At 63.4% G+C, this 55,272-nt stretch carries 59 protein-coding genes and 1 pseudogene (1 of these 60 only partly in view); 38 read left to right on the top strand and 22 right to left on the bottom strand.

The genetic code is table 11. The features are described 5' to 3' along the window. On the top strand, window positions 1-255 hold the 3' end of the coding sequence (gene glpD, locus IEG05_RS15700; RefSeq protein WP_046618829.1) for a glycerol-3-phosphate dehydrogenase. Its footprint begins 1,290 nt before the window's first position; 255 of the gene's 1,545 nt are visible here — the last part of the coding sequence; its start codon lies beyond the left edge, outside the window; its stop codon occupies window positions 253-255. 48 nt (window positions 256-303) lie between these two features. On the opposite strand, the gene metE is transcribed toward glpD, so the two are convergent. Further along, a complete protein-coding gene (gene metE, locus IEG05_RS15695; protein WP_046618830.1) occupies window positions 304-2,613 on the bottom strand; it encodes a 5-methyltetrahydropteroyltriglutamate--homocysteine S-methyltransferase in 2,310 nt (769 codons plus the stop codon). 161 nt (window positions 2,614-2,774) lie between these two features. On the opposite strand from metE, the gene IEG05_RS15690 reads away from it, so the two are divergent. Both IEG05_RS15690 and metR read left to right on the top strand, forming a co-directional pair. Then, a complete protein-coding gene (locus IEG05_RS15690) occupies window positions 2,775-3,365 on the top strand; it encodes an exopolysaccharide biosynthesis protein (protein WP_046618832.1) in 591 nt (196 codons plus the stop codon). 154 nt (window positions 3,366-3,519) lie between these two features. Next, window positions 3,520-4,446 (top strand): transcriptional regulator MetR, encoded by a 927-nt coding sequence (gene metR / locus IEG05_RS15685; RefSeq protein ID WP_014821082.1) that lies wholly within the window; start codon window positions 3,520-3,522, stop codon window positions 4,444-4,446. Between the two features lie 7 nt (window positions 4,447-4,453). Here metR and IEG05_RS15680 read toward each other — a convergent pair whose 3' ends face one another. The 3 genes from IEG05_RS15680 to IEG05_RS15670 form a co-directional block, all read right to left on the bottom strand. Then, window positions 4,454-5,428, bottom strand: a complete 975-nt coding sequence (locus IEG05_RS15680; protein ID WP_046618834.1) for an SDR family oxidoreductase — start codon at window positions 5,426-5,428, stop codon at window positions 4,454-4,456. Window positions 5,429-5,530: 102 nt separating this feature from the next. Further along, window positions 5,531-5,986 (bottom strand): VOC family protein, encoded by a 456-nt coding sequence (locus tag IEG05_RS15675; RefSeq protein ID WP_046618835.1) that lies wholly within the window; start codon window positions 5,984-5,986, stop codon window positions 5,531-5,533. Between the two features lie 76 nt (window positions 5,987-6,062). Further along, on the bottom strand, window positions 6,063-6,698 hold the full coding sequence (locus IEG05_RS15670) for a LysE family translocator (RefSeq protein WP_044315393.1): 636 nt from the start codon (window positions 6,696-6,698) through the stop codon (window positions 6,063-6,065). 245 nt (window positions 6,699-6,943) lie between these two features. Between IEG05_RS15670 and IEG05_RS15665 the strand changes: the two genes are divergently transcribed. The 17 genes from IEG05_RS15665 (at window position 6,944) to IEG05_RS15585 (ending at window position 23,067) form a co-directional block, all read left to right on the top strand. Beyond that, on the top strand, window positions 6,944-7,594 hold the full coding sequence (locus tag IEG05_RS15665; protein ID WP_046618838.1) for a helix-turn-helix transcriptional regulator: 651 nt from the start codon (window positions 6,944-6,946) through the stop codon (window positions 7,592-7,594). Then, entirely contained in the window at window positions 7,591-7,974 is a 384-nt protein-coding gene (gene csgE, locus IEG05_RS15660) for a curli production assembly/transport protein CsgE (protein WP_003299100.1), read from the top strand. The genes IEG05_RS15665 and csgE overlap by 4 nt, the downstream gene beginning before the upstream one ends. Beyond that, window positions 7,971-8,387 carry a curli assembly protein CsgF gene (locus IEG05_RS15655; protein ID WP_046618840.1) on the top strand — a complete coding sequence of 139 codons (417 nt, stop codon included), beginning with the start codon at window positions 7,971-7,973 and terminating at the stop codon, window positions 8,385-8,387. Before csgE ends, IEG05_RS15655 begins: the two co-directional genes overlap by 4 nt. 22 nt (window positions 8,388-8,409) lie before the next feature. Further along, complete coding sequence (locus IEG05_RS15650) at window positions 8,410-9,240, top strand: CsgG/HfaB family protein (RefSeq protein WP_036998768.1); 831 nt, start codon at window positions 8,410-8,412, stop codon at window positions 9,238-9,240. A 263-nt stretch (window positions 9,241-9,503) separates the two neighbouring features. Beyond that, window positions 9,504-9,995, top strand: coding sequence for a curli production assembly protein CsgB (locus IEG05_RS15645; RefSeq protein ID WP_046618842.1), 492 nt, complete (start codon window positions 9,504-9,506; stop codon window positions 9,993-9,995). 47 nt (window positions 9,996-10,042) lie between these two features. Further along, a complete protein-coding gene (locus tag IEG05_RS15640; RefSeq protein ID WP_046618844.1) occupies window positions 10,043-11,329 on the top strand; it encodes a PPE repeat-containing protein in 1,287 nt (428 codons plus the stop codon). A 374-nt stretch (window positions 11,330-11,703) separates the two neighbouring features. Beyond that, window positions 11,704-12,501, top strand: a complete 798-nt coding sequence (locus tag IEG05_RS15635) for an outer membrane protein OmpK (protein WP_046618845.1) — start codon at window positions 11,704-11,706, stop codon at window positions 12,499-12,501. Window positions 12,502-12,742: 241 nt separating this feature from the next. Then, window positions 12,743-13,417 (top strand): TetR/AcrR family transcriptional regulator, encoded by a 675-nt coding sequence (locus tag IEG05_RS15630; RefSeq protein WP_046618847.1) that lies wholly within the window; start codon window positions 12,743-12,745, stop codon window positions 13,415-13,417. Between the two features lie 6 nt (window positions 13,418-13,423). Next, window positions 13,424-14,392, top strand: a complete 969-nt coding sequence (locus IEG05_RS15625; RefSeq protein WP_046618848.1) for a LysR family transcriptional regulator — start codon at window positions 13,424-13,426, stop codon at window positions 14,390-14,392. Window positions 14,393-14,447: 55 nt separating this feature from the next. Next, complete coding sequence (gene rloA3 / locus IEG05_RS15620; RefSeq protein ID WP_046618849.1) at window positions 14,448-14,969, top strand: retropepsin-like aspartic peptidase RloA3; 522 nt, start codon at window positions 14,448-14,450, stop codon at window positions 14,967-14,969. Window positions 14,970-15,174: 205 nt separating this feature from the next. Continuing rightward, the gene (locus IEG05_RS15615; RefSeq protein WP_014821095.1) at window positions 15,175-15,627 is read left to right on the top strand and encodes a DUF305 domain-containing protein; all 453 of its coding nucleotides are present in this window, start codon (window positions 15,175-15,177) and stop codon (window positions 15,625-15,627) included. Window positions 15,628-15,941: 314 nt separating this feature from the next. Then, window positions 15,942-17,102 (top strand): MFS transporter, encoded by a 1,161-nt coding sequence (locus IEG05_RS15610; RefSeq protein WP_336509761.1) that lies wholly within the window; start codon window positions 15,942-15,944, stop codon window positions 17,100-17,102. 64 nt (window positions 17,103-17,166) lie between these two features. Continuing rightward, window positions 17,167-19,155, top strand: a complete 1,989-nt coding sequence (locus tag IEG05_RS15605) for a TonB-dependent receptor domain-containing protein (protein WP_046618852.1) — start codon at window positions 17,167-17,169, stop codon at window positions 19,153-19,155. A 54-nt stretch (window positions 19,156-19,209) separates the two neighbouring features. Next, window positions 19,210-20,244, top strand: a complete 1,035-nt coding sequence (locus IEG05_RS15600; protein ID WP_272872747.1) for a FecCD family ABC transporter permease — start codon at window positions 19,210-19,212, stop codon at window positions 20,242-20,244. Between the two features lie 2 nt (window positions 20,245-20,246). Continuing rightward, complete coding sequence (locus tag IEG05_RS15595; RefSeq protein ID WP_046618855.1) at window positions 20,247-21,293, top strand: FecCD family ABC transporter permease; 1,047 nt, start codon at window positions 20,247-20,249, stop codon at window positions 21,291-21,293. Further along, window positions 21,293-22,126, top strand: a complete 834-nt coding sequence (locus IEG05_RS15590; RefSeq protein WP_046618857.1) for an ABC transporter ATP-binding protein — start codon at window positions 21,293-21,295, stop codon at window positions 22,124-22,126. The genes IEG05_RS15595 and IEG05_RS15590 overlap by 1 nt, the downstream gene beginning before the upstream one ends. Continuing rightward, a complete protein-coding gene (locus IEG05_RS15585; protein WP_046618858.1) occupies window positions 22,123-23,067 on the top strand; it encodes an ABC transporter substrate-binding protein in 945 nt (314 codons plus the stop codon). Before IEG05_RS15590 ends, IEG05_RS15585 begins: the two co-directional genes overlap by 4 nt. Window positions 23,068-23,079: 12 nt before the next feature. Here the strand turns inward: IEG05_RS15585 and IEG05_RS15580 are convergent, their stop codons facing one another. Beyond that, window positions 23,080-24,015: a class I SAM-dependent methyltransferase gene (locus tag IEG05_RS15580; RefSeq protein ID WP_046618859.1), complete on the bottom strand. Its 936-nt coding sequence runs from the start codon at window positions 24,013-24,015 to the stop codon at window positions 23,080-23,082. Between the two features lie 62 nt (window positions 24,016-24,077). Beyond that, a complete protein-coding gene (locus IEG05_RS15575; protein WP_046618861.1) occupies window positions 24,078-25,088 on the bottom strand; it encodes a zinc-dependent alcohol dehydrogenase family protein in 1,011 nt (336 codons plus the stop codon). 239 nt (window positions 25,089-25,327) lie between these two features. On the opposite strand from IEG05_RS15575, the gene IEG05_RS15570 reads away from it, so the two are divergent. Then, the gene (locus tag IEG05_RS15570; RefSeq protein WP_046618862.1) at window positions 25,328-26,848 is read left to right on the top strand and encodes a hypothetical protein; all 1,521 of its coding nucleotides are present in this window, start codon (window positions 25,328-25,330) and stop codon (window positions 26,846-26,848) included. A gap of 14 nt (window positions 26,849-26,862) precedes the next feature. On the opposite strand, the gene IEG05_RS15565 is transcribed toward IEG05_RS15570, so the two are convergent. Further along, window positions 26,863-28,794, bottom strand: coding sequence for a sigma-54-dependent Fis family transcriptional regulator (locus tag IEG05_RS15565; protein ID WP_046618863.1), 1,932 nt, complete (start codon window positions 28,792-28,794; stop codon window positions 26,863-26,865). A gap of 396 nt (window positions 28,795-29,190) precedes the next feature. Here IEG05_RS15565 and IEG05_RS15560 point away from each other — a divergent pair, with 396 nt between their 5' ends. The 10 genes from IEG05_RS15560 to IEG05_RS15515 all read left to right on the top strand — a co-directional run bounded on the left by IEG05_RS15560 (window position 29,191) and on the right by IEG05_RS15515 (window position 40,200). After that, window positions 29,191-29,583 (top strand): gluconate 2-dehydrogenase subunit 3 family protein, encoded by a 393-nt coding sequence (locus tag IEG05_RS15560; protein ID WP_224742851.1) that lies wholly within the window; start codon window positions 29,191-29,193, stop codon window positions 29,581-29,583. 162 nt (window positions 29,584-29,745) lie between these two features. Then, window positions 29,746-31,323 carry a GMC family oxidoreductase gene (locus tag IEG05_RS15555; RefSeq protein ID WP_191122352.1) on the top strand — a complete coding sequence of 526 codons (1,578 nt, stop codon included), beginning with the start codon at window positions 29,746-29,748 and terminating at the stop codon, window positions 31,321-31,323. A 24-nt stretch (window positions 31,324-31,347) separates the two neighbouring features. Further along, on the top strand, window positions 31,348-32,337 hold the full coding sequence (locus IEG05_RS15550) for a thiamine pyrophosphate-dependent dehydrogenase E1 component subunit alpha (RefSeq protein WP_046618867.1): 990 nt from the start codon (window positions 31,348-31,350) through the stop codon (window positions 32,335-32,337). 101 nt (window positions 32,338-32,438) lie between these two features. Next, window positions 32,439-33,509 carry a 2,3-butanediol dehydrogenase gene (locus tag IEG05_RS15545; RefSeq protein ID WP_046618890.1) on the top strand — a complete coding sequence of 357 codons (1,071 nt, stop codon included), beginning with the start codon at window positions 32,439-32,441 and terminating at the stop codon, window positions 33,507-33,509. 13 nt (window positions 33,510-33,522) lie between these two features. Further along, entirely contained in the window at window positions 33,523-34,545 is a 1,023-nt protein-coding gene (locus IEG05_RS15540) for an alpha-ketoacid dehydrogenase subunit beta (RefSeq protein WP_080950569.1), read from the top strand. Between the two features lie 5 nt (window positions 34,546-34,550). Next, window positions 34,551-34,784, top strand: coding sequence for a lipoyl domain-containing protein (locus IEG05_RS15535; protein ID WP_015276290.1), 234 nt, complete (start codon window positions 34,551-34,553; stop codon window positions 34,782-34,784). A 2-nt stretch (window positions 34,785-34,786) separates the two neighbouring features. Beyond that, window positions 34,787-35,488, top strand: coding sequence for a 2-oxo acid dehydrogenase subunit E2 (locus tag IEG05_RS15530; RefSeq protein WP_046618871.1), 702 nt, complete (start codon window positions 34,787-34,789; stop codon window positions 35,486-35,488). Then, a complete protein-coding gene (locus IEG05_RS15525) occupies window positions 35,485-36,252 on the top strand; it encodes a lipoate--protein ligase family protein (protein ID WP_046618873.1) in 768 nt (255 codons plus the stop codon). The genes IEG05_RS15530 and IEG05_RS15525 overlap by 4 nt, the downstream gene beginning before the upstream one ends. 244 nt (window positions 36,253-36,496) lie before the next feature. Continuing rightward, window positions 36,497-38,767 (top strand): PQQ-dependent dehydrogenase, methanol/ethanol family, encoded by a 2,271-nt coding sequence (locus IEG05_RS15520; protein ID WP_224742850.1) that lies wholly within the window; start codon window positions 36,497-36,499, stop codon window positions 38,765-38,767. A 164-nt stretch (window positions 38,768-38,931) separates the two neighbouring features. Beyond that, window positions 38,932-40,200 carry a carbohydrate porin gene (locus tag IEG05_RS15515; RefSeq protein ID WP_046618877.1) on the top strand — a complete coding sequence of 423 codons (1,269 nt, stop codon included), beginning with the start codon at window positions 38,932-38,934 and terminating at the stop codon, window positions 40,198-40,200. 55 nt (window positions 40,201-40,255) lie between these two features. Here IEG05_RS15515 and IEG05_RS15510 read toward each other — a convergent pair whose 3' ends face one another. Both IEG05_RS15510 and IEG05_RS15505 read right to left on the bottom strand, forming a co-directional pair. After that, the gene (locus tag IEG05_RS15510; RefSeq protein WP_046618878.1) at window positions 40,256-41,575 is read right to left on the bottom strand and encodes an NTP/NDP exchange transporter; all 1,320 of its coding nucleotides are present in this window, start codon (window positions 41,573-41,575) and stop codon (window positions 40,256-40,258) included. 63 nt (window positions 41,576-41,638) lie between these two features. Then, the gene (locus IEG05_RS15505) at window positions 41,639-42,685 is read right to left on the bottom strand and encodes an SDR family oxidoreductase (RefSeq protein ID WP_046618892.1); all 1,047 of its coding nucleotides are present in this window, start codon (window positions 42,683-42,685) and stop codon (window positions 41,639-41,641) included. 148 nt (window positions 42,686-42,833) lie between these two features. On the opposite strand from IEG05_RS15505, the gene IEG05_RS15500 reads away from it, so the two are divergent. Next, window positions 42,834-43,739 (top strand): LysR family transcriptional regulator, encoded by a 906-nt coding sequence (locus IEG05_RS15500; protein ID WP_046618879.1) that lies wholly within the window; start codon window positions 42,834-42,836, stop codon window positions 43,737-43,739. 11 nt (window positions 43,740-43,750) lie between these two features. On the opposite strand, the gene IEG05_RS15495 is transcribed toward IEG05_RS15500, so the two are convergent. Together IEG05_RS15495 and IEG05_RS15490 are read right to left on the bottom strand one after the other, a co-directional pair. Beyond that, entirely contained in the window at window positions 43,751-44,338 is a 588-nt protein-coding gene (locus tag IEG05_RS15495) for a glutathione S-transferase family protein (RefSeq protein WP_046618880.1), read from the bottom strand. Continuing rightward, window positions 44,335-44,763, bottom strand: coding sequence for a VOC family protein (locus IEG05_RS15490; protein ID WP_046618882.1), 429 nt, complete (start codon window positions 44,761-44,763; stop codon window positions 44,335-44,337). Before IEG05_RS15490 ends, IEG05_RS15495 begins: the two co-directional genes overlap by 4 nt. Before the next feature lie 113 nt (window positions 44,764-44,876). Here IEG05_RS15490 and IEG05_RS15485 point away from each other — a divergent pair, with 113 nt between their 5' ends. Then, complete coding sequence (locus IEG05_RS15485; protein WP_046618884.1) at window positions 44,877-45,773, top strand: LysR family transcriptional regulator; 897 nt, start codon at window positions 44,877-44,879, stop codon at window positions 45,771-45,773. 139 nt (window positions 45,774-45,912) lie between these two features. Here IEG05_RS15485 and IEG05_RS23495 read toward each other — a convergent pair whose 3' ends face one another. The 3 genes from IEG05_RS23495 to IEG05_RS15475 all read right to left on the bottom strand — a co-directional run bounded on the left by IEG05_RS23495 (window position 45,913) and on the right by IEG05_RS15475 (window position 47,522). After that, a complete protein-coding gene (locus IEG05_RS23495; RefSeq protein ID WP_255342263.1) occupies window positions 45,913-46,041 on the bottom strand; it encodes a hypothetical protein in 129 nt (42 codons plus the stop codon). A 68-nt stretch (window positions 46,042-46,109) separates the two neighbouring features. After that, window positions 46,110-46,772 (bottom strand): hypothetical protein, encoded by a 663-nt coding sequence (locus IEG05_RS15480; protein WP_020309260.1) that lies wholly within the window; start codon window positions 46,770-46,772, stop codon window positions 46,110-46,112. A 12-nt stretch (window positions 46,773-46,784) separates the two neighbouring features. Then, the gene (locus IEG05_RS15475) at window positions 46,785-47,522 is read right to left on the bottom strand and encodes a HupE/UreJ family protein (protein ID WP_023083080.1); all 738 of its coding nucleotides are present in this window, start codon (window positions 47,520-47,522) and stop codon (window positions 46,785-46,787) included. Window positions 47,523-48,043: 521 nt separating this feature from the next. On the opposite strand from IEG05_RS15475, the gene IEG05_RS15470 reads away from it, so the two are divergent. Both IEG05_RS15470 and IEG05_RS15465 read left to right on the top strand, forming a co-directional pair. Continuing rightward, complete coding sequence (locus IEG05_RS15470) at window positions 48,044-48,331, top strand: metal-sensing transcriptional repressor (protein ID WP_020309258.1); 288 nt, start codon at window positions 48,044-48,046, stop codon at window positions 48,329-48,331. A gap of 29 nt (window positions 48,332-48,360) precedes the next feature. Then, on the top strand, window positions 48,361-48,711 hold the full coding sequence (locus IEG05_RS15465; RefSeq protein WP_031691223.1) for a DUF3147 family protein: 351 nt from the start codon (window positions 48,361-48,363) through the stop codon (window positions 48,709-48,711). 129 nt (window positions 48,712-48,840) lie between these two features. Here IEG05_RS15465 and IEG05_RS23685 read toward each other — a convergent pair. Both IEG05_RS23685 and IEG05_RS15460 read right to left on the bottom strand, forming a co-directional pair. Next, a pseudogene (locus IEG05_RS23685) lies at window positions 48,841-48,981 on the bottom strand (tetratricopeptide repeat protein); the annotation flags it as partial. Between the two features lie 139 nt (window positions 48,982-49,120). Further along, window positions 49,121-49,399, bottom strand: coding sequence for a hypothetical protein (locus IEG05_RS15460; protein WP_046622514.1), 279 nt, complete (start codon window positions 49,397-49,399; stop codon window positions 49,121-49,123). Between the two features lie 848 nt (window positions 49,400-50,247). On the opposite strand from IEG05_RS15460, the gene IEG05_RS15455 reads away from it, so the two are divergent. Beyond that, window positions 50,248-50,862 (top strand): recombinase family protein, encoded by a 615-nt coding sequence (locus IEG05_RS15455; protein ID WP_046622512.1) that lies wholly within the window; start codon window positions 50,248-50,250, stop codon window positions 50,860-50,862. 52 nt (window positions 50,863-50,914) lie between these two features. Here the strand turns inward: IEG05_RS15455 and merE are convergent, their stop codons facing one another. From merE to merT, 6 genes are read right to left on the bottom strand one after another with little or no spacing between them, the layout of a single operon-like run. Further along, a complete protein-coding gene (gene merE, locus IEG05_RS15450; RefSeq protein ID WP_001087809.1) occupies window positions 50,915-51,151 on the bottom strand; it encodes a broad-spectrum mercury transporter MerE in 237 nt (78 codons plus the stop codon). Next, the gene (merD, locus tag IEG05_RS15445) at window positions 51,148-51,513 is read right to left on the bottom strand and encodes a mercury resistance co-regulator MerD (RefSeq protein ID WP_003465059.1); all 366 of its coding nucleotides are present in this window, start codon (window positions 51,511-51,513) and stop codon (window positions 51,148-51,150) included. The genes merE and merD overlap by 4 nt, the downstream gene beginning before the upstream one ends. Before the next feature lie 16 nt (window positions 51,514-51,529). Next, entirely contained in the window at window positions 51,530-53,176 is a 1,647-nt protein-coding gene (gene merA / locus IEG05_RS15440) for a mercury(II) reductase (RefSeq protein WP_000136268.1), read from the bottom strand. Then, the gene (gene merF / locus IEG05_RS15435; protein WP_023083081.1) at window positions 53,173-53,418 is read right to left on the bottom strand and encodes a mercury resistance system transport protein MerF; all 246 of its coding nucleotides are present in this window, start codon (window positions 53,416-53,418) and stop codon (window positions 53,173-53,175) included. Before merF ends, merA begins: the two co-directional genes overlap by 4 nt. Window positions 53,419-53,420: 2 nt before the next feature. After that, a complete protein-coding gene (gene merP, locus IEG05_RS15430) occupies window positions 53,421-53,696 on the bottom strand; it encodes a mercury resistance system periplasmic binding protein MerP (RefSeq protein WP_000735441.1) in 276 nt (91 codons plus the stop codon). Window positions 53,697-53,711: 15 nt separating this feature from the next. Continuing rightward, entirely contained in the window at window positions 53,712-54,062 is a 351-nt protein-coding gene (merT, locus tag IEG05_RS15425; RefSeq protein ID WP_001294667.1) for a mercuric ion transporter MerT, read from the bottom strand. Between the two features lie 71 nt (window positions 54,063-54,133). Here merT and merR point away from each other — a divergent pair, with 71 nt between their 5' ends. Beyond that, window positions 54,134-54,568, top strand: coding sequence for an Hg(II)-responsive transcriptional regulator (gene merR, locus IEG05_RS15420; protein WP_000429838.1), 435 nt, complete (start codon window positions 54,134-54,136; stop codon window positions 54,566-54,568). 217 nt (window positions 54,569-54,785) lie between these two features. Beyond that, window positions 54,786-55,272: recombinase family protein (locus IEG05_RS15415; protein WP_191122351.1), on the top strand; the 487-nt coding region annotated here is incomplete at its 3' end.

Raw genomic sequence — 55,272 nt, 5'->3', positions numbered from 1 at the left:
AGCCGCAGCTGGCTGCTGCTCAAGGGTACCGATGCGCTGCAGGATCTTGGCGAATGCTTCGGCGCCGGCCTGCATGCGCGCGAAGTGGACTACCTGATGGTCGAGGAATGGGCGCAGACGGCAGAAGACATCCTCTGGCGCCGCACCAAGCTCGGCCTGTTCATGCAGCCCGCGGAGGTGGCGCTGCTACAGCGCTATCTGGACAGCCGGACAGCCGAGCGCCTGACCCACTTCGACCACGTCGCGCAGGGCTGACGCACCTCGGCGCAGCGCCCGCACTGGAGCGCTGCACCGGCATTGACCTCAGGCCACTTTGGCGTTGCGCGAAGCACGCAGCTGACGGGCAGCCGCTACCATGTTCACCAGCGCCGCTTCGGTCTCCGGCCAGGCGCGGGTCTTCAGCCCGCAATCCGGGTTCACCCAGAGCCGCTCGGCAGGAATGCACTCGGCGGCCTTCTCCAGCAGCTGCACCATTTCGGCCGTATCCGGCACGCGTGGCGAGTGGATGTCGTAGACCCCCGGGCCGATATCGTTGGGATAGTCGAAGGCGCGGAAGGCTTCGAGCAGCTCCATCTGCGAACGCGAGGTCTCGATGGTGATGACATCGGCATCCATCGCCGCGATGGACTCGATGACGTCGTTGAACTCGCTGTAGCACATGTGGGTGTGGATCTGCGTCTCGTCGCGTACGCCGCTGGCACACAGACGGAACGCCTCGACCGCCCAGTCCAGATAGTGCTGCCACTGGGCACGGCGCAGCGGCAAGCCCTCGCGGAAAGCCGCCTCATCGATCTGGACGATGCGGATGCCGGCGGCTTCCAGGTCGCAGACCTCGTCGCGGATCGCCAGCGCCAGCTGCCGCGCCTGGACCTTACGCGACACGTCCTCACGAGCGAACGACCACATCAGCATGGTCACCGGCCCGGTGAGCATGCCCTTCATCACCCGGTCGGTCTGCTGCTGGGCGTAGCGAATCCAGTCGACGGTCATCGGCTGCGGACGGCTGAGGTCGCCGTAGATCACCGCCGGTTTCACGCAGCGCGAGCCGTAACTCTGTACCCAGCCGAACCGGGTGAACGCATAGCCATCGAGCTGCTCGGCGAAGTACTCGACCATGTCGTTGCGCTCCGCTTCGCCGTGTACCAGCACGTCCAGGCCGATCTGCTCCTGCACCGCCACCGCATGGCGGATCTCGGCCTGCATCGCCTCGGTGTAATCGCCGAGCGACAACCGGCCCTGCTTGTAGGCCTGCCGCGCCAGACGGATGGCCGGCGTCTGCGGGAACGAGCCGATGGTCGTGGTCGGGAACGCCGGCAGGTCGAGCCGCGCGCGCTGCTGTTCGATTCGCGCAGCGAACACCGACGTGCGCTGACTGTCTTGTGGCTCGATGGCATTCAGGCGCGCCTGAACCTGCGGTTTGTGGATGCGTGGCGAGTGCTGACGTGCCGCCTGCACGGCACGGCTGCGTGCCAGTTCGACCACCACATCCTCGTTTGTCGGCTCGTTGATGGCACGAGCCAGCGTCGCCACTTCGGCGCATTTCTGCACGGCGAAGGCCAGCCAGCCTTTCAGTTCATGATCGAGCCGGTCCTCGCGCTCAAGGTCCACCGGGCTGTGCAGCAAGGAGCAGGACGGCGCCAGCCAGAGGCGATCACCCAGCCGCTCGGCGGCATGCCGCGCCACCTCCAGGGCCTTCTCCAGGTCGCAGCGCCAGACGTTGCGACCATTGACCAACCCCAGCGACAGCACCTTGTAGGTCGGCAACCAGTCGAGAATCAGCGGGTACTGCTCCGGCGCACGCACCAGATCGATGTGCAGGCCGTCCACTGGCAGCGCCGCCGCCAGGCTGAGGTTGTCCTCCAGTCCGCCAAAGTAGGTGGCGACCAGCTTCTTCAGCGGGGCCCGCTGCAGCAGGTTGTAGGCGCGCTCAAAGGCGTTCTTCCAGTCCTGCGGCAGGTCGAGAGCGAGGATCGGCTCGTCGATCTGCACCCACTCGATGCCCTGCGCCGCCAGCCGGTCGAGCACCTCACCATAGACCGGCAGGAGGCGTTCGAGCAGCTCGAGCTTGTCGAAACGCTCGGCAGCCTCGCCCTTGAGCTTACCCAACCAGAGATAGGTCAGCGGCCCGACCAGCACCGGCTTGATCGCGTGACCCAGCGCCTGCGCCTCCTCGACTTCCTCGAACAGTTGCGACCAGGACAGCTGGAACTGCTGATCGACGGTGAACTCCGGCACCAGGTAGTGATAGTTGGTATCGAACCACTTGGTCATTTCCTGGGCCTGGCCGCCACCGCAGCAGCTATTGGTCACGCCACGGGCCATGGCGAACAGCGTGTCCAGCGTCGGTTGGCCGTCGGCCGGGCGGAAGCGCTGCGGCACCACGCCGAACATCAGCGAGTGCGTAAGAACCTGGTCGTACCAGGCGAAGTCGCCCACCGGCAGCAACTGGATACCGGCATCGGCCTGGGCTTGCCAGTGTTGTGCACGCAGCTGGCGACCAACCTGGCGCAGCCCCTGCTCGTCCAGCTCGCCCTTCCAATATGCCTCCAGGGCTTTCTTCAGCTCGCGGTCCGCACCGATGCGTGGAAATCCGAGGTTGTGCGCTACAGCCATTTCTCACTCCAAATGTCGTTCTGCATGAATGCGCTGATTGTCCGCGCCACGACTGCGTGAAACAAACTCACGTAATTACATTTGAAATATAGAAATATTCATGCAGGAGCATTTCGGGGCCTCGGGCCTCTAAAAGAAGACTTTCCCTACCAGGCGCATTCATGAATCCGGATCAGCCACCGCAGAATCTCGAAAGTTTGCTGCAGCGTCTCGAACAGGCCGGCGAAGCCGACCAGCCGGTGACGATCGAGTGCATGCTGCAAGCCACCGATGAGCGCAGCTTCGGTGCTCTGCTGCTCGTACCAGGCCTGCTGGTGTTCTCGCCGCTGTCGGGAATTCCCGGATTGCCCAGCGTGTTCGCGGTGATGGTTTCGTTGATCGCGATTCAGCTGCTGATCGGCCGGAAGCACTTCTGGCTACCCAAATGGCTGCTGCGGCGTAGCGCCTCGCGCAGCAAGTACGACAAGGCCATAGCCTTCCTGCATCGCATTGCCGGCTTCGTCGACCGCCTGCTCAAGCGGCGGCTGACCTTCCTTAGCAACGGCCTGGCGAATCGGCTGAATGCCGTGCTGTGCCTGGCAATCGCCGCCACCATGCCGCCGCTGGAGCTGATCCCGTTCGGCAATTCCACTGCCGGCGCCGCCTTGAGCGTGCTGGGGCTGGGCATGATGGCCCGCGACGGCGCGATGATCGTTGCCGCGCTGCTGTTCTTCTTTGGTCTGGCCTACATGGTTTCGCGGCTCTGGTTCTGAATGGCCAGGCCGATTGCGTAGCGGCCACTCGACAGCATCCAGATGCTGGGACACACTTGCGACGGATGAGCGTTGCTCATCTTCTTATTCATCCAGGGAACATCAGGCCTGCTGCTCAAGGCCTTGCTGCTCCCGCTTCGCAAGGTAGTTCGGCATGCTGGAAATTCGCCACCTGAAGACGCTTCATGCACTTCGGGAAACCGACAGTCTCGTCGAAGCCGCCGAGCGCCTGCACCTGACTCAGTCGGCACTTTCCCATCAGTTCAAGGAACTGGAAGAACGCCTCGGCCTGCAGCTGTTCGTGCGCAAGACCCGTCCGGTGCGATTCACCAGTGCCGGCCTGCGTCTGCTGCAACTGGCGGATCTGATGCTGCCGCAACTGCGCAGTGCCGAACGTGACCTCGCCCGTCTGGCCGGCGGAACCGCCGGGCGGCTGCACATGGCCATCGAATGCCACAGCTGCTTCCAGTGGCTGATGCCGACCATCGACCAGTTCCGCGATGCCTGGCCCGAGGTCGAGCTGGATCTGGCCTCGGGCTTCTCCTTCGCCCCGCTACCGGCCCTGGCGCGCGGTGATCTCGATCTGGTGGTCACCTCCGATCCGCTGGAGCTGCCCGGCATCACCTACGTGCCGCTGTTCACCTACGAGGCCCTGCTGGCGGTGGCGAACCAGCATGCACTGGCCGCGCGGCCGTACATTCGCCCGGAAGACCTGGCCAGCGAGACGCTGATCACCTACCCCATCGAACGCGACCGCCTGGATATCTTTACCCGTTTCCTCGAACCGGCCGATATCGAACCGGCGCAGGTACGCACCTCGGAACTCACCGTGATGATGATGCAGCTGGTGGCATCGGGGCGCGGTGTCTGCTCGCTGCCGAACTGGGCGCTGCATGAGTACAGCTCGCGCGGCTACGTCACCGCCAAACGGCTGGGTGACAAGGGTCTGTTCGCCACGCTTTATGCGGGCATCCGCGCCGACATGCTCGACTCACCCTTCATGCGCGACTTCCTGTTGACCGCCAAGGACACCTCCTTCGCCACGCTCGAAGGCGTCAGTGCTGCGCCGAAGGTGCGCTGACAGCGTGTCAGCGCCGCCGCGCCAGGCATACGCCAAGACCGATCAACCCGGCTGCCACGCCGCCGATAAACAGCCAGCGCTTGTCATCATCCGACGACGAGCGCCAGCCACCATCGATGCGCCGTTGCCCCAGCGGCGGATGAAAGAGATTGCCTGACGAGGGCGCCACTCGCTGCGCCCGGCCAAGCGCGAAGCCGGTCAGCAGCCCATTGAGTCGATCAAAGCCCGGGGTGAGGAAATGCGCCAGGCGCAGCAATGTGGCGGTGGCCCCGACCGACGTGGTGTGGCGCGGATGCAGGGCCAGACTGACCATGGCATTGGCCACCTGACGCGGATCGAGCAGCGGTGGCGGCGGCTGCAACGAGCGCCCGGCGTAGTTGCCGCCGTCGCGAAAGCCGGGGGTATCGACAATGCCGGGATACACATCGCAGATGTGTATCCCCGGCCAGGCTTCCAGTTCGCCGCGCAGCGCCTGGGACAGGCCGCGCAGGCCGAACTTGCTGGCCGAATAGGCCGCCGCGAAAGGTTGCGCTACCCAGCTGCCGACCGACAGCGTATTGATCAGCACACCGCTCTTTTGCTGCTTGAAGTACGGCAGCACCACATGGGCGCCACGCAGATAGCCGAGCAGATCGGTCTGCACCACCTGTTCATGGGCATCCAGTGGCGTCTCGTCGAACGCGCCGACCGCGCCGATGCCGGCATTGTTGATCCACACATCGATGCGCCCCTGGCCGAACTCCGCCGCAGCGCTGGCCAGTGCTTCGACCTCGTCGCTGTGGGTGACATCGGTGGGCACCACCAGGACTTCGCCACCGAGCGCGCGGCATTCATCGGCGGTTTCCGTCAGCGCTTCGACGTCACGCGCGGCAAGCACCAGTCGCGCGCCCTGGCGGGCGAAAGCCTGGGCAGCGGCGCGACCGATGCCGCTGGACGCACCGGTCAGCACCACCAGGGCGCCGTAGAGTTTTCCGTAGGCCATCGTCGTTCCTCCGCAGTCTGCTGTCGTAGTTAAGCTGACAGCGACGCTGCGCCGAACATTCCCCACGATGGTCGGCGCGATGCCCCGCGCGCAGGAACGTACTCAAGCCTGGGCGACGCTTCCCGCCGCTTCGTCCGCCCAGGGGTCGTAGGTGCCGAAGCTCCACAGATGCCCTTCGATATCGCGGCAGGTGAAGCCGCGACCGCCGTAATCCTCGTCCTTGAGCTCAACGACGATCTGCGCCCCGGCCGCCTTGGCCTGGGCGTAGAGCGCATCGGCGCTGTTGACGATGACGTAGATGCCCTGGGTGGATGCGCCGCCAATCTCGTCGGGCTGACGCAGTTGCTGGCCGTACTCAGAATCCACTACAGGCCCGACCATCAGCATGCCGTTGCCGAAAGCCAGTTGTGCATGGGTGATGCCGACCAGGTCGTCGCGGTACAGGCGCTGGCATTCGAAACCGAAGGCCCGACTCAGCCAGTCGATGGCGATGGCCACATCGCGATAGCGCAGGCAGGGGATCAGGCCGGCCGAGGTGTTCTTGCTCTGCTGTGACATACGCAGCTCCCATCACGGGCTGCCGAAGGGCCGCCCTTCTCTCATGAGAGCCGCAAGGGGGCGATCAATTCCCTCTTCAGAGGCGTTCGCTCAAGCCTAGGCGAATACCCAGCGCGATGAGCATCGAGCCCAGCGCCCGGTCCAGCCACTGGCTTATGGCCGGATTGTCGCGCAACGCCTGGGTGGCGCGGGCCGCCAACAGCACCACAGCGCACTCGATGATGATCGCCACCACAACCACCAACACGCCGAGAACCAGCAGCTGCAGCGGTACGGAGCCATGCTCGGGGCGGACGAACTGAGGCAGGAAAGCCATGAAGAAAATCGCCGCCTTGGGGTTCAGCAGATCGACCAGCACGCCCTGGCGATAGGCTTTCCAGGCGGACGCTTGCGGTGCTGCCTTGAGGGCCAGCACGGTTCCGCCGCCGGCCGAGCGCAGAGCCTGATAGCCGAGATACAGCAGATAGACGGCACCGACGTACTTGACCACCGTAAACGCCAGCGCCGAAGTGGCGAGGATGGCCGAGATGCCCAGCGCGGCGAACGCCACGTGCACCAGCGCACCGCTGCATACGCCACAGGCGGAAATCATACCGATACGGCGGCCGCCACTCAGAGTGCGTGAAATCACGTAGAGCAGATCCGGCCCGGGCGACAGGTTCAGCGCCAGCGCCGCCGAGAAGAACACCAGCCAGAACACGGGATCAACCATCGCTCCATCTCCATCTACGTGGCCAGACCGAGGTCATCCATCCAAGAGATCAGACTCTAGGACGGAAGCATTCCGAGTTCCAGCAGATTCTCTGAACACCCTTTTCGTCGGGATGCTGACGAAAAATTTAACTTTTGACTTTTTTTTGTCGCAAAGCTGAACTACTTTCAATTTCCAGACGGGACCGCTCTCTGCGCGTCACGCAATCAAGGACTGCCCATCAACATTCAGCAAAGGACATGCGAATGAAAGACGACGTCGCGCCGGCTTTCCAGCCAGCCCAATTCCGCATAACGCTTCTCTCTGCCAGCAAGCTGCTCGACAGCACGCTGCGCCAGCACCTGTACGACTGCCCCAGCTGCACACTGGTGCATATGGTCACGCCGCGATCCGAACAGATCGATTCCGCGCTGATGCTACTCGATGTCGCCAGCTACGACCGCAACGATTGCGTGCACCTGCTCCGCCAGTTCGGCGACACACCGCTAGCATTGATCAACGCCCAGCCCGATCAGGCGCGCAGACTGGTTGAAACGCACCCATGGATCCGCGGGGTCTTCTACCGCGCGACGCCACGCGCCATGTTTGTCCGCGGTATCCAGACCATGCTCGCCGGGGGCGACTGGCTACCTAGGGAGCTGATGGAAACGCTGCTCTGTCGCTACCGGCAGCTCAGCAACGCACATCAGGTCATCGACGAGCTGACCCTGCGCGAAAAGCAGATCCTCGCGCTCGCCGGCCAGGGCCTGTCCAACGCGGCCATCGGTGAAAGGCTGCACCTGAGCATCCACACCATCAAGAGCCATGTGCACAACGCCCTGCGCAAGCTCGGCGCCAGCAATCGCGCCCAGGGTGCCTCACTGGTGCTGGCGCACGTTGGTGAGGCGGTGTCGTGAAACGCACCGCCGCGTTGCTTCTGCTGCTGTTGAGCCTGACCGCTCAGGCCGACGAAGCCGAGCTGCAAGGGTTCATCACCAACAACACGGTTTCCCGCTCCGGTCACGAGTTCTACCTGCGCTTCTGCGAGCGCCTGAACGACATCAGCGCCCTGGACTTCAACCTTGCCATCAAGGAAAGGCCCTCGGCGCGCTGGGGCGTACTGGTCTGGGTGGAGCACGAGAACCAGACCCTGTATCGCCGCTTCCTGCAGCCCAACGTGGCGGACATGAAGGAACCGGCCTACGAGGCTGCCGATTTCGTGGTGCAGGAAATCAACCGACGCAAGATCGAAGCGTTGTTCGAAGACAACATTGACATGGCCAAGGACGAACTATGAAACAGCACATTCACAAGGCGCTCGGCACGCTGCTCGCCGGCCTGCTGCTCAGCACTGGCGCCAGCGCCACCGAGCTGGTGTACACCCCCGTCAACCCATCCTTCGGCGGTAGCCCGCTCAACGGTGCCTGGCTGCTCGGCAACGCGCAGGCGCAGAACAGCAAGAAGGACCCGGATGCAATCGATCGCTCCTCGCTGCTGGAAAACCAGTCCGCCCTGGACCGTTTCACCAGCCAGCTGGAGTCGCGCCTGCTGGGCGATCTGCTCAGCGGCGTGACCGATGGCAAGACCGGCACCGTGACCACCGACGATTTCATCGTGCGCGTCTACAACGGCGACGCCGGCATGCTGATCGTGGAAATCACCGACCGACTCACCGGCGAAATGTCCGAAATCATAGTCGGTCAGAACTGACCCCCAAGGAGAAACAAAGGCCATGAGAAGCCTATTCGTAGCCATAGGGATGATGGCTGTACTGCAGGGTTGCGCCGTTCGCGAGCCCATGTCTGCCGACCAGCATCCGCCAACCCTGACCCCACGCACCTCGACCTACCAGGATCTGCTGGCTCTACCGCGCCCGAAAGGCCCGCTGGTGGCTGCGGTGTACGGCTTTCGCGATCAGACCGGCCAGTACAAGCCCACTCCGGCCAGTTCGTTCTCCACCGCGGTGACCCAGGGCGCGGCCAGCATGCTGGTCGATGCCATGCAGGCCAGTGGCTGGTTCGTGGTGCTCGAGCGTGAAGGCCTGCAGAACGTGCTGACCGAGCGCAAGATCATCCGCGCCTCGCAGGCCAAGCCGGACGTGGCACCCAATATCCAGTCCGAGCTGCCGTCGCTGCTGGCGGCCAACATCATCATGGAAGGTGCCATCGTCGCCTACGAAACCAACGTACGCAGTGGCGGCCAGGGTGCGCGCTATCTGGGCATCGGACTGTCGCAGGAATACCGCGTCGATCAGGTCACGGTGAACCTGCGGGCCATCGACGTGCGCAGCGGCAGGGTGCTGTCGAACGTGATGACCACCAAGACGATCTTCTCCGTCGGCCGTAGCGCCAACGTCTACAAGTTCATCGAGTTCAAGGAACTGCTCGAAGCGGAGGCGGGTTACACCACCAACGAGCCGGCGCAGCTCTGCGTACTCTCGGCGATCGAGGCTGCCGTGGCGCACCTGATCGCCCAGGGCGTCGACCGACGCCTCTGGCAGACCGCCGAAGGCAGCGGTGGCGAGCATCCGGCGCTGAGCAAGTACCTGAGCAAGCTGGACTGAGATCCAAGTCGTCGGCGCAACGCCGACGACGCTTCAGCTTTCCTAGCAATCCCCTTCCCGGCTGACGGCACGCTCAATAGCGATGCCGCCTGCCCGGCCGTTGCGCATGAGCTTCCGGGCAGCGCACCCAGAGACAGCAGCGTGCATCGCTGATCACCACCCGTTACGCACCAGATCACAACATTTTCAATCATTGGATGGATGTTCGCCGCCCCGGTTAGGGGCAAGTATGTCGACATCAGAGCCCATCAGGACAGGACGCCATGACACGCTCGCAACGGATTGCGCATGACCTGCTGCTACCCGCAGTTCTGCTACTGGCTACCGCCAGCCACGCCGACATCCCCGCCTCGATCGATCTCGCCCCCAACGAATTGGCCTACCTCACGGCAGACCCATCCGCCCACGCTGGCGTCAGCGGCCAGGGCGCCGTGGCGCTGATCCAGCAGTCCGGCGAGAGCATGACCGGCCGCATCGCCCAGACCGGCTCCGACCTGGAGGCCTACATCATCCAGAGCGGTTACGCCAACGGCGCCAGCATCGAGCAGATCGGCCAAGGCAACGCAGCGCTGATCAGCCAGAACGGCTTCGACAATGACGCCCACATCGAACAGACCGGCTCGGACAACCGCGCCGCCATCGCACAACAGGGCTCGAGCAATCGAGCCCTCATCGAACAGACCGGCAGCGGGCATAGCAGCAATGTCAGCCAGAGCGGCCGAGGTCTGACGGTAGTGGTTCGCCAGTACCGCTAATCCCAAGGAAATACCGCTGTACTTAAAACATCCATGGAGTGACAAAAATGTTTAAGTTCAAACCTCTTGTAGCAGCCATTCTGACCGTAGCCACTGCCCAGGCTTTTGCCGCCGAGAACACTTCGGAGCAGAACCAGCACGGCATCAACAACAACGCAGAAGTGCTGCAAAGCGGCGGTTCGGGCAACTTCGCCACACAAAACCAGAGCGGCTTCAGCAACGACGCAATGGTCGAGCAGATCAGCTCGGAAGCCACTACCGCCACCCAGACCCAGACCGGCAACTTCAACAATGCCGAATCCCGCCAGAGCGGCACGTTGATGACCGGCTCGACCCAGACCCAGAGCGGCTGGGGCAACGATGCACTGGTAGAGCAGACCGGCACCTACAAGACTGGCGCCACGCAGAACCAGAAAGGCGTCAACAACGTCGCCGAAACCTTCCAGTCTGGCGCAACCATGGCCAACGCCACCACCAACCAAGACGGCAAGGACAACTACGGCCTGATCTCCCAGACCGCCACCTATGGCAGCCAGGCAGTGGTCAACCAGAACGGCGACCTGAACAGCGCCAGCATCACTCAGTTCCTCAGCAACCACGACCGCGCAACCGTCACCCAGCAGGGCATCGACAACGATGCGCAAGTGGTGCAGGTCGCCAGCAGCGGCTCCATCGCCGAAGTCGAGCAGAGCGGCTGGCGCAACGACGCGATGGTTTCGCAAACCGGCCTGCAGCACGAGGCGTATGTCGATTCCGTCGGCAGCCACAACATTGTCAATGTGGACCAGAGCGGTAATGCGCAGAACGCTTTCGTCGTGCAGTACGGCGAACGTAACGACTCGAGCATCACGCAGACCAACGGCTGGTTCGGCGGTAACAACACCGCTACAACTGACCAAGCTGGTACAGATAACCGAGCTGACGTATACCAGGACGGACGCAATCAGACTGCCAAGACCATCCAGGAAGGCGGCTTCAACGTCGCCTCCGTGGAGCAGGAGGGCCGAGGCAATGATCTGCACTTCCACCAGGACGGTGTCGCTAATGAGCTCAACGCCGTACAACACGGCGTCGACAACGAGATCGTCGGCGTCAGCTACGGTGCGAACAACACAGCCGATATCGAACAGGACGGCCGCGACAACCTGGCCACCGTTCGCCAGGAAGGCTACTTCAACGACGTGATGCTGAGCCAGAGCGGCGCCGATCACCTGATCAAGGTGACTCAGAACGGCTTCGGCAACGACGCCGTCGCCAGCCAGGCCGGCTACGGCAATGCGGCCTACATCAACCAGAGCGGCTGGAACAACACCGCCCTGGTCACCCAGCAGTAAGTTCGTTCGCTACACCCGACTGCCGGCGCCTTGCCGGCAGTCGCGTTTCGTCCCTACGCGAACCCCACCTCACTTTGCCTTGACCAGTCGACGCACCGTTTCGGTGGCGAGCCTGGCGATCGGCCATCGCAGCGCCCCAAACTGAAGCAAGCTGACGCATCGGTCAGGTCAAGCCAACGCGCTCACCACCCATCCGGCAACACTGCCATCAGTCAAAACGTTTCGTCTTCGAAAAATAAATCTTTTCCCATCAATTACTTATCAAGAACCTCAATGGGATATTCGGTATTGGCGCGACGCTTGCTTTGTGACCAAAGCCTGACCGCTTGGACAACTTACAAGCTCATTCAAATGCCAATACGGAGACACACTCAATGAAGCGCAGCCTGACCACCGCAGCCCTCGCGGCCGGGTTCATCCTCAGCAGCCAAGCCATGGCCAGCCCAATGCTCTGGCAGAACAACAGCCTCACCTACCTGTACGGCAAGAACTTCGCCGTCGACTCCGCAGGTGGCAAGGAAGGCGACATCCAACAGACCATTACCTTCGAACATGCCAGCGGCTGGACCTGGGGGGACATGTTCCTGTTCGTCGATAACAAGTGGTACAACGGCATCTCCGGCAGCGATGGCCACACCTACTACGGTGAATTCAGCCCGCGCTTGTCGCTGGGCAAGATCAGCGGCGCAGACCTGTCCTTCGGTCCGATCAAGGATGTGCTGATCTCCGCGACCTACGAACGCGGCGAAGGCCGTAATCGCAACTATCTGCTCGGCCCGGCCGTGGATCTGGCTATTCCAGGTTTCGACCGCTTCTCCCTGAACACCTACTACCGCAAGCCCGACGGCATCACCGGCAAGCCTGGCGGCCAGTGGCAGATCACTCCGACCTGGGCCATGACCTTCCCGGTCGGCAAGTCGGACATCCTCTTCGATGGCTACATCGACTGGGTCGTCAACGACAAGAAGAACGGCAACACCGAGCTGAAGAAGAACTTCAGCTTCAACACGCAGGTCAAGTACGACCTCGGCAAGGCGCTGGACTACACGCCCGGCAAGCTCTACGTCGGTATCGAATACGACTACTGGTCGAACAAGTACGGCATCGAGGACACCGACGCCTTCAACACCGACAACAACGTCACCAACTTCATCGTCAAGGCGCATTTCTGATGCGCCCGCCGCCCGGACAACGGGCGGCACCTTGCCGTGTCAGTCGCGTTCGCTTCAACAAGCGCAACGGCTGCTCGCGCAACGAAACTCGTGCAGAATCAGCCCAGTCAGCTAACCACCGCCCTGCTTCGGTGGGCCTGAACCGCAGGGTGGGCTTCAGCCCACCGAAACGGTAACGGCCGCCTGCCGGGCTAACGCTCACACCGAAGGCCGACTGCCCGCGCGCTCACGGATAGGGAACATGGACAAGAACAACGCACCGCCGCCGCTCTACACCGCCCAAGGCAAGCCTGCCGGCCGCATTCGCCAGAAGAATGAGGAAACCATCCTCGCCGCGGCCGCCGAGGAATTCGCCCGCTACGGTTTCAAGGGCACCAGCATGAACGCCATCGCCAGCCGCGCCGGGCTGCCCAAGGCCAACGTGCACTATTACTTCAACAGCAAGCTGGGGCTGTACGTGGAGGTCATGCGGCACATCCTCGAACTCTGGGATACCGCCTTCGACGACCTCACCGTGGACGACGACCCGGCCACTGCCCTGGCCGAGTACATCCGCATCAAGATGGAATTCTCGCGGCGCCATCCGCAAGCCTCGAAGATCTTCGCCATGGAAGTCATCAGCGGCTGCGAATGCCTGTCCGAGCACTTCAACCAGGACTATCGCAACTGGTTCCGCGGCCGCGCCGCGGTATTCGACGCCTGGATCGCCGCCGGCAAGATGGACCCGGTCGACCCCATGCACCTGATCTTCATGATCTGGAGCAGCACCCAACACTATGCCGACTTCTCCGACCAGATCCGCCGCATCAACGGCAAGCGCATGACCCGCGCCGATTTCGCCCACGCCAGCGACAACCTGATCGCCATCATCCTCAAGGGCTGCGGACTGACGCCACCTTCGCCCGTGGATCGCTGACCGACCGTGGCCCGCAAGCTGCGCATCCATTCCCCGGCCATCCATTACTTCGACATGGTGCGGCGCTGCCAGTCGATTCGCGAGGCGTCGCGCCGGCTCAACGTCGCCTCGTCGGCGGTGAACCGGCAGATTCTCAAGCTCGAAGACGAGATCGGCGCGCCCCTTTTCGAACGCCTGCCCGGCGGACTGCGGCTGACCGCCGCCGGCGAGATCTTCGTCCGCCATGTCATCGTCGTGCTGCAGGACGCCGAGCGTGTGCGCTCCGAACTGGACGCGTTGCAGGGCCTACGCACCGGCCATGTGGAAATCGCCACGGTATCCGGCGTCACCACCGATCTTCTACCTGGCGTGCTGGAGCAGCTGCGCGAACGCTATCCGCGGGTTACCGTGGGCGTCACCAGCCTTGGCTCGCAGGCGATTCCCGAGGCGGTCATCAGCGGCCAGGCGGACATCGGCCTGGCCTTTGCCCTGCCGCGTACCGCTGACTTGCAGCAGCTGGGCGTCGGCCACTTCCGTCTCGGCGCAATCGTTCCCCCCTCGCATCCGCTGGCCGAACGCGCCGAGGTGAGCTTCGCCACCTGCGCCGAATACCCGCTGATCCTGGCCAAGAGCGATCTGTCCATCCATCACCTGCTGGCGCCGCTGCTGGCGCGCACTCGCCCGCGGCACAAGGCGCCGCTGGAAACCAGCTCCGTGGAGCTGGCCCTGCAGATGGCCAAGCGCGGTGCCGGGGTCGCCTTCCAGACGCGCATCGGCATCGAAGCCGAGCTGGCCGGCGGGACGCTCGTGCACGTACCGCTGAACGATGGCGGCGCGGTGTTCAGCGACCTCGGCGTGTATGTGCGCAGCTCGCGTTACCTGCCCGTCGCGGTGGACGCATTCGTTCGTGCACTGAGCGAACAGATCGGCGAACGCGAAGCGGCTCAAGGTAGTCGATCGCCAACCGGTCGCAGCGGCGAAACCACGGTGCGCTGAACGTCCGCGGCAGATTTCGCTCTATTGAGCGAAGCCACTACCCCCGGAGTTGCCATTGAAATCGTCACGACTGCTGGCTCTGCCCGCCGCGTTGCTACTGTCCCTGCATACCCTCCCTCCCCTTGCCGCCGACGGCACACCGCTCGGCTGGGTGGAGCGTGGCAAGGTGCTTCCCGAGGAAGTCACGGTGAAGTTCAAGCTCGACACTGGCGCGTTGACTTCGTCGATGCATGCCGAAGACATCGAGTATTTCGAGCGGGACGGTGACGAGTGGGTCCGCTTCGATCTGGACCTTGAGGACATCGAACGGGACAAGCTGGTCAAATCGCGCATCGAGCGCAAACTGCATCGCGAACTGACCGTCCGGGGCGCCGGCGGCAAGGAAGATCGTCCGGTCGTGCTGATGAAAGTGTGCATCGGCGAACGCCTCCTCGAGGAGCAGTTCTCGCTCAGGGATCGCGATGAAATGCACTACCCCGTACTGCTCGGCCGCCGCACCCTGGAGAAGCTCGGCCCGGTCGACTCGGCGCGCACGTTCACCATCGAGCCCAGCTGCGAAGAGCTGGCCACTCGCTGAGCCGCGGCGCCTCGAAGGTCGCCACGGCGATTAGGTCCGGCTGCGCATTGCGCTGCGGTCAGCGCGGCGAGGCCATCGCAGTCGGCCAGAGCGCGCCGCTGGCGTGACCGAGGACCGTGAACGGCACCGACCGAGGGCTGTCGAGATGACCGAATGGGCTGGCGATTTGCCGCCCCACCAGTCATCGCGAGAGGAGAGCACGCCTATGCAGCCCTACGTCAAATTCGGCGCAATGATTGCCACCTCGACGCTGGTCATGTTCGGCCTGATGTACCTGAACGTGTTCCAGACCGACCACATCCTGTTCAGCGAAACCCGCGCCTACATGGCGCTGATCATGGGCGCGGCCATGGCGATCGTCATGCTGGCGTTCATGCTGAAGATGTATCCGCGGCGTGGGGTGAACATCGCCATTTTCGCCGGCAGCGCGCTGGTGTTCGTCGTGTCCTTGTGGCTGGTGCGCAGCCAGGCGACGGTGGATCAGGTGTCGTGGATGAAGGCGATGATTCCTCACCATTCCATCGCCATCCTCACCAGTGAGCGAGCGGATATTCAGGACCCGAGGGTGCGCGAGCTGGCGGACAGCATCATCGAGGCGCAACGCCGTGAGATCGACGAGATGAAGGCGCTGATCAAGGATCTCGAGGCACGCGACTGAACCAGGGAAGGTCGTACAGCACGGATCGCTGGCGCCGCCTGCTCAGGCGGCGCAGCCGACCTCCGATATAAGTTCATCTCGGGAGCTTTCGCGCGGTCTTATGGTATCGAAGCCCCGCGCGCCATCTCCGCTATTCCGCCCCATAACGCGCCGCCATCCAATGCAATCTCTCGCACTGCAATCAAACAATAACGATTTGCATTTGAATTCGCGTTTATAGCTGCATAAGATGCACCGCCTCACCCAGCGGCGTTATGTACATGGATGCAGATCGACAAATAAAAACGGCTGTTCAGCTGGCTACACTGATTAGCATGCTATCGATCGGCAGCCTGATGATGATCATGCCGCTCGGCCCGGATTTCGTCCGCGAACTGGACATGCCCGCCGACCGCATAGGGTATCTGGCTGGCGCCGCCACCTTGGCAGCCGCCCTCGGCTCGGCGCTCAGTGCTGCCTGGCTGGACCGCTTCGAGCGCAAGCCGGTGCTGCTCGCCCTGCTCGTCCTGCGCTTCGCCCTGCTCGGCGCCTGCGCAGGTGCCTCCGACGCACACCAGTTGACCTGGCTCTTCGTGCTCAGCGCGTTCATCGCCGGCCCCCTGGGCGCGGTGCTGATGGCGAGCCTGCTCGATCTGATCCCGCCAGCCGAACGGGGCCGGCAGCTCGCCCGTCTAGCGATGGGTTTCTCCCTCGCCGCCATCGTCGTCACGCCTCTGGCGCTGGAACTGGCGCGCTGGCTGGGCTGGCGCGCGCCGATGCTGGGCATTGCCGCGGTTGGCCTGGCGCTCGCGTTTGGCTGCCACATCCTCTTCCCCAATCCGCAACCACACCCACGCCCGCCAGGAGCGCTGCGCCCGCTGTTGCGCTCACCGCTGTGCCTGGGGGCACTGGCGCTTGTCGCATTGCAGATGTTCAGCCACTTCCTGCTGGTGCCGCACTTTTCCGCGTTCTTCCAGTTCAATCTCGGCTTCGCCCGCGAACACATCGGCGTGCTCTACCTGTGCGGTGGGCTGGCCAGCCTGGCCGCCGTGCGTCTGGGCGGCAGCTGGATCGATCGCGGCCACGCCCGCCGGCTGGTCCTGAGCAGCAGCGGCCTGCTGGCACTGATCACGCTGCTCGGCTTCGCCCTGCTGGTTCCACTGCCGCTGTTGCTGGTGTTCAGCCTGTTCATGGCACTCAGCACATTGCGCACCAGCAGCACCACGACGGTCGCCGCGAGCATTCCGGCGCCCCATCAACGCGCCGCGTTCATGGCGCTGCACGGGTCCGTCAGCAACGTTGCCGCCGGCCTCGGCAGCCTGGCCTCCGCCGCCTACCTGGGTACGGCTGCCGATGGCGAGCTGACGGGTTTCGAACACCTCGCAGGTTTCCACGTGGTCCTCACCCTGACCGCAGGCGCAACCCTGCTGTTACTGCTCGCCGCCTTACGTCGCCATGGACACCTGCCAACACCTACAACCACAAGCAGGGCCTGAACCTGCAGCCGCACGCCTGATGAGACTTACATCCCGCATCGATCAAATCGCAATGGAGCCTGCAATGCCTTCTGTAAGAACCATCAGTCGTCCCCGTCACCTGCCGCTCACGCTACTCGGCGCACTCCTTCCGATGCTCGCCATCGCCAGCGAGCCGGTCACGCTGCAGAACGAAGTCATCACCGCCACCCAGACCGCCCACAGCGAACTCAGCGCGCCGGCGAGCGTGTCGGTGGTCACCCGTGACGACCTCGACAAGCTGCCGGCGTACAACCTCGCCGATGCGGTGAAATACCTGCCGGGGGTGTACATCAGCCCGTCTTCGACCTACGGCCGCAAGGAAATCAAACTGCGCGGGATGGATTCGGACTACACCCTGCTGTTGGTCAACGGCCGCCGCATCAACTCGCGAGAAGCCCTGGTATCCAACTACGCCAACGACTTCGACCTGTCCTCGATCCCGATGGCCGCCATCGAGCGCATCGAGGTGATCCGCGGGCCGATGTCCTCGCTGTACGGCGCCGATGCCATCGGTGGCGTGGTCAACGTGATCCTGCGTAAACCGACCGCCGACACCAGGGCCGGCATCGCCTACGGCTACGAGCACCCGACCGAGGGTGATTCCGGTGACAGCCACAAGACCAGCGGCTACATCAGCGGCGCGCTGATCGAGGACAAGCTGCTCGGCAACCTGATCGTCGAGGGCACCGACCAGGCTGCCTGGGGTTCGGACCAGACTACGTCGCCCCTGATCGATGCCGCCGAAAAACGCCAGAACGCCAGCGCCTACGGCAGCCTGAGCTGGCTGCTAGACGAGCGCCAGAGCATCGACCTCGACCTGAGCCATCGTGAGGACGACCGCAAGGGCACCTGGAGCAACTCGGGCTTCGCCTTTCCGACCAACGTTCAGGAGATGGAACGCAGCGCCTTCGGCCTGACCCACAACGGCAGCTGGGACGGCTTCAACTCGCGAGTCCGCTACTACTACGAAGACGTCGATCTTATGGACGACTCCGAGGTCATGACCGACCTGCGCGGCGGCCGCTTCAGCAACGTCAACCAGACCAACCATACGGTCGACGGCCAGGTGACCGCGTTCCTCGGCAACCACCTGCTGACCCTGGGCAGCGAACTGCGCCGCACCGAACTCAGCCACAGCAACAACCTTGGTTCGGAGATAGAGATTGATCAGCAGGCGCTCTACCTGCAGGACGAGTTCTCCCTGGGACAGCTGGATATCACCCTCGGCGCCCGCTGGGATGATCACGAAAGCTACGGCAGCGAATTCAGCCCGCGCGCCTACGGCGTGTACAACATGAGCGACAGCTGGGTGATCAAGGGCGGCGTGGGCAAGTCGTTCAAGGCGCCGAGCATTGCCCAATCCGATCCCACCTACGTGGAAATCGCCTGCCGTGGCTACTGCGTGACGGTCGGCAACGAGGATCTCAAGCCGGAAACCGCCACCAGCTACGAGCTCGGCACCTTCTACCAGAATGACCGCCTGCAGGCCGGCATCATGTTCTTCCAGACCGACATCGAAGACATGATCAGCACCGAAACGACGCGGCTGATTCGGGTGAACGGCCAGATCGTCGCCGCCGACCCGGTGCTGACCACCTACAACCAGCCCCATGTGCGGATCAAGGGTTACGAGCTGCAGGGCAACTACCTGCTGAGCGACCGCATCGGCCTGCGCGCGAACTACACCTACTCCGACGCCAGGGATCGCGACACCGACGAGCCGATCCGCAACTCGCCGCAGCATATCGCCAACCTGGGAGCCGACTGGCAGGCGCTGCCAAAGCTCGGCCTGAACCTGGATTACCAGTACACCGGCAGCCAATACCTGTACGACGTGGCGCGCTCCGGGGCGTTCGAGACCGGTGCCTTCCACACCCTGAGCCTCGGTGCCCGCTACCAGGCCACCAAGCAGCTGACACTCAACGGCGGGCTCAACAACCTGACCAACGAGAAGCGCGACGAGGTGGCTCAGGCCGTCGACAACATCCTCATGGGTCGCACGCTTTTCGTCGGTTTCGCCTACGACATCTGACGCCCCGCCCGGCGGCGCGAGCCGCCGGGTTCACCTGGAGACGCGAAGTGAACCATGCCGACTGATCAGAGGATGCTCAAGTCGCAGAAGGCCACGCTGATTGCCGGCAGTGGCCTTCTGCTCGTGCTGCTGACGCTGTCCCTGGCCACTGGTGCCGGCGTGTATGGTGCCGACGCCGTGTTCGGCTATCTGCTCGGCCAGCCCGACTATCTGGCCGACGACAAGCTGGCCATGGTCGTCGATACCCTGCGGCTGCCGCGCACCCTCGCCGCGCTGGTGGTGGGCGCCAGCCTCGCAATCGCCGCCTCGCTGCTGCAGAGCGCGACACGCAATCCGCTGGCCGAACCCGGCCTGCTCGGTGTCAATGCCGGCGCGGTGCTCGGGCTGGTGATCGGCCTGATCTATTTCGGCGTCGAGTCGACCCGTGGCTACCTGCTCTGGTCCGGCGCCGGCGCCCTGCTGGGCAATCTGCTGGTGCTGGGCGTCGGCCTGATGCTGGGTCAGGCCAGCCCGCTGAAGCTGATTCTTGCCGGGGTGGCGCTTGGCGCGATCTTCGGCGGTCTGGCGAATTTCCTGCTGCTCTCCACGCAGGTGGCGTTGGAGCAGTTCCGCTTTTGGAACCTCGGCTCGCTGTCGGCCTCCAGCCTCGATGCGGTCGAGACGGTCAGCCCGCTGGCCGTGCTCGGACTAGTGCTGGCGACGCTGCTCTGCCGTCAGCTGACCCTGATGCAGATGGGCGATAGCCAGGCCCGCGCGCTGGGCATCCATACCGGTTGGGTGCGCCTCGGCGTGCTGGCGGCATCCAACCTGCTCACCGCCTGCGCCATCTCGCTGGCCGGGCCGATCGGCTTTCTCGGTTTTCTCGCCGCCTATTGCGCGCGCCGCATCGAGCCGGTGGCACTGCTGCGGCAACTGCTGTTTTCCACGCTGTTCGGCATGCTCTTCCTGCTCGCCGCCGACGTGCTCTCGCGCTGGCTGCTACAGCCGTACGAACTGCCCGTCGGCACCCTGCTGGCCGCGCTCGGCGCGCCGGCGCTGATCGCCATCGTGTTGCGCGGCGGCTTTCGTTCCCTGTTGACGGTGAGGTAGCCATGACCTCCATCCCCACACCTTCCGGCGTCTGGACGCTGCGCCTCGCAGGCATCAGCCTGCTGCTGCATCGGCGTAGTTGGTTGATGTTCACCCTGCTCGTGCTGGTGCTGCTGGGCTTGACCGTCCTGGCGACCAGCCTCGGCAGCGGCCATCTCGGCGTGCGCGACGTCATCGCCACCCTCACCGGAAATGGCAGCAGGCTGCAGGAAATCATGCTCTTCAAGATTCGCCTGCCGCGGGTCGCCGCCGCGATCATCGCCGGGCTGGCCATGGGCATGGCCGGCTGCCTGATCCAGACCCTGGTACGCAACCGCCTGGCGACACCGGACATGATCGGTGTGAACGAGGGCGCCTCGCTGGCTGTGGTCGTCTTCGCCCTCTACCTGACCCTCGGCAACTGGCCATGGTGGGCGTCGCCACTCGGAGCCGCGCTGGCGGCCGCCGCATTGTTCGCCCTGTGCCGACGCCCCGGCGAGCAGGGCTACCTGTTCATCGTCATCGGCATTGCGCTGTCGGAACTGCTCGGCGCCCTCGGCGACTTCGCCATGTCGACGCAACCCCTCGCTCACTTGGGCAGCATCTACCTGTGGACCATGGGCCACTTCGCCGGTGTCAGCTATCAGACGGTCAAGCCCGTCGCACTGCTGCTGTTGCTGCTCTGCCCGCTGATGGCGCTGGTCAATCGGCCGCTGGCGCTGCTGCGCTTCGGCGACGCCACGGCGCAGAACCTCGGGGTGAAGGTGCCGCTGGTCCAGCTCGGCGTGCTCGCCCTGGCAATCGTGGTGGCCGCGCTGGGTACGGCGATCGGCGGGCCGGTGGTGTTCATCGCCATGGCCGCACCGATCCTCGCCTCCTGGCTGGCCCGCGACAACCTCGCCCCGCTGTGGCTATCGGCGCTGTGCGGCGCGGTATTGCTGCTCGGCAGCGACACCCTGGTGCGGGTGCTCGCCCAGCCCGAGGAAATCCCCACCGGCATCATGACGCGGCTGCTCGGGGGCATCCTGCTGCTCGGCCTGCTGCTCAAGGACAGACGAGGAGCTGACTGATGACTGCCCTGCGCGCGGAAAACCTGCACTTCGCCTATCAGGACAAGGTCGTGCTCGACGGCGTCTCCTTCAGCCTGCCCAGAGGCAAGCTGATCGGAATCGTCGGCCCCAATAGCAGCGGCAAATCCACGCTGCTCAAGCTGCTCGCCCGCCAGCTGCCGCTGCAACGCGGCACCGTGGAGATCCACGGCAAGCCGCTGCTGGGCTACTCGCTCAAGGCGCTGGCGCGAGAGCTGGCCTTTCTGCCGCAACGGCCGATGCTAGCCGAAGGCATCCGCGTGGAACAGCTGGTGCAGTACGGCCGCCATCCGCATCAAGGCTGGTTCAACCAGTGGAGCGCGGAAGACGCCCGCCAGGTTGCACGCGCCCGCGCGGTGATGCAGCTCGATGCGATCTGGCAACGCAGCGCCGCCTCGCTCTCGGGTGGCCAGGCGCAACGGGCCTGGCTCGGCATGATCCTGGCGCAGAACACCGACCTGATCCTGCTCGACGAACCCACCAGCGCGCTGGACATCGGCCACCAGGCCGAGGTGATGGAAGCCGTGCGCCAGATTGCCGCGGCCGGGCGCACGGTGCTGATCGTGATCCATGACCTCGGCGTGGCCGCCCGTTACTGCGATGAGCTGATCGCCCTGGCCGACGGCCGGGTGCAGGCCATCGGCCCGGCGCGGCAGGTGATGACCAAGGCCCTGGTCGACCGCCTTTACGACACCGACGTCGACATCCTTCCGGCCCCCGGCGACGGCGCGCCGGTGATCGTGCCGCGCCGCCGTACCCGTGCCCTCCAGCAACCCACTCTCCGAGAACACCCCGAAACGGAAGGTATGCAATGACCCTCAAGACCCCACGTCACCTGGCCGCCGCCCTGCTGGCCAGCCTGCTCGCCCTGCCCGCCCTGGCCGATACGCGCCAGGTGAGCGATGCCATGGGCAACACCGTCAACGTGCCGGAAACGCCGAAGCGGGTGATCACCCTCAGCGAAATCGATCTGGATACCGCACTCGCCCTTGGCGTCATCCCGGTCGGGAGCATCAATGGCCGCGGCCAGGCTGCACCGCCGCGCTACCTCGAAGGCAAGCTGCCGGCGGACGTCCCGGTGGTCGGCGATCTGGACAATCCGAATCTGGAAACCCTGCTCGAACTGGAGCCCGATCTGATCCTCACCGGCCCGGTAAAGCCGGAGCAGCTGGCGATCCTCAACGAGATCGCACCGACCGTGATCACCTACAGTTGGGGTCGCCCCTGGCAGGAAACCATGCAGCGCACCGCGCAGATCCTGAACAAGAACGCCGAAGCCAACGCCGTGCTGGACCGCTACCGCGCCCGGGTCGAACAGGCGCGCGAGCGGCTGAGCACGCATCAGGGCGAAACCCTCAGCATCGTGCGCTGGAATCCCAAGGGCCCCTCGTACATGTTCAAGGACGCCTTCGCCAGCACGGTCATCGAAGACATCGGCCTCACCCGCCCAGCCCATCAGCAGGACCCCGGTCACACCCACTCGATGGCACTGAGTCTGGAGTCACTGGAACTGCTGGATGCCGACTGGCTGGTGATCGGCACCCTGGCTACCAGCGGCGAGGCGGTCGAGGCCATGCGTCAGGCCGAACAGACCCCGGCGTTCGGCCAGCTCTCGGCGCTGCAGAGCAAACGCTTCGGCGCTGTCGACGGCTCGCTGTGGACGTCCGTCGGCGGTCCGCTGGCGGCACTGCAGGTGATCGAGGACGCCGAGCGCTTGCTCGGCAAGGCCGATGCAGAGCCGGTCACAAGGGACTGACTCGACCCAGCGTCATGCCGAAAACAGCAGTGCCTTGAGCCCGCTCTCAGGGCTGATGTCAGGAAACTCCGGCGGGTTCTCCAGGCGCTGCTCGAAGCGCAGCTGCGGCGCCTCGGCAGCCATGCCCTGGATCAGGAAGTCCGTGCCGATATCCGGGTCATTCACGCAGGCCAGCACCTGGCCGCCGCCGTTCAGCAACTCCGGCAGCTTGCGCAGGATCTTCTGGTAATCGCGGGTCAGGGCGAAGCTGCCCTTCTGGAAGGAAGGCGGGTCGATGATGATCAGGTCGTACGACCCGAGCTTGCGCACCTTGCCCCAGGATTTGAACAGCTCGTGGCCGAGAAAGCTCACCCTGCTGAGATCGTGGCCATTCAGCCGATGGTTCTCCCGCCCTCGGGTCAGCGCCGCGCTGGCCATGTCCAGATTGACCACGTGTTCGGCGCCACCGGCGATCGCCGCGACGGAAAAGCCGCAGGTGTAGGCGAACAGGTTGAGCACCCGTTTGCCCTGCGCGTGTTCCTGCACCCAATGGCGGCCGTAGCGCATATCGAGGAACAGGCCGTTGTTCTGCTTGCGCCCGAGATCGAGCTTGTAGCGCAGACCGTTCTCGCTGATCAGCCACTCGGCGGGCACATCGCCCAGCAACGCTTCGGTCGGCGCGTCCGGCAGATAGCGATGCTGCAGCAGCAAGCGCTGTGCCTGGCTCTGCTTCCAGGCCGGGGTCTCAGTCAGCGCCATGAGCATCTGCTCTAGCGCCTCCCGCTCCGCCTCGCCCGGATCACGGAACAGCGCCACCAGCACCAAGCCCTGCAGCCAGTCGACGGTTAGCTGTTCGAGCCCCGGATAGCAGCGGCCGCGACCATGGAACAGTCGTCGCGTCTCGCCGGGCACGTTGGCCAACGCGTCGAGCAGGTGATTTTGCAGGGTGGCGAGGGGTTCGGGTGTCATGGGCGGGCATCGTCGGCAGCGTGGCCGCGCATTCTAAACGCAGCCGCCGCCGACGCCAGGCTTCAGATATCCAGGCAGATCTTGCCGAAGTGCTGGTTGGTTTCCTGGTAGCGGAACGCCTCGACGATATCGTCCACGGCGAAGTGCTTGTCGATCACCGGGCGGATGCCGTTGGCATCGATGGCGCGGATCATCTCTTGCTGCTGCGCGCGGCTGCCCACCAGCACACCCTGCAGACGCAACTGGCGCACAAGGGCCGGTACCAGCGGCAGCTCGCCGGCAACGCCAGTGAGGATGCCGATCACCGAGATATGCCCACCGATGCGCGCCGCCACCATCGACTGCTCCAGCGTCGCCGGCCCACCGACTTCGATCACATGGTCGACGCCGCGGCCGTCGGTCATCTTGCGCACCGTCTCGCCCCAGGCCGGCGTGCTGCGGTAGTTGATCAGGTGATCGGCGCCCATCTCGCGCAGGCGCTCCAGCTTGGCATCGCTGGACGAGGTGGCGATGACCGTGGCGCCGGCCATCTTGGCGAACTGCAGGGCAAAGATGGAAACGCCGCCGGTGCCCTGGATCAGCACGCTGTCGCCGGGTTTCAGCTTGCCGTCGGCCATCAGCGCACGCCAGGCAGTGAGGCCGGCGGTGGTCAGCGTAGACGCCTCGGCATGACTGTAGCCCTTGGGCGCATGGGTGAACGAGGTGGCGCGGGCGGTGACCATTTCCCGTGCATAACCATCGACGCCATCGCCCGGCACCGTGGCGAAACCCTCGATCAGCGGCTCACCGGCCAGCCAGTCGGGGAAGAAGGTGCTGACCACCGCATCGCCAACGGCGAATTCAGTCACGCCCGAACCCACCGCCACCACTTCACCGGCACCATCGGCCATGGGAATGCGTGGCTCGCTGGGGCCCCACATGCCGCTGACCACCGCGAAATCGTGGTAGTTGAGCGAGTTGGCGCGCAGGCGCACGGTGATCTCGCCGGCCTCCGGCCTGGGGGCCTCGCTGGTGCCGACGATGACCCGGTCATAACCGCCGCCGGGCTGTACGAATATGGCTTTGTGGCTCATTGGAATTCTCCTCTGGTAACGGGATGACGTGCATGGGAACGGCCGGCAGCGGCATCGTTCGACCTGCCGAAGCCTGCTGCGCATCGCTGCTCGAATGCGCGACAGCATAGCCAATCCGCCATCGACATGGCGGTCGCGAACTTACCTCCTTCGCCATCGTCGAAAGCGCGTTCGCCAATTGTCCACGGCTCGCCCGCAGGCAGCCGCACGAAACTGCCCAGCGCATCCGGAACAACTTCATGCCCCATCGCCCTGATCAACCGACGATCCTGCACAGCACCCTCGCCGCCGCACTCCTGCTCGCCCTGGCCACGCCCAGTCTGGCGGCCGAAACAGAGGGGCAGCTGGCCGCCCGCGACGCCGAGAACAAGCGCCTGACCGCCGAGCTCCTGGCCAAGCCGAACGAGCTGACCCAGCCGCTGGAAAGCAAGTACAACCACATCATCACCTACGGCCAGTCGCTCGCCTCCGCCGCCGAGGGCTGGCCGGCGCTGTCCGTCGCGCCACGCTACGACAACCTGATGCTCGGCCAGTCACCACGCTCGGCAGCCTTCAGCGGCGCGTCGTTCAAGCCAGTGGGCGAAGCAGCCTTCACCCCGCTGCGTGCCGTGGTGCAGCAGAAGAGCAACGCGGCCGTGGTGCTCGATGCAGAGAAGGTCGGCAAGCTCGCGCCGCAGGCGCAGGAGGAAGGCGAATCGGTGGAAGTCGGCGCGCTGAATATGGCACGTCGGCTCTATCTGCATCACCTCGGCCGCGACACCGATCCGGAACACCTGTTCGTCGCCAGCAACGCCTCGACCTCGGGTCGCTCCATTGCCCAGCTCTCGAAAAGCGGCGGCACCAACGAATACCTGCGCGTGACCCAGGCGGTCGATCAGGCCAAAGCGCTGGCCGATGCGCAACAGGCCAGTTACAGCATCAGCGCGTTCTTCTGGTTGCAGGGCGAGTACGACTATTCCCACACCAACGGCGGCAAGAACGATCAGGCGTACTACAAGGCCAAACTGCGCCAGCTGCGCGACGACCTCTACGCCGACGCCGCCAAGGCCATCGCCGGGCAGGAAAAGATGCCGGCCTTCTTCAGCTACCAGACCGACGCCAAATCCTCGGTCAAGGACGGTTCGCTCGCGGTCGGCATGGCGCAATGGGAACTGGCCCGGGAAGAACCCGGCTGGTATCTGGTCGGCCCGGTCTATCCCTACACCGACAAGGGCGTGCACCTGTCGGCGAACGGCTATCGCTGGTTCGGCCAGATGCTCGGCAAGGTCTACCATCGCGTCGTCATCGAGCGTAAGGGCTGGACCCCGCTCGCACCGCGCCAGGCCACGGCGGACGGCCGCGACGTGCTGATCGACTACCACGTGCCGCACCCGCCATTGGCGTTCGACCAGCCGTACCTCGGCCACCAGGCCCGCGACGTGAAGAACAAGGGTTTCGTACTGCGTGACGACAACGGCGAAGTGCCCGTCGAAGCCGTCGACATCGCCGCCGACACCGTCGTGCGCCTGCGCGCCGGTCGCGATCTCAGCGGTCAGCCACGCATCAGCTACGCCAGCCACCAGGTCGGCGGCGCTGGTCAGCTGCGCGACAGCGACCCGATGCGCGCCGACGCCACCTACGAATACCTGCCCGACCTCATGCCTGCCGAAGCCAACATCAAGGCACTGGTGCACCAGCCCTACCCACTGCACAACTGGAGCATCGCCTTCGATATCGCCGCTGAAAAAGCCTCGCCGGCGGAACAGCCGGTCAGCGAGTAGAGCCCTGGCGCCGGTCATACCGGCGCTTCGATACCCAGCACGCGCATGCGCCGGTACACCGTCGGGCGCGACACGCCTAGTTCCCTCGCGACGGCGCTGACGTTCCAGCGATGCCGGCGCAGCTGGTCGCGCAGTGCCGACGCCGACTCGGGTTCGGACGGGGCCGACGACTGACGACAGCGCGCCAGAATCGGTGGCAGGCACTCGTCCGGCAGATCCTGCACGGTAATCTCGTCACCCTCACAGGTCGCCAGTGCGTACTGCAATACGTTGCGCAGCTCGCGGATGTTGCCCGGCCAGGGATAAGCCAGCAGCGCACTCATGGCATCGCCACGCAGGTGCGGATTGCCCGGCCGGCCCTCGGCGAGTTCGGCGAACACCCGCTCGATGAGAAAGCCCTTGTCGGCGCGCTCGCGCAGCGGAGGCAGCTTCAGCGACGCGCCGTTCAGGCGGTAGAACAGGTCCTCGCGAAACGCCCCGCTCTCTACCATCTGCCGCAGGTCGCGGTGGCTGGCGGCCACCACGCGGATATCCACCTTCACCGGTTTCTCGGCACCCAGCGGCATCACTTCCTGCTCGGCCAGCACCCGTAACAGCCGGGTCTGCAAGTGCAGCGGCATGTCGCCGATTTCATCGAGGAACAGCGTGCCGCCGTCGGCCTGCTGGATCAGCCCGCGCATGCCCTTGCCCCGGGCACCGGTAAAGGTGCCCGGGGCATAACCGAACAGTTCGCTTTCGATCAGCGATTCGGGCATCGCGCCGCAGTTGATCGCCACGAAAGGTTTGCTGCGCCGGCAACCGCTTTCGTGCAGCGCCTTGGCCAAGCGTTCCTTGCCGGTGCCGGTCTCGCCATTGAGCAGTACGTTCAGCGGCTCGCTGCATAGACGCTTGGCGCGGGCCAGCATCTTGCGCATCACCGGGTCATCGTCGGCCAGGGCATCGAGCGCGGCATGCCCACCGGGCGCGCTGCGTTCGGCCGGCTCCGGTGCACGGCGACGCGGCTCCATCAAGGCGGCGAAGAACAGCTGGTGGCGATGGGTGCGAAAGGCGCGAACCTGGTCATGGCTGGCGTAGGGAATGCTCAGCACATCGCTCAGTTCGCAATCGAACAGTTGGTCGATCCGCGCCTGCGCCAGGGAGCCAAAGGGCCCCGGCACCATCAACCCGTGCTCGGCCAGCAGACCGCGGGCGGCGGTGTTGCCGGCGAGCAACTCGCCATCGTCACCCAGCGCCAGCAGATAGCGACGGTTGATCAGGACGAACTCGCGGGAACCGTCGAAACAGAGGATCGGCCGCTCGCGATAGACGCGCATGAAGTAGGCATCCTCAATCATCCGCGCGTACTGCTTGACCAGCTGCAGGGCGAAGGTCTGGGAATCCTTGGTCGGTGGTGAATGCAGCGCCGAAATATCCAGCACGGCCAGCAGCTGGCCGTGCGGGTTGAACATGGGCACCGCGGTGCAGGTGAGGTTGGTATGCCAGACGCTGAAATGATCCTGCTGGTGACAGGTGAGCGCCTGCTGCTCCTTGATGCAGGTGCCGACTGCGCAGGTGCCGGTATGGTCTTCGCCCCAGTCCGAACCGAGGAACAGGCCGGTCTTGCGATGCGCCTTTTCGTCTGCCGGGTCGCCGAGAAACTGCACTGCGATACCGCGGTTGTCGGTCAGCAGGATCACGTAACCCAGCTCGGCGATCTGCCGGTAGAGCTGCTCGACGCCGGCGCGGGCGACATTGATCAGCTCGTCGGCCTGATCCTGATGTTCGCGCAGCACCTGCCGCGGGACGAATCGGGCTTCGGCAGGTCGCGCCGGATCCAGGCCGTAGTCGTGCACACAGCGGTGCCAGGAGCGCGCGATGATCGGATCACGATCACCGGGCAGGTGCGGCGCATTGGCCAGCGATAGCACCGCGTCGATATGGCTGACCGGACCGGATAGCAGATTCATGCCTCCTCCTCGAAGTGCTCGCGCCAGACCGAGCGCAGGCGACTCCAGTGAAACGCTTTATTGTTTTGCAATAAACGAAGGATAAACCATTGACCCGGACAGACCAGCCTGAACTTTAGAAGCACTTTGTCTATTCATATTGTTTGTCGCCGTACTGTAAAACGCTTTACAGCGCTTTACAGGTGTAACGCCTAAATCGCTTTACACATTAAATAAACAAGCACCGCAAAGTTACCAAAAAACCATATTTATCAATCGCTTACCAAAATCATAGACCCTTACTAAAAGTTGGCATGACAACTGCTCCTACTGTTTTGCGGAAAAAACTCTTCGCATAACAAGATCGCCAGCATTCCGAGCACCACGGAACTGCCGGTAATAATCAGGAGCTATGTCATGCACGATTCAGCTCGCCCGCACGGCACGCTAAACCGGCGACGTTTTCTTTCCATTTCCGGCCAGTCCTTGCTGGCATTCAGCCTGTCGCAACTGATTCCGGTGAACCTGCTCGCCGAGGAACGCCTGCCAGACCTGCCCGATGGCCTGCTGCGCATGGGCCGCGATGTATTTCCCCACGAGTTCATCAGCGACCACCACTACGTGCAGCCCCTGCTCGGTCTGGTGGACGAGCAGCCGGCCCTGGTCGCTCGCGGCCTGGACGTACTGCAGCAGCAGGCGCAGCAAGCCCATGGCTCGCCATTCGAACAGCTCGACGAAGCAGAGCGCGTGGCCCTGCTGACCAAGATCGAAAACACCCCCTTCTTCAAGACGCCGTGCGCAGCAGCCTGATGTTCGGCCTGTACGACAACAAGGCGCTGTTCCCGCTGTTCGGCTACGAGGGTTCGTCCTGGGAATACGGCGGCTACGTCAACCGCGGGTTCAACGATCTGAACTGGCTCTGACCACCCCGTGCACACGGGATAACAACAAGAACAAGACGAGGAATACCCCATGGCAACTTTTGCCCAGGATGACGATGGCGTCGTGGTGATCATCGGCTCCGGTGCCGGCGGCGGGACGCTCGCCAACGCGCTGGCCAAACAGAAGATTCGCAGCGTGGTGCTGGAAGCCGGCAAGCGCCACACGCTGGAGGACATCGAGAACGACGAGTGGGCGATGTTCAAGAAGATCTCCTGGCTCGACAAACGCCAGGCCGCCGGTGGCTGGCACCTGACCGAAAACAATCCGACCCTGCCCGCCTGGATCGTCAAGGGCGTCGGCGGCAGCACCGTGCACTGGGCCGGCATCGCCCTGCGCTTTCGTGACTTCGAATTCAACATGCAGAGCATCAACGGCGACATCGCCGGCGCCAACCTGCTCGACTGGCCGGTGACGCTGGAGGAAATGGCGCCCTGGTACGAGAAAGCCGAAAAGCACATGGGCGTGACCGGGCCGAGCACCGGCATGGCCTATCACCCCTGGCACAACTCCTTCAAGGTGCTGGCCACCGGCGCCAAGCGGGTCGGCTACAAGGAGATCCTCTCCGGGCCGATCGCGATCAACACCGAGCCCTACGACGAGCGCGCCGCCTGCCAGCAGCTCGGCTTCTGCATGCAGGGCTGCAAGATGGGGGCGAAGTGGTCGACGCTCTACACCGACATCCCCCGCGCCGAAGCCAGCGGCTACTGCGAAGTGCGGCCGCAATCGATGGTGCTGCGCATCGAGCATGACGCCAAGGGCCGCGCCAATGCCGTGGTCTACGCCGATGCCAGCGGCACCATCCAGCGGCAGAAGGCCCGGGTGGTCTGCATGGCCGGCAACTCCATCGAGTCGCCGCGGCTGTTGCTCAACTCCGCCTCGGCAATGTTCCCCGACGGGCTGGCCAACTCCTCCGGCCAGGTCGGACGCAACTACATGACCCACACCACCGCCGGCATCTTCGCGGTGATGCCCAAGCCGGTGAACATGCACCGCGGCACCACCTGCGCGGGGGTCATCTCCGACGAGTCCTACAACGACCCGTCGCGCGGTTTCGTCGGCGGTTACCGGCTGGAAATCCTCGCCCTCGGCCTGCCCTTCCTCTCCGCCTTCCTTGACCCGACACCCAAGGGCTGGGGCAAGCAGTTCACGTCGCGGATGGAGAAGTACAACCACATGTCCGGGGTCTGGCTGTGCGGCGAAGACCTGCCGCTGGAGAACAATCGCATCACCCTGCATGACAGCGAAAAGGACCAGTACGGTCTGCCGATTCCGGTGGTGACCAAGAGCGATCACCCGATGGATGCGGCCATGCGCAAGCACGGCGTCGCCGCCACCGCGAAGTGCTACGAGGCCGCCGGTGCCACCGACATCATCGAGCTGCCGCCCTACCCGGCCAGCCACAACATGGGCACCAACCGCATGAGCGCCAAGGCCCGCGACGGCGTGGTGAACGAGTGGGGCCAGAGCCATGACATCCCCAACCTGTTCGTCTCCGATGGCAGCCAGTTCACCACCAGCGGCGGCCAGAACCCCACCCTCACCATCGTCGCGCTGGCCCTGCGCCAGGCCGAGCAGATCGGCCGTCTGCTCAACGAACGCGCGATCTGACCATTACCCCAAGGGAGTCCACCCATGACCCAGCCAAACAACTCGCAGCGCCTGTGGATGTATGAGCAGATGCTGACCAGCCGCTACATGGAGGAATCCATCGAGCGCATCTACATGGAAGGCAAGACGCCGGTGTTCAACATGGCCAAGGGGCCAATCCCCGGCGAGATGCACCTTTCCAACGGCCAGGAGCCTTGCGCCGTGGGCGTCTGCGCCCACCTCGAGCCTGCGGACATCGTCACCGCCACCCACCGCCCGCACCACATCGCCGTGGCCAAGGGCGTCGACCTCAACGAGATGATGGCCGAGATCTTCGGCAAGGCCACCGGCCTCTCCGGTGGGCGCGGCGGGCACATGCACCTGTTCGATGGCCGGGTGAATTTCTCCTGCTCGGGGATCATCGCCGAAGGCATGGGCCCGGCGGTCGGCGCGGCGCTGTCGCGGCAGATGCAGGGCAAGCCCGGCGTGGCTGTGTCCTTCATCGGCGAGGGCGCGGCCAACCAGGGCGCCTTCCACGAAACGCTGAACCTCGCGGCGCTGTGGAAGCTGCCAGTGGTGTTCGTCATCGAGGACAACGCCTGGGGCATCTCGGTGGCCAAGGCCAGCGCCACCTGCATCGCGCAGCACCACGTGCGCGCCGCGGCCTACGGCATGCCCGGTGTGTTCGTCGAGAACAACGACCCGGACGGCGTGTTCCGCGCCGCCGGTGAGGCCATCGAGCGCGCCCGTGCCGGTGGCGGCCCAACCCTGATCGAAATCGAGACCTATCGCCTGGCCGGCCACTTCATGGGCGACGGCGAAACCTACCGCCCCGAGGGCGAGAAGGACGGCCTGATGAAGAAGGACCCGATCCCCGGTTACCGCCAACGCCTGATCGACGAAGGCGTGATGAGCGAAGCGCAGGCCGAAGACATCGCCGCACGCGCCCGCGGACGCATCGACGAGGCCGTGCAGTTCGCCCGCGAAAGCCCGTACCCGCGGCCGGAAGAGGCGCTGGAGCAGGTCTTCGTGTAGCGCAGGTCAGCCCCCCCGAAGACCGCAGAAGCGAGCCCGCTCGCGAAACGCGGACACCAGCAGAACAACAAGAGGAACGCCCGATGAACAGCCAAGCCACCATGACCGCCGCCGTCTGGCACGGCCGCAAGGACATCCGCCTGGAACAGGTCCCGCTGCCCGGCGCGCCGCAACCGGGCTGGGTGCAGATCCGCGTGCACTGGTGCGGCATCTACGGCTCCGATCTGCACGAATACCTCGCCGGCCCGGTGTTCATCCCGGTGGATGCGCCGCACCCGCTCACCGGCATCAAGGGCCAGTGCATCCTCGGCCACGAGTTCTGCGGCGAGATCGTCGCCACCGGTGAAGGCGTCGAAGGCTACGCGCCGGGCGACAAGGTCGCCGCCGATGCCTGCCAGCATTGCGGGCAGTGTCGTTTCTGCAAGACCGGCCAGTACAACCTCTGCGAGCAACTGGCCTTCACCGGGTTGATGAACAACGGCGCCTTCGCCGAATTCGTCAACGTGCCGGCCGAGTTGCTCTACCGCCTGCCCGAGGGCTTTCCGCTGGAAGCCGGCGCGCTGATCGAACCGCTGGCGGTCGGCATGCACGCGGTGAAAAAGGCCGGCAGCCTGCTCGGCGAAACCGTGGTGGTGATCGGTGCCGGCACCATCGGCCTGTGCACCATCATGTGCGCCAAGGCTGCGGGCGCAGGCCAGGTGATCGCCCTGGAGATGTCCGCCGCACGCAAGGCCAAGGCGCTGGAAGTCGGTGCCAATCGGGTCATCGACCCCAGCGAGTGCGACGCCATCGCCGAAATCAAGGCGCTCACCGGCGGCTACGGTGCCGGCGTCTCCTTCGAGTGCATCGGCCACAAGGCCACCGCCAAGCTCGCCATCGACGTGATCCGCAAGGCTGGTCGCTGCGTGATGGTCGGCATCTTCGAGGAACCCTCGGAATTCAACTTCTTCGAGATCGTCGCCACTGAAAAACAGGTGATCGGCTCGCTCGCCTATGCCGGCGAATTCGCCGATGTCATCGCCCTGATCGACGACGGGCGCATCGACGTCACGCCGCTGATCACCGGCCGCATCGGGCTGGACAACATCCTCGAGCAGGGCTTCGAGGAGCTGGCCAACCACAAGGACCGCAACGTCAAGATCATCGTCAGCCCCGCCGCACTGGCCGGCTGAGCAGGAGAACCCCATGACCACAGCAGTAAAGGAAAGAAAGCTCACTGTCGCCCGCGCCATGGCCGAAGCCGTGGCCCAGGAGATGCGCCTGGATCCGAAGGTGTTCGTGATGGGCGAGGACATCGGCCAGCTCGGCGGCGTGTTCGGCAACACCCGTGGGCTGTATGACGAGTTCGGCAAGACCCGCATCCGCGACACGCCGATCTCCGAAACCGCCTTTATCGGCGCCGCAGTGGGCGCCGCCTCGGACGGCATGCGGCCGATCGTCGAGCTGATGTTCGTCGACTTCTTCGGTGTCTGCATGGACGCCATCTACAACCTGATGGCCAAGAACACCTACTTCTCCGGCGGCAAGGTGCCGGTGCCCATGGTGCTGATGGCCTCCACTGGCGCCGGCTACTCCGACGCCGCCCAGCACTCGCAGTGCCTCTACGGCACCTTCGCCCACCTGCCGGGCATGAAGGTGGTGGTACCGAGCAACGCCTACGACGCCAAGGGCCTGATGACGGCGGCCATCCGCGATGACAACCCGGTGGTGTACCTCTTCCACAAGTCACTGCAGGGCATGGGCTGGCTGGGCACCGAGAAAGGCGCCACGGTGCCGGTGCCGGAAGAGCCCTACATCGTCGAGATCGGCAAGGCCAAGACCGTGCGCGAGGGCCGCGACGTCAGTCTGGTCAGCCTCGGCGCCGGCGTTCACCACGCCCTGCGCGCCGCCGCGCAGCTGGAAAAGGACGGCGTCAGCGCCGAGGTCATCGACCTGCGCAGCCTGGTGCCGCTGGACCGCGAGCACGTCATCGCTTCGGTACGCAAAACCGGCCGGCTGATCGTGATCGACGAGGACTATCACAGCTTCGGCGTCAGCGGCGAAATCATCGCCAGCGTCGTCGAGCACGACATCGGCATGCTCAAGGCGCGCCCGCAGCGGGTGGCCTTCCCCGACATCCCCATCCCCTTCACCCCGGTCATGGAGCAGTGGGCCCTGCCCAACGCGGACAAGATCGTGGCCGCCTACCACGCCATGCATAAGGAATGACGTTTATGAGTACCCCCATCGTGATTGCAGACGACCTCTGGGAAGGCGACGCCGAAGCGGTGATCACCTCCTGGCTGGTCAGCGACGGCGCCGAAGTGGCCGCCGGAGACCTGGTCGCCGAGGTCATGTCGGAAAAGGCCCAGTTCGAGATCGAAGCCCCGGTTGCCGGCGTGCTGAAGATCATCGAGGAAGAAGACGCGGTGATCGCCAAGGGTGCGGTCATCGGCCAGGTGGAATAGCCATGACTCGACTGGAAATCCTGCCCGAGCGCGCGCCCGAACGGGTGCCGCTCAAGGGCATGCGCAAGATGATCGCGGCGAAGATGCACGAAAGTCTGCAGACCACCGCGCAGCTGACTCACCACAGCGAATGCCGGCTGGATGCGCTGAAAACCCGTCGTGCCGAGCTGAAAGCCGAGGGCAGCGCGGTGTCCGTGCAGGACCTGTTGCTGCTCAAGGTGGTCGAGACGCTCAAGGCACATCCCGGCATCAATGCCACGCTGGAAGACGAGGTGATCCACCAGCACGCGGCGGTGCATCTGGGCCTTGCCATCCCGCTGCCGGGCGATCTGCTGGTCGCCCCGGCGCTGTTCAACGCCGAACAGCTGGACGGCGAAAGTTTGTGCCTGGCGCGCAAGGCGCTGGTGGACAAGGCCCTGGCCGGCAAGCTGTCGGTCAAGGAGCTGACCGGCGCCACCTTCACCGTCTCCAACCTGGGGCTGTCGCGGGTGCACCACTTCACCCCGATCCTCAATCCGCCGCAGGTGGCCATCCTCGGGGTCGGCGGCATTCAGCGGCGGCTGGAACTCGGGCCGAGCGGCGAACTGGTGGAAGTCGAGTGGATGGGCCTGTCGCTGACCTTCGACCATCGCGCTGTCAACGGCTCGCCCGCGGCGGAGTTTCTCGATGATCTCTGCCGGCGTATCGAGGAGTACGCGGCATGAACGGCATCGCCCGGTTCAGCGTGGGCGCCGGCCTGAATGCCGAGCGGGCCTTGTTGCAACGCGTCTGCGACGGGTTGTTCGACTGCCAGTTGCTGCTCTGGCGCCCCACCGGCCAGGCGCTGGTGATGCCCGGCAGCTTCGAGCGCCGGCCCGGTTTCGCCCTGGCCAGCCAACGCTGCGCGGCGCAGGGCTGGCCGATCCTGCTGCGCGACACCGGCGGCGAACCGGTGCCGCAGTCATCGGCCGTGCTCAACATCGCCCTAGCCTGCGCGCTGCCAGACGGCGACGAGGTCGGCCGGCGCATCGACATCGCCTACGAACGGCTGCTCGAACCCCTCGCACTGTGGCTGGCGGAGAACGGCCTCAAGGCCGGTGTGGGCGCGGTGCCGGGTGCATTCTGCGACGGCCGCTTCAACCTCACGCTGGAGGGCCGCAAGCTGGCCGGCACCGCCCAACGCTGGCGGCGCAGCCGCGATGGACGCCCCGTGGTGCTGGCTCACGCCGCGCTGCTGATCGAAGACTGGCGCGAGCCCATGGCTGACGTGGTGAACCGCTTCTACCACGCCTGCGCCAGCGACCTGCGCTGCCAGGCCGCGAGCCATCTGGCGCTCGCCGAGCGACTGGCCAATGCCTGGGCAACCGCCACATCCCTGCCCGAGTGCTACCAGCGCGTCCTCGCCTGGCAGGGCCTGGAACTCGGTGCCCGCGCCAGCACTTATCCGCCCGAAGGCCTCGCCGCCGGACGGCACTCCCCCTTGCTTTGAATAAAAACAACACGGCAGGCCATCCGGGCCGGCCATGCATCGGAGGAAACACCATGAGCCATCCCACCCCTTACCCGCTCCAACGCAGCAACACCCTGTTAGGACGATGTACTGCGACTCTCTGCGGAGCGTTACCGCAGCGACGCTACCGTCATTATCGCTGGCAACCCAAACGCAACCAAACCGGATTTCTAGTTATAGAAGTTTAAATAACCAATCCAAAAGCAGTGATATACGCACACCCATGTTGCTCGCCATTAAAGCGCGCAGCAGTGGAAGCCGCTTTGCCAATAAAAAAAAATATCAGAAGAGTTCAAGCAGCGGACGCTCGTTTAAGGAATTCCTGAAACGAGAAACAACCCCATACAAGGAAATAATAAAAATGAAATTCAAACAGTCGAGTTTAAGGGTACAGATAATCATGGCAGCCTCGCTTCTTGCGATCACGCCACTGCACGCATCAGACAGAGTCATTACCGACAAGGAACTGTCTGACGAATCGAACACCAGCGATTGGCTGGCTTACGGGCGGACACACTCTGAACAGCGATTCAGCCCGCTCAAAGACATCAATGTAAACAATGTCAGCGGGCTCAAGCCTGAATGGTACGCGCCGCTGCCGGATCGCTCCGATATCGTCGGAACACCTTTGGTCGTCGATGGGGTCATGTACTACGTTGGTGAAATGAACAGAACACGTGCATTCGATGCACGCACGGGCAAGATGCTTTGGGAATATGACTCTCAAGTTTCCAAGGAGATCATCGACAACAACATGAAGAAGGTCTTCTGGAAGCACAGCCGAGGCCTCTCAACATACGGAGACAAGTTATTCATCGCCACATGGGATGGCCGCCTGATTGCAATCAACAGAAAGGACGGCAAGGAAGTCTGGCAGACCCGGACCTTCGATCACGACCAGCCGTTGAATATCACAGGTCATCCGAAGGCTTTCGATGGCAAGGTATTTGTAGGCAATGGCGGAACAGAACTTGGGCCGATGCGCGGTTATGTGACCGCCTATGACACTGAAACGGGCAAACAGGTTTGGCGCTTCTATATCGTCCCTGGCAATCCCGCAGATGGATTCGAAGACGCCGCTCAGGAAATGGCCGCCAAAACCTGGACTGGCCGGTGGTGGGAAAACGGCGGCGGCGGTAATGCTTGGCATGGCTGGACGTACGACGAGAAATACAACCAGCTCATCTTCGGGACAGGCAACGGTGGGCCATGGAATATCAAGGTGCGCAGCCCGGACGGCGGCGACAACCTGTTCCTCTGTTCTGTCGTAACTGTAGATGCGGATACGGGCGAATTCAAATGGCACGTCCAGACTGCACCAGGCGACACCTGGGACTACAACTCGAACATGGACATCGTGCTGGCCGATCTGAAAATCGATGGCAAGGATGTTGATGCGGTACTGCATGCGCCGAAAAACGGCTTTTTCTATACGATCGACCGCTCGAACGGCAAGGTGCTGTCCGCTGAAAAATTCACTGACGCCAACTGGTCAACCAAGTACGACCTGAAAGAGCAGCGCCATATTGTTGCGGACGATGCCAGGTATCCCGATGGCGAGAAGAATATCTATCCGTCGGCATTCGGCGCTCACTCGTGGCATGCAATGTCCTATAACCCCGAGTTGAATCTTGCCTTTATCCCCACCAACCATCTGGGCAACACCTTCAAGGACGACGGCAAGAACACGAAGCCTGGCCACAAGATGGCGAACCACAAACTTTACCTGGGGCTGACCGGTTGGGAACTGACCAAGGACCCACACGAGTCACGCGGTTCCCTACAGGCCTGGGACCCGGTCAGGAACAAGCGTGTGTGGCAAGTAAATCAGAAGAGCCCATGGGGTGGCGGAACCTTGACCACAGCCGGAAACCTGGTTTTCCAGGGCCAGCCTGATGGAATGCTCAAAGCCTACGATGCCCGCACTGGTGATGAACTTTGGTCCTATGACGTAGGCCTCGGTATCTCTGCGCCACCGATTACCTACAAGCTGGATGGCAAGCAGATGGTTTCCCTGCTCGTGGGTCCTGGTGGTGCACTGGCCTCCAACTTCGGCGGCTCCGGTGAACTGGGATTTGAAAGCCACGGCTGGAAATATGGTGTGCACGAACGCCGCATCATGACCTTTTCGCTAGATGGAAAAGCGGTTGTTCCTGAACAGCCTGCACCGCAACTTGCCAAGCCAATTATCGATGAGAAGTTCGAGGTCGACGCCAAAAAGGCCGAGGCAGGCGCGGGTGTCTTTGCGGAGAACCTCTGTGTTGGCTGTCATGGCGCCGGAGCTGTTGCGGGTATGAAAGCACCCGATCTGCGGGAGTCGCCAATCTTGCTCAAAGGCAGTGAAAAGGCGTTCGAGAGTGTTGTGCGTGGTGGCGCGTTACTCGCCAACGGCATGCCCAAATTTCCAGATTTGACAGATGCAGAGCTGGAAAGCATTCGTCACTTCGTTCGTCGGCAAGCGCGCGATGGTGTGAAGTCTGGCGGCGGACATTAGGCCGGCCAGGTCCAATCGCCAACTAAACACTTGAACCAATAACGCCTACATAGCCAGGCGTTACCACTGAGCAGAAACGCACGCGAATACCGTGAATGCCCACACGCATTGCGGCCGACGGTATTCGCTGCACCCCGCACAGTTACATCCGAAGGATCAGAACAATGACAACAAGCCTGCGCTTCGGCAGCGGCCTTCTCGCCGCCTGCCTGTTCACTTCTGCCCACGCGGCCGAATATTCTCCCGATCAGTTCCTCTTCGGCGACTGGAACGGCAGCCGCACCCGCCTGCATGAGGCCGGCGTCGACCTGCAGATCACCTACGTCAACGAACTGGCCTGGAATACCCAGGGCGGCGATGACCACACCGGCACCTACTCCGATCAACTGATGTTCGATGCCGCGCTGGACCTGGAGAAACTGCTCGGCTGGTCCGGCGCCGGTTTCCGCTTCAGCGTGGTCAACCGCAACGGCGAGAACCTCAACGCCGAGGCCGATCTCGGCGTCCTGCTGCAACCCCAGGAAATTTACGGCTACGGCAGCGTCACCCGACTGGTGCAGTTCTATTACCAGCAAGCACTGCTGGACGACCGCCTGCTGATAAAGCTCGGCCGTTTGCCCATGAGCGGCGAGATCTACCCCTTCGCCTGCCCGTTCCAGAACCTCGGCTTCTGCGGCACGGTGCCCGGTTATGTCACACCGAACTGGTTCACCTGGCCGATCAGCCAGTGGGGCGCCACCGCGCGTTACCAGCTGAATCAAGAGTGGTCGCTGCAGACCGCGCTTTATCAGGTCAATCCGCGTTTCACCGAGCGCGAGCAGGGCCTGAATTTCGGCAGCCCGTCAGGGACCACTGGCTACCATGCGGTTGCCGAGCTGGGCTGGACGCCGACCTTCTCCGGCCAACCCGGCGCCTATCGCCTGGGCCTCTGGCGCAATACCGGCGACTTCGAAGACGTCTACCGTGACGCCGCCGGCCGACCGATGGCGCTTTCCGGCGCACCAGCCGCCGAACACGACCAGGCCACCGGCGGCTATCTGATGGCCGAACAGCAGCTCTGGCAGAGCAGCGCGGTGGCCGAACGACGGTTGAAGCTGTTCGCCAACTTCATCCAGTCCGACCCGGACGTGACCTATATCGAGCGCATCTGGCAGGTTGGCGGCATCCTCTCCGCCCCCTTCGCCTCGCGCCCGCATGACGAGCTCGGCCTGGGGCTCGGCCGCCTGGAAATCAACGACGACGCCCGCAAGCACCTGCGCGAACAGGGCGAGCCGGTGCCGGACGTGGAATACCCCGCCGAACTCTACTACCGCGTCGCCCTCACGCCGGCCATCTCGCTGACGCCGAACATCCAGTACTTCCACCGCCCCGGCGGCTTCGACGAGGCGGAGGGCGTGGTGGTCGTAGGGCTGAAGACGGTGGTCAGCTTCTGACCGGCGCATAAAGCGCGGCGACCGGGCGCAAAGCCGGTCGCCGTTTGCGCTTCGCTCAAGCGCCACTCCCTACAGCTCCCCCCACCCGCACCTCAGTGCGCCTGTCCGCCTGCTTGCCGAGCTGCCAGCCGAGATAGCCCCATAGCAGCGCGCAGATTGCGCCGGCCACGGCGACCAGGCCGGCACCCTGACCGAACATGTCCAGTGCAGTCTTCCCCCAACCGCTGACGGCATCACCGGCGCGATAGACGACCGTGTCGATGACGTTCTTCGCCTTGTACTTGCTCTCCGCATCCAGCGGCGCGAAGAGCATTTCGCGGCCGGGCCGGACGAAAGCGTACTCGCCGATCCGGCGCACAATCATCAGCGCCGCGAGCAAAACGAAGCTGGGCATCAGCGCCAGGCCAATGAAGCCGACGCAGACAAGCAGCGGCACGATCGCCAGCAACACGCGCACGCCCAGCGTCTGCGCCAGCCGTCCGGTGATGAACAGCTGAGACAGCAGTGCCCCGGCCTGGACGACCACATCAATTGTGCCGAACACCCGAACCTGCGCCGCCCGATCGGGGAACAGTTCGGCCACCAGACGCGCCTGCTCGAAGTAGAGAAAGGTCGTCACGGTAGCCAGCAGCACCACGAAGCCGGCGATGCCGAGCAGATAAGGCGACTGCAGCACCCGCGTCATCCCGCTGAACGGGTTGCCCGGCACCGGCTTGCGCGTGCTCTCCGCCGGGGTCGCGCCAGGCCGCCCTGCTCCGCCGACTTCACGCCAGCGCATGAGCGAGAACTTGAGTGCCAGCGCCCTGCCCAGCAGCAGCGCGGCGAGCAGCATCAACCCCGCCTCTCCCAGACTGCCGATCAGCAACGCGCTGAGCGCTGGCCCGACCAGCCCGCCGACGCTCGCCCCGGCAGCGATGAAGGCGAATAGCCGCTTGGCCTGGGCGCTGTCGAACACGTCCGCCATAAGGCTCCAGGCCACGGACACGACGAACAGGTTGTACACCGAGATCCACACGTAGAACGCCCGCGCCAGCCAGGGGTTTTCGCCCTGCAGCAGAAACAGCACGGAGAACAGCAGCAGGTTCAAACAGAAGAAGCCGTACACCCAGTCGACGAAATGTAACCGCGGTACGCGCGAGCTGAGCCAGGCGAACAACGGAACGGCCGCCAGCATGACGAAGAAGGTGGTGGTGAACAGCCACTGCAGGTTCTCTACCCCCGCCGCGATGCCCATCGACTCGCGGATCGGGCGCAGCATGAAGTAGCCGGCGAACAGGCAGAAGAACAGCAGGAAGCCACTCAGTGCCGGACGCAGCTCGTGTTCCTCGGCATTAATGGTGGTGCTCAGGCGATGCACAACGGATGGCGTGCTCATGGGCGCGCTCCTGAAAAAGGAAGAGAGGTAACGGGGCGCGAGCGCAAGGCCGCGCCCGAGGGTTCAGGGATAGCGCACGCCGGTCAGGCGTTCCGACAGCTGCCACAGTTCGGCGGCATCGGTCTGGTTCGCGGCGGCGTCGGGAACCCTGGCAAAGCCCAGCGGCCCTCGTTTCTCCTCCTCGCCGGTCGGCCCGTAATAGGCGCCGCCGACCGCTTCTGGCGCGGTCGCGGCATACAGCGTCGGCAGCGCGCCCTGGGCAGCGGAGTGGTACTTGTCGCGGTCCTTGGCCCAGTTGGCGGCGAACTTGCTATCCAGCCCCGGCCCGCGCTCGACCAGTTCGGTGACCGCGACTCCAGGGTGCGCGGCAATGCTGCGAATGCCCCAGCCGGCGGTATCGCTGTGGCGCTGCAACTCCATTGCCCACATCAGCACCGCCAGTTTGGATTGCGCGTAGGTGGCGTAGGGGTCGTAGCCCTGCTCGGCCTGCAGGTCAGCGAAGTTCAGTTGACCTCGACCCGCCGCGATGCTTGACAGGCTGACCACTCGGGCATCGTCGCTTTCCAGCAGCAGCGGCATCAGCAATGCGGTCAGGGCGAACGGGCCCAGGTAGTTGGTCGCCAGCTGCAGCTCGTGGCCATCAGCCGAGGTGCCCCGCTCAGGCGGCGCCATGATCGCGGCATTGTTGATCAGCACGTCCAGACGCGGCAGGCGTTGTTGAAGACGCTCGGCGAGACTGCGCACCGAGGCCAGGTTGGCCAGATCAACAGCCTCGAACTGCACGCGGGCATCCGGAACCTGCTCACGTATCCGCTCGATCGTCTCCTGCCCGCGCTCGGCGTTGCGCGCGGCAATGATGATCTCCGCGCCAGCGCGCGACAGCGCCAGTGCATCCTCGTAACCCATACCGCTGGTGCCGCCGGTGACCAGCACGATGCGGCCGGTCTGAGCCGGCATGTCGTCCAGGCTCCAGTCAGGTTTTGGCGATGGCCGGTTGGCGGCTTCGACGGCCAGCGTCCCAGCCAGCGCCAACCCGGCGATCAGCGTTCTGGCCAGCTTCATCAATGGCCGGGCATGGCTGCCCGGCCCGGTTGCGTTTCTCTGCGCCATGATCGTTTCCTCGTCGTCGTGAAGGGCCTGCCTCAGGCGGAGGCGGCCGACGGACGAAGTATCAGCGTACGAGCACTGGCTGATAATCCAGGCAAACATGGACGGGCTGTTCGCCCAATCGTACAGTCACATCATTCAAGGAGGTCCAATGCGCCAACCCAACCTGAGTGATGTCGCGCTGTTCGCCGCCGTGGTCGAAGCCGGAGGGTTTCGCGCCGCGGCGCAGAAACGCGGCATGTCGGCGTCTTCGCTGAGCGATTGCATACGCCGCCTGGAAAGCGATCTGGGCCTGCGCCTGCTCAACCGCACCACCCGCAGCATCACCCCGACCAGTGCAGGCGAACGCCTGCTGGAACGCTTGCGACCGGCGCTCGAAGAAATCAGCGCCGCGTTCAATGATCTGGACGATGACGCCCACAGGCCGGTCGGCACCCTCAAGCTCAACGTGCCGGTGCCGGTGGCTCGCTTCCTGTTGCCGAACCTGTTGAGCCGCTTCCTCAAGCTCTACCCGGCAGTGAACGTCGAAGTGGTGATGGAGAACACCTTCATCGACGTCATCGCGGCCGGTTACGACGCCGGGGTGCGCTACGAGGAAAGCCTGGCCAAGGACATGATCGCCATCCCCATCGGCCCGCGCCGGCAACGCTTCGTCGCAGCCGCCGCGCCTAGCTACCTCGCCGCCCACGGCACGCCGCGGCACCCATCCGAGCTGACCGAGCACCAGCTGCTCGGCCATCGTTTCGAGAGCGGCAAGGTGGGTATTTTTGAATTCGAGAAGGACGGCCGAACCTTGCGCGTACCGCCACAAGGCCAACTCGTGACCTCCTCCCATGACCTGAAGACCAGCGCGGCAATCAACGGCCTGGGCGTCATCTACACCTTCGAGGACTTCATCCGCGAACCGCTCGCCGATGGCCGCCTGACTCCCATCCTCGAGGACTGGTGGCAGTCCTTCGAAGGCCCCTACCTCTACTACCACGGCCGCCGCCACATGCCCTCGCCGCTCAGGGCCTTCGTCGATTTTCTCAAGGCCGAGGGGCAAGAGCGCACCTGATTCAGCGCAGGTCAGGGCTTGGGCAGATACCCCGGCAACGCTTCCAGCCGCTCCATCCAGCGGGTGACGTGACGGTACGGCGTGAGATCCACGCTCCCTTCCGGCGCCAGCACCACGTAGGGGTAGACCGCGCAATCGGCGATGGTCGGCCGGTCGATCGCCAGCCAGTCGTGGCGCTGCAGATGATCGTCCAGCAGCTTGAGCACCACCGGTGACTTTTCCAGCGCTGCGGCCTTGTCCAGCGGATAGCCGAACTTCTGAACCAGCCGCGCCGCATTCAGGCTCTGCTGGATCTCGTTGGCGGTGAAGGACAGCCACTGCACAATCTCCGCCTGCCCGCGCGGATTGTCCGGCCACCACGCCAGGCCGCCATAAGCGCCGGCGAGGTAGACCAGAATGGCCTGCGAATCGCGGACGATATGCCCGCCATCGTCCAGAACCGGCAACTGCCCCAGCGGATTCAGCTCGGACAGCGGCGGCTTCTTGTGCGCGCCATTGGCGAAATCCACGGCTACCAGTTCAAGGTCGATGTTTGCCAGCGCAGCGAACAGCCGCACCTTGTAGCAGTTGCCGGATGGACCCAGGTCGTACAGTTTCATTGCGCACCTCCTCTGATGAGCTGATTGAATTCCAGAACGTTGCCGTCCGGATCGCGGATAAACAGCGCGATCCGCCGCGGGCCGATGGGATGCGGCCCCTCGGTGATGACGATGCCCTGCGCCTCGAGCCAATGCTGGAGTGCCGCGAGGTCATCGACGATAAACGCCGGATGGGTCATGCCGGGCAGCTTGACCGGCGCATCCAGCAGCACGTTGTGCGCATCAGGCGCACGCGCACCGTTGAAGATCAGGTTGATGCGCACGCCATCCGGGCTGAGCATTTCGTTCGCTTCGAACAGCGGAAAGCTCGCGCTCTCGACGAAGCCCAGCGCCTGGTAAAAGGCCATCGCCCGCGACCGGTCGCTGACACGAATACCGATGTGGTCGTAGGCGAGAATGCGAGCGGGACTGGCTGATTGATTCATATGCGAAACTCCAGGAAATCTCAGTCCCTGAAGTGTCAGCCGCCCTGCGGGTTTCACCTATGCCGCCGGCCTGACAACATCTATGCAGCAATCGCACAAATCCCGGGGTGGCAATGGACAAGCTCAAGGCAATGGCCAACTTCGTTCGCATCGTCGACAACGGCAGCCTGAGCTCGGCCGCCGATGCCACCGGGCAATCCGTGGCGTCGGTGGTGCGCTCGCTGGCCGCGCTGGAACGCCACCTCGGCGTGCGCCTGCTTAACCGCAGCACCCGGCGCATGGCACTGACCGACGAGGGCGCGGAATACCTGGCCTGGAGCCGGCGCATGCTGGCGGACTTCGCCGACATGGAGCAGCGCCTGGAGGCCAGCGACGGCGCCGTCCGCGGCCTGTTGCGCATCACCGCGCCGATTGAGTTCGGCCAGCGTTACGTCGCGCCGTTGGTGAACGAGTTTCTCAAGGAACATGCAGAGATCCGCGTCGAGCTGAACCTGAGCGACCAGATCGTCCCGCTGCTCGACGAACGCCTCGACCTCGCCCTGCGCATCGGCCACCTGCCCGACTCGGCCATGGTCGCCCGGCAGATCGGCAGCACCCGGCTGGTCACCTGCGCCAGCCCCGACTACCTGAGCACCGCCCCCGCCATCGACACCCCGGCGGCACTGGAGGACCACGCCTGCATCCTCTTCGCCGCCCAGGGCCGCCACTGGTACTACCGTCACGGCGAAAAGGAACAGGCCGAAGAAATCACCCCACGCCTGACCTGCAACCAGATCCGGGCTGCCAGCCTGGCCTGCGTGCAAGGCCTGGGCATCACACGGCTGATGCACTATCAGGTCGCCGATGAACTGGCTGATGGTCGTCTGGTAAGAGTGCTCAGGGATTACGAACCGAAGGACTTGCCGATCCAACTGGTCTACCCGCACGCCTTGCAGCTATCGCCAAGGGTGCGGGCATTTGTGGAGTGGGCTTGTCCGAGATTGGAGAGGGGTTTGCCGGGGTTGGGTTAGGGTGGTGACTGGCTGCAATCGGCCAAAAGCAGCCACTTAACAGATCTTAGATATGATGTGGCCGGCGCCTAAAACTTACCAATTGTTACGTGCAAGCGATTAGCGAGTCATTGCACGTAACAAGACAACTTTCCGCCTCTTAGTCGTGAGAATGACCGTGACTTTCGACTTCAGCTTGCGTCTCCGGCTCGCTGCCGCCACATGCCGACAGCAGACCTAGTAAACAAACCAGCAGCAGGGAGCGGCTCAGCGTAATTGAATTCGTCATGATGTATTCCTTCAATATCGATCAGGGATGTAAAAGCCCCGGCGCCCATGACGCTGGGGCTATTTCTCTTAGATAACGCGTTTGACGCTCAGGTACTCACCCTTGGTCTTGAGCGTAATCGTCACGTCACGGTTGCTACGGTTTCGCCAGAACCAGCCGTGGGTGCCGTCGAAAATGGCAGTGAATTCGCCTTTATCACCTTTGACCTGCTTGGCCTTGCTGTAGCTGTGGTAATAGCCCTTCGGGCCGTTATAGGGCTCGCCATGGGTGTCGTGATTGACCGGAACGCCATCGGTTGCCCACTCGTAGCTGACCGTGGCCTTGTCCAGCATCTCCAGCTTAATTTCACTGGCCTCGCCCGGCTTCAGCGTGACAGTCACTTCATCGGACTTCAGGGCGGGCTGCGGCTCTGCTACCGGCTCAGCCACAGTTGCTGCCGCAACTTGCTCCTGAGGCGCCACCTGACTAGACGCGGGGGCTTGTACGACCGGGGCCGCTGCTGGCGGGACAGCTGCATCCGCAGCCGCTTCTTCGGCGAGAATTTCTTTCATTTCACCCATCTGAGTCAGGCCAAGTACACGGCCGACGCCCGTGGGGTCGATGGCATATTCAGAAGGCATCACTACGGTGACCAGTAACGCTGCGGCAACACCCACGGCGATCACAGTGGAGCGCAGCAGCTGGCGGCTGGTTGGCAATTCACACTGGGTTGGAAGCTTGGTATTGAACATGCTGAGAATTCCTTACTGAGAGACGATCAGGCCGGTGAGCTGGTAACCCATCAAGAGGAAACCGGCGCTCATCATGGCGACGTTAGCGGTGTAGGCATGGCGCCAGAAGCTGGCGGTTCGTCGCCAGTAGCCCATGACGATCAAAATGGCGCTCAGCGCCAGTAGCTGGCCAATTTCGACTCCGACGTTGAAGGCGATTAGGTTGGCGACCAGGCCATCCGCGGAGATCTCGTACTCCTGGATTTTGGTTGCCAGGCCGAAGCCATGCAGCAAACCGAAAATCAACGTGGCCGCTTTGGTGTTCGGCTGGTGGCCGAACCAGCGCTGGAAGGCGCCCAGGTTATCCAGGGCCTTGTACACCACCGAGAAACCGATGATGGCGTCGATCACATAGGAGCTGATGGTGATTTCCGCCAATACACCGAGCAGCAGCGTCACGGTGTGGCCCACGGCGAACAGGGTGACGTAGAGCCCCACGTCTTTCAGGCGGTAGAGAAAGAAGATCACCCCAAAGAGAAACAACAGATGGTCGTAGCCGGTGATCATGTGCTTGGCGCCCATGTAGATGAACGGCAGCACCATCACCCCGGAGCTTTCCTGGATAAAGCCCTTGTCGCCCTCGGCAACAGCGTGGGCCAGCGCGTCAGGCATGCCGAGAAATAGCAATGCGGTGAACAAGAGCAGCAGTATTAGCGAGCGGTTTGGGCGCGCGGAAAATGCGCCCATATCGCACATGGATAGCGAATGCATAGTTGAGTCCTACGTGACAGTGGTATTGGCCGCATAGCGGCCGTTGTCAGAGTGCGAATCTTGGGCGTGGTGGCCGCTCGATCAGGAAGATCGGACTGGGAGGGATGACGTAGCGCGTGGCTTCTATCGGCTGCGGACGCTCTGGCAGCGTACTGACGGTGAGAAGCGTACTCAGGTATGGCGTTTCGTGCACGTGGTCGGCGGTAAGCGTGGAGTGGTAGTGATCCGCGCATCTGGCACAGACCGAAATACCCGTGCTTTGGGAATGAGCATGAGCATGGTCCCCGCCGTTCCACCCACCTTGGCTCACCCCAGGGCCAAGTGCGGCGCTATGCCCGGCCCATGCCATTAGCATGACGAGGGCAAGGACAAACGTTAACTGAGCGCTGACCGGTTTACTGAGCATGATGTGTCTTCGATTGCAGATTCGGCTGGCCGCCCGACGACAACGGCCGGTTTGCCATATCCCCCCCGGGGGGATAGGATCGAAGCGTAAGTCATCGAGGCATGGGACTCAAGGCATGAGCGATCAAGAACACGCCCATCAGCACCAAAGTCATAGCGATATCATCAAAAGGTTGAAGCGTGCCGAAGGCCACCTGCGCAGCATTGTCGGCATGATCGAGACCGGTCGCCCCTGCGTGGACCTTGCCCAGCAGCTACACGCAGTAGAAAAAGCGATCTGTCAGGCCAAGCGCACTTTGATCCAGGACCACATCGATCACTGTCTGGAGCATGCGCTCGCGGCCGCTGAACAGGGGGACATCACCGCGCTGAGCAACTTCAAACAGATCACCAAGTACCTCTGATCTTCTTTCGCAGCACCGCGGAGCGCGTCATGACCTGGATAGTGACAAAGTACCTGATCACTGCATTGATGGTGGTCTTGGTATCTGAAGCGGCCAAGCATGGCGACCGTATTGGCGGTATCGTCGCCGCCCTGCCCATAGTTACGGCGCTGACCTTGATCTGGCTGCACATCGAGCATCAGCCGGGACAGAAGATCGCCAACCATGCCTGGTACACCTTCTGGTATGTGATCCCCACGCTACCGGCGCTGTTGATGTTCCCGCTCCTAATGTCTCGCTTCGGCTTCTGGCTCGCACTGGCGGGTTACGCATTTGCAACGTGCCTATGTTTCGTCCTGTTTGCTCTAGCAATGCGCCGCTTCGGCATCGAATTGCTGTGATGGGCAGCCATCCTTGCCCAGCAGGCTCACCGCATAGCTTGGATCGCCTCATGCCACATGAGATGCCCGCCCTCTCAGGATAAGACTTTGACCGACCGCTTTTGGCCGATTCTGTTGAAAAAGGTAGTTCTATCCGCGAATCAGGATCGCCCCCGAAGGCACCTGCCATTCCAACTTACGGCAACTGCCTGGCGGCGGTTGCTGTCCTGCTGGCCGGTCTGGATACCAGATGCGGCATTCGCCTGGAGGGGGGAGGTGGCCGGCCGGTACGTCATGCTCATGATGGGCGCGCGGATCATAGCTGTCGTATCCATAAGCCACACAACCAGCACACAGCAAGAGACCGAAGCTGGCCGAAATCAGGCGAGTGACACGGTAAAGAGCACTTCGGTCAAAGCGCTCAATTGGATTATTCACGGTAGGCCTTATCCCGCTCTCGATAGAATTCTGCCCTGCGTTTGTCATCTTCTCGCTCCATTTCCTCGAAATTTTTGCGCTCTTCCCGATCCATTTCTTCATGGAACTTCCCGTGTTCCTTGTACGCCTCCAGCTCTGCCTTTTCCATTTCCCTCTGGTGTTCCCAGTAGCGCTTATCCGCCTCCCGAAACTCCTTGTCAGGGTCATCAGCGAAAGTGCTCCCGGTGGTGACGCAGAATAAGGCGAGCCCAAGAACAGAAGCTTTGTACATGGTAACCGTGCCTCCAATAGGTATAGCCGCAAGCCGCGCATTTAGCGGCTTTCAGTAGACCGCCCGGTTTATTGCGCCATCTCATCGGGCGGACTCATCACCGGGGATCGGGCGCGCCAACCCGACTTCCTGAGGCCGTATCTGAAAGCGGCGCTCGCGACGGTTGGGCTGAACCATCCACAGTTCTTTACGGTTGAGGGGACTGCTGGGGGAGACGTCGAGTTGGCAGGCGCACGTGCAAGGGCCGAGGAGCATGTAATGGAATTTTTCTCCGCACGGTCCTCGGGTCAAGCAAATTCAGACCCTCAGTCATTTAGTGTGATTGATGGGATACAAAGCCGATTTAGATGAGGAGTGGTTAGAGCCCGTAGGGCTCTTGCCGCTCGGCGTCGAACGTACCTCTACAAGCCATAATTAATCGCAGCGGCGAGCAGCGTCTGTATGGAACGCAGGTGGGAGCTTTGGTTTGCCCACGACCATTAAACAAATCTGTCGCCTTTTGGGTCTTGTGCCCAGAGGTTTTTCAATGACGGACGACGTAGCCCGCAAAGCACGGCTACCTCTGGCCACTGAAGTTGTACATCCCATAACGGCTTGAAGACCCATCCATCCGGAACGTATCGACTCACCTTCCGCTTTAGGGGTTGTACGCCGGAATCCCAGAAATTTCCGTCAGCCCAGCTCCAGTCCCGCCACGAGCGCATCCAGGTCGATGAACTTGCCGTCAGTCTGGAAGGTGTAATGCCCGTTCAGCAGGATGTGCCGCCAGGCCGCTGGCGACATCTGCGTGATCAAGGGGTTTGGGGAGCAATGGAACCAAAAACCAACGTATATGTGACAGGTACGACATGCTGATAGGCTACATGCGGGTATCGAAGGCGGACGGCTCCCAGGCTACCGATTTGCAGCGCGACGCGCTGATTGCCGCCGGGGTCGATCCAGTACATCTTTACGAGGACCAGGCATCCGGCATGCGCAAGGATCGGCCCGGCTTGACGAGCTGCCTGAAGGCGTTGCGAACTGGCGACACACTGGTCGTGTGGAAACTGGATCGGCTCGGACGCGACCTGCGACATCTCATCAACACCGTGCACGACCTGACTGGGCGCGGCATCGGCTTGAAGGTATTAACCGGGCACGGCGCGGCCATCGACACCACGACCGCCGCCGGCAAGCTGGTCTTTGGCATCTTCGCCGCCCTGGCCGAGTTCGAGCGCGAGTTGATCGCGGAGCGCACGATTGCCGGCCTAGCCTCGGCCCGCGCGCGCGGGCGGAAAGGCGGCCGGCCGTTCAAGATGACCGCCGCCAAGCTGCGGCTGGCGATGGCGGCAATGGGTCAGCCAGAGACCAAGGTCGGCGACCTGTGCCAGGAACTTGGCGTCACGCGGCAGACCCTGTATCGGCATGTTTCACCCAAGGGTGAGCTACGTCCAGATGGCGAGAAGCTACTCAGCCGAATTTGATGCCGGCATGAGGCAACGTAGCGACAGCGTGGTTTGTCTCAATGGGAAGCGCTCATGATCGATCTTTGAAGGCCCGCAGCAGTCGTGTCACAGACAGGACGAACAAACCGGTCAGCGTGAGGGCTGCGATACCCCAGTACTCTCCGATGAACGCGCCGGCCGTCGTGCCGGCCAGCACAATGGCGAGAATCGGCAAATGGCAGGGACAGGTGAGCACGGCCAGCGCGCCCCACAGGTAGCCGGTGATCGGTTTGTGCGTCTCGGACGGCAAGCGCTCGGGGCTGTTCATGGCAGACTCTCCGCGTGCTGTGCCGGCTCGGTCGGCATGGTGGCCAACTGCACCTCCAGATCGGCCAACGCTTCGCGCCGACGCTCGACGAACTGGCGCAGAACGGCAAGCTGCGCGGCCGCTTCATCGCCGTCCGCAGCATCCAGCGCCCGGCACAGCCGCGCCAGCGCGTCCAGGCCGATGCCCGCCTCGAAGGCCGCCCGCACGAAGCACAGCCGTTGCAAGGCGGCATCATCGAACAGGCCATAGCCGCCCGGGGTGCACGCCACCGGACGCAGCAATCCGCGCAGCAGGTAGTCGCGCACGATATGCACGCTCACCCCGGCATCAAGGGCCAGCCGGGACACGGTGTAGGCGCTCATTGAAAACCTCCTTTTTTTATCCAGCGCAGCAGGAAAGCTGCTTCACGTCCTTGTTGAAGGTCTGCGCCGCAAGCTTCAACCCCTCGACCATTGTCAGGTAGGGGAACAACTGGTCGGCCAGTTCCTGCACCGTCATGCGGTTGCGGATGGCGAGCACCGCCGTCTGGATCAGTTCGCCCGCTTCCGGGGCCACCGCCTGCACGCCGATGAGCCGTCCGCTACCTTCCTCGATGACCAGCTTGATGAAGCCGCGTGTGTCGAAGTTGGCAAGCGCTCGCGGAACGTTGTCGAGTGTCAGCGTGCGACTGTCGGTCTCGATGCCATCGTGGTGCGCTTCCGCCTCGCTGTAGCCCACGGTGGCGACTTGCGGGTCGGTGAACACCACTGCCGGCATCGCGGTCAGATTGAGGGCTGCGTCGCCGCCGGTCATGTTGATCGCGGCACGGGTGCCGGCGGCCGCTGCCACGTAGACGAACTGCGGCTGGTCGGTGCAGTCGCCGGCCGCGTAGATGTTCGGGTTGCTCGTGCGCATGCCTTGGTCGATAACGATGGCCCCTTGCGCATTGACAGTGACCCCCGCCGCGTCCAGCGCGAGGCTGCGCGTATTCGGTGCCCGACCGGTGGCAACCAGCAACTTGTCAGCGCGCAATTCACCGTGTCCGGTGGTCAGCACGAATTCGCCGTTCACATGGGCGACCTGGCTGGCTTGCGTGTGCTCCAGCACCTCGATGCCCTCGGCGCGGAAAGCGGCTGTCACGGCCTCGCCGATGGCCGGGTCTTCCCGGAAGAACAAGGTGCTGCGTGCCAGGATCGTGACCTGGCTGCCGAGCCGGGCAAAGGCTTGCGCCAGTTCCAACGCCACCACCGACGAACCGATCACGGCCAGGCGTGCGGGAATGGTGTCGCTGACAAGCGCTTCGGTGGAAGTCCAGTAGGGTGACTCTTTCAGGCCCGGAATCGGCGGCACGGCCGGACTGGCACCGGTGGCGACCAGGCAGCGGTCGAACGTTACCTCGCGCTCGCCACCCTCGTTCAAACGGACGACCAGGCTCTGGTCGTCCTTGAAACGCGCTTCACCGTGCAAAACGGTGATGGCTGGATTGCCGTCCAGGATGCCTTCGTATTTGGCGTGCCGCAGTTCATCGACACGGGCCTGCTGCTGGGCCAGCAGTTTGCTGCGGTCAATCGCAGGCACAGTTGCCGCAATACCGCCGTCGAACGGACTTTCCCGGCGCAGATGGGCAATATGGGCAGCGCGGATCATGATCTTGGACGGCACACAGCCGATATTGACGCAGGTGCCGCCGATGGTGCCGCGTTCGATCAGCGTGACCGTCGCGCCTTGCTCGACGGCCTTCAGCGCCGCCGCCATCGCGGCCCCGCCGCTGCCAATGATGGCGATATGCAAACCGGCGCCCTCAAGTGCATCACGGATTTTTGGTTCATCTTTGAAATCACCAACCCGGATCGAGCCTTGATAACCCAATGCGGCGATGGCGGCCAGCAGTTGGTTGTGGCTCACGGCGGTGTCTGCCATGACTTGCGCGCGGCTTTCTGGATAGGACACCACAGCGGCATTCACGCCGGGAATCTTTTCCAAAGCATCTTTGACATGGGTGGCGCAGGATGTGCAGGTCATGCCATTCACGGTGATTTCGGTCATTTTTTTACTCCATTGAATTTCGGGGTGCAGCAGGCATCGGCTTGGCGTTTTCGTTGGATGGCGTAGATGGTCAAGCCGATGAAAATCGCCAGCGCAGGCAGCAGCACATAGTCCAGATAGCCGGTCAGCGCGGACAAGCTGACCACACCGAGCAAAATGACCAAAACAGGGGTGAAGCAACACAGCGCCACGAGGGTTGTGCCAATGATGCTGACCCGCAGCAGTGTCTTCGGGTCTTTCATGATCAGTTCTTGACTGATGATGGGTAGCCCGCATCCTCGGTAGCCTTGGTCAGTTTCTGCACGCTGGTCTTGGCATCATCGAAGGTGACCACCGCTTCGCGCGTCTCGAAGGTCACGTCAACTTTACTGACGCCATCGACCTTGGAAATCGCCTTCTTGACAGTGATCGGACAGGCCGAGCAGGTCATGCCCGGTACGGACAGCGTAACGGTCTGGGTGGCGGCCCACACGGGGGCAACAACGGCAGCGAGGGCAAGGGCGGAAAGCAGCTTTTTCATGGTGAACTCCTGTGATCAATAGAAAAATGGCACGACGTAGGGAAATCCGAGCGCGACCAAAACCAGCACGGCCACGCCCCAGAAAATGAGCTTGTAAGTAGCTCGCACTTGGGGAATCGCGCAAACCTCACCCGGTTTGCAGGCGGCTGACGGCCGGTAGATGCGCCGCCAGGCGAAGAACAACGCCACCAGCGCCACGCCGATAAAGATGGGGCGATAGGGTTCCAACACCGTCAAGTTGCCGATCCAAGCGCCGCTGAACCCCAAGGCGATCAGAACCAGCGGCCCGAGGCAGCAAGCCGAGGCGAGGATGGCGGCCAGCCCGCCAGTGAAGAGCGCGCCGCGCCCGTTTTGAGGTTCAGACATACGTTTGTCCTTTCGAATCTGAATTGGATAGCTTAAGCTTACTTCCGTAGTTATGTACGGAGTCAAGCGATATGGAAAACAATTTGGAGAACCTGACCATTGGCGTTTTCGCCAGGACGGCCGGGGTCAATGTGGAGACCATCCGGTTCTATCAGCGCAAGGGCTTGCTCCCGGAACCGGACAAGCCTTACGGCAGCATTCGCCGCTATGGCGAGACGGATGTAACGCGGGTGCGCTTCGTGAAATCAGCCCAGCGGTTGGGCTTCAGCCTGGATGAGATCGCCGAGCTGCTGCGGCTGGAGGATGGCACCCATTGCGAGGAAGCCAGCAGCCTGGCCGAGCACAAGCTCAAGGACGTGCGCGAGAGGATGGCTGACCTGGCGCGCATGGAGGCCGTGCTGTCTGATTTGGTGTGCGCCTGCCATGCGCGGAAGGGGAACGTTTCCTGCCCGCTGATTGCGTCACTGCAAGGGAAGAAAGAACCGCGCAGTGCGGACGCGGTGTAGCCCGAGGGAACTACGCCTTAGCGTGCTTTATTTTCCGTTTTCTGAGGCGACTCCAACGTCAGAAAAGACCGTGCGGTCGACTTTTGATATTTCGTGCTGTCGCCTTCTGAAAGTGACAGGCTCGGTTCGTTAAGCTCCCCACGCTACGGTTCAAATAACTGGTACGCTTTATCAAAGTTCAACTATTACTAACGTAGTCGAGTAAACGGTACTTTTGATGAAGATCGGTTATGCGCGAGTGAGCACTCGGGATCAGAAAGCCGACCTACAAGTCGATGCCCTGAAACAGGCCGGGTGCGAACGCATCTACCAAGACATCGCCAGCGGCGCGAAAAGCGCCCGTCCGGAACTGGACAAACTGCTGGCCAACGTGCGTCCGGGTGATGCCGTGGTGATCTGGAAACTGGATCGCCTCGGGCGCTCGCTCAAGCACCTGGTCGAGCTGGTCGGCGAGCTGGCAGAGCGTAAGGTCGGCTTGCAGAGCCTGAATGACCCCATCGACACCACCCATGCCCAAGGCCGCCTGGTGTTCAACCTGTTCGCCTCGCTGGCCGAGTTCGAGCGCGAGCTGATCCGCGAGCGGACTCAGGCGGGCCTGTCGGCCGCACGGTCGCGGGGCCGGATCGGTGGCCGTCCCAAGGGTCTGCCCGCCAAGGCCGAGGCCACCGCCATGGCGGCGCAAACGCTGTACCGCGAGGGTCGCC

It is taken from the genome of Stutzerimonas kunmingensis (assembly GCF_014764705.1).
Classification (GTDB): domain Bacteria; phylum Pseudomonadota; class Gammaproteobacteria; order Pseudomonadales; family Pseudomonadaceae; genus Stutzerimonas.
Note: the sequence above shows the minus strand (reverse complement) of the source record. Positions and strands in the feature narration are given on the sequence as shown.

Excerpts from the sequence above, each read along its gene's own strand:
- metE (WP_046618830.1), bottom strand. The coding sequence starts at position 2,613 with ATGGCTGTAGCGCACAACCTCGGATTTCCACGCATCGGTGCGGACCGC.
- IEG05_RS15690 (WP_046618832.1), top strand. The coding sequence starts at position 2,775 with ATGAATCCGGATCAGCCACCGCAGAATCTCGAAAGTTTGCTGCAGCGT.
- metR (WP_014821082.1), top strand. The coding sequence starts at position 3,520 with ATGCTGGAAATTCGCCACCTGAAGACGCTTCATGCACTTCGGGAAACC.
- IEG05_RS15680 (WP_046618834.1), bottom strand. The coding sequence starts at position 5,428 with ATGGCCTACGGAAAACTCTACGGCGCCCTGGTGGTGCTGACCGGTGCG.
- IEG05_RS15675 (WP_046618835.1), bottom strand. The coding sequence starts at position 5,986 with ATGTCACAGCAGAGCAAGAACACCTCGGCCGGCCTGATCCCCTGCCTG.
- IEG05_RS15670 (WP_044315393.1), bottom strand. The coding sequence starts at position 6,698 with ATGGTTGATCCCGTGTTCTGGCTGGTGTTCTTCTCGGCGGCGCTGGCG.
- IEG05_RS15665 (WP_046618838.1), top strand. The coding sequence starts at position 6,944 with ATGAAAGACGACGTCGCGCCGGCTTTCCAGCCAGCCCAATTCCGCATA.
- IEG05_RS15655 (WP_046618840.1), top strand. The coding sequence starts at position 7,971 with ATGAAACAGCACATTCACAAGGCGCTCGGCACGCTGCTCGCCGGCCTG.
- IEG05_RS15650 (WP_036998768.1), top strand. The coding sequence starts at position 8,410 with ATGAGAAGCCTATTCGTAGCCATAGGGATGATGGCTGTACTGCAGGGT.
- IEG05_RS15645 (WP_046618842.1), top strand. The coding sequence starts at position 9,504 with ATGACACGCTCGCAACGGATTGCGCATGACCTGCTGCTACCCGCAGTT.
- IEG05_RS15640 (WP_046618844.1), top strand. The coding sequence starts at position 10,043 with ATGTTTAAGTTCAAACCTCTTGTAGCAGCCATTCTGACCGTAGCCACT.
- IEG05_RS15635 (WP_046618845.1), top strand. The coding sequence starts at position 11,704 with ATGAAGCGCAGCCTGACCACCGCAGCCCTCGCGGCCGGGTTCATCCTC.
- IEG05_RS15630 (WP_046618847.1), top strand. The coding sequence starts at position 12,743 with ATGGACAAGAACAACGCACCGCCGCCGCTCTACACCGCCCAAGGCAAG.
- IEG05_RS15615 (WP_014821095.1), top strand. The coding sequence starts at position 15,175 with ATGCAGCCCTACGTCAAATTCGGCGCAATGATTGCCACCTCGACGCTG.
- IEG05_RS15610 (WP_336509761.1), top strand. The coding sequence starts at position 15,942 with ATGCTATCGATCGGCAGCCTGATGATGATCATGCCGCTCGGCCCGGAT.
- IEG05_RS15605 (WP_046618852.1), top strand. The coding sequence starts at position 17,167 with ATGCCTTCTGTAAGAACCATCAGTCGTCCCCGTCACCTGCCGCTCACG.
- IEG05_RS15600 (WP_272872747.1), top strand. The coding sequence starts at position 19,210 with ATGCCGACTGATCAGAGGATGCTCAAGTCGCAGAAGGCCACGCTGATT.
- IEG05_RS15595 (WP_046618855.1), top strand. The coding sequence starts at position 20,247 with ATGACCTCCATCCCCACACCTTCCGGCGTCTGGACGCTGCGCCTCGCA.
- IEG05_RS15590 (WP_046618857.1), top strand. The coding sequence starts at position 21,293 with ATGACTGCCCTGCGCGCGGAAAACCTGCACTTCGCCTATCAGGACAAG.
- IEG05_RS15585 (WP_046618858.1), top strand. The coding sequence starts at position 22,123 with ATGACCCTCAAGACCCCACGTCACCTGGCCGCCGCCCTGCTGGCCAGC.
- IEG05_RS15580 (WP_046618859.1), bottom strand. The coding sequence starts at position 24,015 with ATGACACCCGAACCCCTCGCCACCCTGCAAAATCACCTGCTCGACGCG.
- IEG05_RS15575 (WP_046618861.1), bottom strand. The coding sequence starts at position 25,088 with ATGAGCCACAAAGCCATATTCGTACAGCCCGGCGGCGGTTATGACCGG.
- IEG05_RS15570 (WP_046618862.1), top strand. The coding sequence starts at position 25,328 with ATGCCCCATCGCCCTGATCAACCGACGATCCTGCACAGCACCCTCGCC.
- IEG05_RS15565 (WP_046618863.1), bottom strand. The coding sequence starts at position 28,794 with ATGAATCTGCTATCCGGTCCGGTCAGCCATATCGACGCGGTGCTATCG.
- IEG05_RS15560 (WP_224742851.1), top strand. The coding sequence starts at position 29,191 with ATGCACGATTCAGCTCGCCCGCACGGCACGCTAAACCGGCGACGTTTT.
- IEG05_RS15555 (WP_191122352.1), top strand. The coding sequence starts at position 29,746 with ATGGCAACTTTTGCCCAGGATGACGATGGCGTCGTGGTGATCATCGGC.
- IEG05_RS15550 (WP_046618867.1), top strand. The coding sequence starts at position 31,348 with ATGACCCAGCCAAACAACTCGCAGCGCCTGTGGATGTATGAGCAGATG.
- IEG05_RS15545 (WP_046618890.1), top strand. The coding sequence starts at position 32,439 with ATGACCGCCGCCGTCTGGCACGGCCGCAAGGACATCCGCCTGGAACAG.
- IEG05_RS15540 (WP_080950569.1), top strand. The coding sequence starts at position 33,523 with ATGACCACAGCAGTAAAGGAAAGAAAGCTCACTGTCGCCCGCGCCATG.
- IEG05_RS15535 (WP_015276290.1), top strand. The coding sequence starts at position 34,551 with ATGAGTACCCCCATCGTGATTGCAGACGACCTCTGGGAAGGCGACGCC.
- IEG05_RS15530 (WP_046618871.1), top strand. The coding sequence starts at position 34,787 with ATGACTCGACTGGAAATCCTGCCCGAGCGCGCGCCCGAACGGGTGCCG.
- IEG05_RS15525 (WP_046618873.1), top strand. The coding sequence starts at position 35,485 with ATGAACGGCATCGCCCGGTTCAGCGTGGGCGCCGGCCTGAATGCCGAG.
- IEG05_RS15520 (WP_224742850.1), top strand. The coding sequence starts at position 36,497 with ATGTTGCTCGCCATTAAAGCGCGCAGCAGTGGAAGCCGCTTTGCCAAT.
- IEG05_RS15515 (WP_046618877.1), top strand. The coding sequence starts at position 38,932 with ATGACAACAAGCCTGCGCTTCGGCAGCGGCCTTCTCGCCGCCTGCCTG.
- IEG05_RS15510 (WP_046618878.1), bottom strand. The coding sequence starts at position 41,575 with ATGAGCACGCCATCCGTTGTGCATCGCCTGAGCACCACCATTAATGCC.
- IEG05_RS15505 (WP_046618892.1), bottom strand. The coding sequence starts at position 42,685 with ATGGCGCAGAGAAACGCAACCGGGCCGGGCAGCCATGCCCGGCCATTG.
- IEG05_RS15500 (WP_046618879.1), top strand. The coding sequence starts at position 42,834 with ATGCGCCAACCCAACCTGAGTGATGTCGCGCTGTTCGCCGCCGTGGTC.
- IEG05_RS15495 (WP_046618880.1), bottom strand. The coding sequence starts at position 44,338 with ATGAAACTGTACGACCTGGGTCCATCCGGCAACTGCTACAAGGTGCGG.
- IEG05_RS15490 (WP_046618882.1), bottom strand. The coding sequence starts at position 44,763 with ATGAATCAATCAGCCAGTCCCGCTCGCATTCTCGCCTACGACCACATC.
- IEG05_RS15485 (WP_046618884.1), top strand. The coding sequence starts at position 44,877 with ATGGACAAGCTCAAGGCAATGGCCAACTTCGTTCGCATCGTCGACAAC.
- IEG05_RS23495 (WP_255342263.1), bottom strand. The coding sequence starts at position 46,041 with ATGACGAATTCAATTACGCTGAGCCGCTCCCTGCTGCTGGTTTGTTTA.
- IEG05_RS15480 (WP_020309260.1), bottom strand. The coding sequence starts at position 46,772 with ATGTTCAATACCAAGCTTCCAACCCAGTGTGAATTGCCAACCAGCCGC.
- IEG05_RS15475 (WP_023083080.1), bottom strand. The coding sequence starts at position 47,522 with ATGCATTCGCTATCCATGTGCGATATGGGCGCATTTTCCGCGCGCCCA.
- IEG05_RS15470 (WP_020309258.1), top strand. The coding sequence starts at position 48,044 with ATGAGCGATCAAGAACACGCCCATCAGCACCAAAGTCATAGCGATATC.
- IEG05_RS15465 (WP_031691223.1), top strand. The coding sequence starts at position 48,361 with ATGACCTGGATAGTGACAAAGTACCTGATCACTGCATTGATGGTGGTC.
- IEG05_RS15460 (WP_046622514.1), bottom strand. The coding sequence starts at position 49,399 with ATGTACAAAGCTTCTGTTCTTGGGCTCGCCTTATTCTGCGTCACCACC.
- IEG05_RS15455 (WP_046622512.1), top strand. The coding sequence starts at position 50,248 with ATGCTGATAGGCTACATGCGGGTATCGAAGGCGGACGGCTCCCAGGCT.
- merE (WP_001087809.1), bottom strand. The coding sequence starts at position 51,151 with ATGAACAGCCCCGAGCGCTTGCCGTCCGAGACGCACAAACCGATCACC.
- merD (WP_003465059.1), bottom strand. The coding sequence starts at position 51,513 with ATGAGCGCCTACACCGTGTCCCGGCTGGCCCTTGATGCCGGGGTGAGC.
- merA (WP_000136268.1), bottom strand. The coding sequence starts at position 53,176 with ATGACCGAAATCACCGTGAATGGCATGACCTGCACATCCTGCGCCACC.
- merF (WP_023083081.1), bottom strand. The coding sequence starts at position 53,418 with ATGAAAGACCCGAAGACACTGCTGCGGGTCAGCATCATTGGCACAACC.
- merP (WP_000735441.1), bottom strand. The coding sequence starts at position 53,696 with ATGAAAAAGCTGCTTTCCGCCCTTGCCCTCGCTGCCGTTGTTGCCCCC.
- merT (WP_001294667.1), bottom strand. The coding sequence starts at position 54,062 with ATGTCTGAACCTCAAAACGGGCGCGGCGCGCTCTTCACTGGCGGGCTG.
- merR (WP_000429838.1), top strand. The coding sequence starts at position 54,134 with ATGGAAAACAATTTGGAGAACCTGACCATTGGCGTTTTCGCCAGGACG.